Below are 52,851 nucleotides of genomic sequence, written 5' to 3'. Positions count from 1 at the left end.
AACCCCAGCCAACACCACCCCTACGACAATTCCCCGGCCCTGACCAACCCGGCGAACGTTAGTGGCCACCGCACTAGCGCCTTCAGTGCAGCAGGTACGCGGTCAGCCGGTCGGCGAGCTGCTTCGGGTGGCTGAGCGCCACTGAGTGGCAACCGTCGATCTCATCCGGGGCGACGCCGAGCCGGTCGGCGGCCACCCGACGCTGGGAGTCCGCCAGGAAGAACCGGTCCTCACGGGCGATGAGCACCTTCGTCGGCACGGCCGGCCAGGCGTCCAGAGGCCACGGCTCGTTCCACTCCGCGCTGACCTGCTCCCGGCCATGCGCCGCAGCCTCCTCGACAATCTCGGCCGGTACGCCGTTGTAGAACTGCTGCTCCTCGCTGAGCCCTTCCGTGCCGCGGTGACCGGTGTTGTCCCACCAGTCCCCGGGCCTCTCACCGGGCTGCGGAACCATCGGCGTGAGCAGGACGATCAGCCGCACCGGCAGCTTGTCGGCAATCAGCGGCGCGGTGAACGCCCCATACGAGTGTCCGACGACCACAAGGTCGCTTCGGTCGCCGATCGCGGTGACGACCGTTTCGCAGAACTCGGCAAACCCCGCAGACCTGTCCTCGATCGGCAGCTCCGGCACCACCACGTCGTGACCCCGGATGGCCAGCTCAGGGACCAGAAGATGCCAGTCCCAGGCGCTGCCCCCGCCGCCGTGGATCAGAACGAAAGTCGCCACGCCCCGGAGCCTCACACACGGGTACGACAGCCAGCGGCGCGGCCCGGTTCGCTACACCAGGTCAGCCACCGAAGACCTCACCCGGCAAGATGGCGCCTCGCGCATCAGCGCTGTTCCCGCATCGACCGGATCTGCCGTTGACGGCGCGGGCTTGGATAACCGTTGCCAGCCACCATCATCGCGGCAGTGGTTGGAGGATCCACCTGAGCGGAAGCAACCACTCAAAGAACATCCGGTGAGCGTTCGGCTGGACAACGAGATCGTGGACGGGTAGGACAGCACAGGCGAGGCTCCTGGTCGGGGCATCGGGTTCCCCCTGCGAGAGGCCGGGAAGGGGGCCCGCGAGTCGCGCAACCCACCCCCGACAGGGCATAGTGTCCCGCGGCGTCATCGGCCGATGTCGCCTGCCCGTGGAGAGGGTGGTAGGAAGTGACGACGCGCTTACGTGCCCGATGGGCCCGGGCCGCCGCATTGATCGCGCTGACCGGGGGGACGCTCGCGGTGTCCGCGGCACCCGTGGCGGGCGCCCCGGCACCCATCAGCATCCTGAGCGTGTCGGCGGAGAACGTGAAGCCCGGCGACAAGGTTCGCGTTCAGTTCCGCGTCACGAACAACGGGAGCGGGGCCGAAACGGCCATCGTGGTGGTCAGTGGCGGCCTGCAATGCACCACCGGCTGCCGGGCGGAGCCGAACCTCAAACCCGGCCAGAGCCAGGACTTCCAGGCCACCGTTGTCGCGCCCGAGGTGAGCGCGGGCGAGACCCTCGGTCTCAACATCTCGGTCGCCGTACGGCTCGGCGGGCAGAACAGCTTCGACTACAAGATGGTCTACATTCACGGCCCGGGCACGTCGCAACCCGGCGCGGACGCGCCGCAACCCGGTGCGGACAAGCCGTCGTCCCAGGTGGACCGGGTGTCCGGCCAGGTCCGCGACACCAGCGGCAAGGCGATCGGCGGCGTGGCCCTGACCGTCCGGGACAGCGCCGGGCACGAATACCGTACGACGAGCGACCGGAGCGGCCGGTTCTCGATCAAGTCGGGCGCCGGCAAGACGATCGCCGAGGGCCGGATCACGGTCGTCGCGGCCCTGGCCGGCTATCGCACCACCCGCACGACCGTACAGGGCTCCGCCGGTGACACCGCGAGCGTGCGGCTGACCTTGGCCGCCGTGGCCGCGCCCGCCACGACCCCGCCGTCGCCCACCGCAACGGCGGCAGCGGACGAGGCTGTCGAGCCGGAGACCAGCGTAGCCGCGGCGACACCCCCCGCCCTCGAAGCTGTCAGCAACGAGGGCAGCGGTTCGCTGCCGTTCATCCTGGGCGGCCTGCTGGTCACCGCCGGCCTGGGCGCACTGGCCTTGATGGTGAACCGCCGCCGGAACACGCCGGACAAGCCGGCTCCGTACGCGGCGACTCAGCTGACGGCGCCGGCCGGAGCGGGCATGAGCGACGCACCGACCGCGGTGCTGCACACGAGGCCGCCGGCCGACGGGTTCCCCGGCCCGTACAGCGGGCCCCAGCAGGGCGACATCCAGCAGCTCAGCCACGACCCATACGGCCGGCCGGCCCCCTAATACTGTTGCGGCGGTTCGTAGCTTCCGAGCGTGCTGAGTCGTTTGCGGTAGTGGAAGTTCGGCGGTGTGCTGGATCGCGCGTCACGGAGGCACGACTTTGCCGAGTTCAGCGTGCCGCCAGCCGTACGAGGAGGTCTGCGGTCGGGCGCCTTCACTGTGGGTGCCACCTCGGGCTCGCTGGTGGGTGGGATGCTTTCAGCGGCGACGCCGAGCGGATCCGGGCCGGATGGACGTCTTCCGCGCCCCGAACCGCTCCTGGGCGTCAAGGACCGCATCGGCGTACCGGGTGGCCCAGGCACCCATCGCCTGCATCGGCTCCAGCAGCGCGGCGCCCGCTTCCGTGAGCGCGTAGTCCACCCGCGGTGGCGCTTCCGGAAACGGCCGGCGCTCCACCAGGCCGTTGTACTCCAGCCGGCGTAACGCGTCGTTGAGTACCTTGGGGCTGATCCCGCCGATCCGGGTGATGAGCACCGCCGGACGCATCGGACCGTGCGCGGCGATCGTGAAGACAACGACGCTGTCCCAGCGGTTGGCGAGCACCTCGAATGCCACGCGGGCTCGGCAGTCGGAGGTGTAGGCGTCGAGCTGGTCGGCGCGATTACCCATGCGTTCATCCTGCCCGGTGTATTGCACACCGTTCGGTGTGCATCGGCCTGCCTATCGTCCTGCACGGCGGTGTACCGAGCCGCCGCAGAGCGAGAAACGGAGCAGGCGGATGAAGATCGGCATACTCGGCACGGGGGGTATGGCTGCGGCGCTCGGCGGCGCGTGGACTGCGGCCGGCCAAGACGTGGTGATCGGCGGCCGGAATCAGGGGCGGGCGAAGCAGACCGCCGGACGAATTGGCGCCGCCGGGCATGGCAACTTAGCGGACGCGGCGGGCCACGGCGATGTCATCCTCGTCGCTGTCCCGGCGGCAGACGCGCCGCAACTGGTGTGCGGCCTCGCCGGGAATCTCGCCGGTCGGACGGTCATCGACTGCACCAACCCCGTCGTACCGACCAGCAACGGGTTGATGCTCAGCACCAGTCGCACCATGTCTATGGCGCGGCAACTGGCAACTGCCGCGCCCGACGCGCACGTGGTCAAGGCGTTCAACCTCTGCCACGTGAGCATCTGGACACTGCGTCCGCCAACCTTCGAGGGCGTACCGCTGGCCGTTCCCTACTGCGCCGACCAGGCCGAGGCAGCCGCGGCGACGGAGAACCTCATCAGGTCCATCGGCTGCACTCCTGCGCCCTGCGGCGGGCTGGCGCGGGCGGCGTACCTGGAGGCGACAGCGGCGCTCGCGATCGGGCTGTGGTGGGCGGGCCAGCAGCCGCGCGCCGCGTTCCCCTCCCTGGCAGAGGTGCCACATCGTTGATTCACTCGGCGGCGCAGTTCACGACGTTCTCCCCGGCCACGACGACCGGGCTCGTCATTGAGTTCGCGGGCAGCATGTTCTGCGATGCGCCGGGTACCGCCGCGCTCGACGCCCGGCTCGGTGAACAAGTCTGCGCGCCGGTCGATGGCGCGGTGACCGCGGTCACCTCGTTGTCCAGGGCGTGCAACCGCGTGGTGGTGGCCGTCTCCGCAGTGGCGTCCATCGCCGCTGCCCTCGGTGCCGGCAGGACATCTCATCTTGTGATAGATGAACGCCGAACGGCGGCCCGCTGAACCAGTCGGGCCGCCGCGGCAAAGCGTGGATCAGAGCAAGCGGATGTCCGACGCCTGCGGGCCCTTCGGGCCCTGGGTGATGTCGAACTCCACCCGCTGGTTCTCCGCAAGGCTACGGAAGCCGCTCGCGGAGATCGCCGAGAAATGGGCGAAAACGTCGGCGCCGCCGCCGTCCTGGCTGATGAAGCCGAAGCCCTTGTCGCCGTTGAACCACTTCACGGTACCTGTAGCCATGTCTGCTCCTTCGCAGGCTGTTGGAGACCGCACTGTGCGGACTCGCGCGCCGCCGCGTTGATCAGCCGCGTCGGAAACGACACGAAACGAAAAAGGCACCTGGATGGGTTTTGGTTAACCCATCAGGCGCCGAAACGTCTACGGAAATCAAAACTGCAACCGGGCAACCATAACACAGAATCCGGCGGCCGCCGCCAGCCCCATGCGAACGGCCTCCGTCACAGCACTGCACCGCGAGGCGCAACTTCGATCGCTGCGACGCCTCGGCCGTAGAGTACGACGAGCCGATCACCGTGTTTGGTGCGCAGCACTCCCGAATCCTGCGCCAGTGTCGAGATCACGTGTTCCACAAGCTCGTCCTCGCCGGAGACGTCCGGTTTGTCGTACGTGAGGTCCATGCGGTCGCCGCCGATGAGCCGGACGCGTAGCACCGTAGTTGCCATGTCGTAGAAGCTAGTCGAGTGGGGACGCCAGGTGCAGTGGCGCTGTCGCGGGCTCCTTGGTCGACTCGCCCAGCCAGATGTAGCGACGCTGCTGTTGGTCGCAGGTCGCCGACACAGGCGAGGCTCGGACGATGGACCACACCCGGGCGGACCTGACAATGGACACGAGACGGGTCGTGTCGATCCTCGCCGATAGGGAGCCACATTCATCGCTGGAGTCAGCACCCTGAGCTGGCAGCGGCACCGCTGCGGGTAGTGCGCGTAGAGTGGGTGGTGGATCAGTTCGTCGACATCGTTGGCGGGCCAGCGCCTACCGGGCGTGCTGCCCAGGTCTCGGCAGTGTCCACAGGACAACTTCGAGGTTTGAGGGCCGAGCGTTGGCAGACCATCCGATCGCCACCGACACTTCAGTTTGCTGACGGACAACGCCGCGTCCGTTACAGGCGACGACCAGCGACGCCGTGAGGCAAACCGTCATGATCGGAGGCATGGCTGGCGTCCAGTGGCGGGTCATCCCCTTCAGGCGGCCCTTCGGGAGACGTTTGCCCCAGGCACAACGACGCGTTGGCGTCCTGTCAGCGATCATGCCCGGGTCATCAGCCGCTACCTGCCGACAACAATCAGCCAATCCCGCCCAGCGCGGTACGACGGGGCCGTTGCGGCACGGCCGCGGCAGGTGGGCGCCGATCTGGCGGGCCTGACCGAGCAACACCGACACCACGGAGAAGGACATGACTTTCGTGTTAGCCCCGCCCGCGGTCTCTCCGTCACCATTGCGCGAGCCCGCCAAGACCCTCCGCGAAAGAGGGGCAGACAGTTTTCACGCGGCGCTCGCCGCGGTCCTGGCCACCGGGCTCGAGAATGCTCTTGAAGCGGGTGACCACCCGAAAGCGATCAGCTTCATCAACCGCGGCTTCGCAGAAGGAAGTCCGCAGCTGGGCTGCGACCTCCTCTGCCGGGCAATCGCGGTCGTCGGGACAGCCCGGACTTGGACCGTGCAGCTCGCGCCCCTGCGATCACCGTAGCTCCCTGGATTGACGCAGCCCGCCGCGCTGCGAATCGCTGCTGCACGAGTACTACCCGGCGTTCCGCGACGCCAGCGTGCGTGGTGGCCGGGGGCCCGGGCGGCCGGGACCGGGGGCGGGGAGGCAGGGCACGCCTCCCGCCGCACCCGGTCACCAACCGCGAGGCAGGACATGGCCGGGCCTCTGGGCGCACACCTTCAGGGCACGTCAGGCAGTCGTCGACCGGGCCAGCTGGAACGGGAGCCGGTCGAAGATGAACCTGCTGTACGCGATCCTGCCGTCCCGCACGGTGACGCACTCGGCGGCCGGTCCGCTCGCCACCAGCGTCGTCGTCGTGTCGTACACCAGCACGGCCCGCTCCTCGTCGCCGAACGCGGCGACCGGTTCGGCGCTGACCAGCAACTGCACGAACGGCGCCATGAACGCGCGGTAGGCCTCGGCGCCCTGGATCCGGCCCGCCGGCGCGTCACACACCACGTCGTCGGCGATGTACGCCATGGCCTCGTCGAGGTTCCTGCTCGTCCACGCACGGTGGTACGCCAACGCCACGCGCAGGGCAGGACTGTGCTGATCGGTCATCGCAACTCCAGGTGCATGGTCGGGTCGGGTCTCTCTGCCGGTACTGACACCCGGCGAGACGGAAACGGAACGGTCCGGCGTGGCAGGATCCGAGGGTGACCGAGGTACTGCTGGCTCGCGCCCGAGCCGGTGACGAGCGGGCGTTCCGGGATCTGGTCGAGCCGTACCGGCGTGAGCTGCACCTGCACTGCTACCGGCTGCTGGGGTCGCTGACCGACGCCGAGGACGTGCTGCAGGAGGCGTTGCTGGCGGCCTGGCGGGGCCTGGCCGGCTTCGAGGAGCGGGCCTCGCTGCGGACCTGGCTGTACCGCATCGCCTCCAACCGCTGCCTGAACGCCATCCGGGACAGCGCCCGCCGCATCCCGCCCGCGCCGGTACCGCCGTTCCGGCCGCCCGAACCGACCCGCCGCTCGGAGGTCACCTGGCTGCAGCCGTACCCCGACGCGCTGCTCGACCAGGCGCCCGACCACGCGCCCGGGCCGGAGGCGCGCTACGGCCTTCGGGAGTCGGTCGAGCTGGCGTTCGTGGCCGGGCTCCAGCGGCTGCCGCCGCGCCAGGCCGCCACGTTGGTGCTGCGCGACGTGCTCGGCTACTCCGCGGCCGAGGTGGCCCGGATGCTCGACACCACCGAGACCGCGGTGAAGGGTGCGCTCCAGCGGGCGCGGGCCACCTTGGACCGAAGCCGCCCCGCCAGCCACCGGGTGGCTGCCGGCTCATCCCAGGAGCAGGAGCTGTCCAGGCGGTTCGCGGCGGCGTTCATCGCCCGCGACCTCGACGGCCTGCTCGGGCTGCTCACCGACGACGCGTGGCTGGCCATGCCGCCGGCGCCGCACGAGTACCACGGGCCGGCCGCCGTCGCGTCCTTCCTGCGGGTCAGCGGCGCCTGGCAGGGCGACCGGCGCCTGCTGCTGGTGCCGACCCGGGCGAACCGGCAGCCGGCGTACGGCTGCTACCTCGCCGAGCCCGACGAGCCGGTCGGCCGGCCCGCCGGCGTCATGGTCCTGACCCTGAACGGTGGCGGGATCGGGGGCATGACCCGGTTCCTGGACAACCGGCTGTTCGACCGGTTCGGGCTGCCTCAGCTGGCCCGAGTCGACGTGCACCGGACGTGGGTCGAGGTGGTGTGACGACTCTTCCGACTTCCCGGCCCCACTCCTACAGTGATGGCCACCCCCGCCTGCGAGCCCTTGAGGTGACATGAGCATCCGCGTGTACCGCAACGCCGCCATCCGCACCGGGGACAGCGGCAACCCGGTGGCCCAGGCCATGGCCGTGCGGGGCGAGCGGCTGCTGGCCGTCGGCACCGAGGCGGAGGTGCGCGCCGCCGTGGGACCGGGCGCGGAGCTGATCGACCTGGCCGGCGCGGCCGTGCTCCCCGGGCTCTACGACGCGCACATCCACACCGCGCAGTACGCCCAGAGCCTGGACGCGGTGGACCTGCGCGACGCGGGTTCCCTGGACGAGGCGCTGGCCCGGGTGGCCGCTCACGCGGCGCGGCTGCGGCCGGGCGCCTGGCTGTTCGGCGGCCGGTGGGACAGCAACACCTGGGATCCGCCGGCCCAGCCGGACCGGTACGCGCTGGACTCCGTCTGCCCCGAGCTGCCGGTCGCGCTGCCCAGCGTGGACGGCCACACGGTGTGGGCAAACTCGGCGGCCCTGCGCCTGGTCGGCATCGGCGCCAGCACTCCCGACCCGGTGGGCGGTGAGATCGTCCGGGACGCGACCGGGGAACCGACCGGCATCCTGCGCGAGTCGGCCTGTCGCCCGCTGCGGGACCTGATGGTCTCCCCCGACCTGCGCGACCAGCTCCGCGCCGGGCAGGAGGAGCTGCTCTCCCTCGGCCTGACCAGTGTGCACGACATCGACGGCGAGGACTGCCGGGCGGCGTACCTGGAGCTGCGGGCGGCGGGCGAGCTGAAGCTGCGGGTGCACAAGGCGATCCCGCTGGTCCACCTGGAGGCGGCGATCGCGGAGGGCCGCCGCACCGGGCAGGGCGACGACTGGTTCCGCACCGGGCCCGTGAAGATCTTCAGCGACGGGGCGTTGGGCTCGCACACCTGCCACATGGGCGAGCCCTTCGCCGGCGAGCACGGCAACGTGGGCATCGCCGTCACGCCGTACGAGGACCTGGTCAAACTCTTCGCCCGGGCCGCGGAATCCGGGATCGCGGTGGCCACGCACGCCATCGGCGACCAGGCCAACCATCTGGTCATCGACGCCTACGAAACCATCGGCCGTACGCCCGGGCTGCGGCACCGCATCGAGCACGCCCAGCACCTGCGGGCCGGCGACCTGGCCCGGATGGCCCGGCTGGGCATCGCCGCCTCGATGCAGCCCGTGCACTGCACCAGCGACATCGACCTCGTCGACGCCCTGCTGGCCGGGCACGACCTGGCCTCGTACGCCTGGCGGGGGATGCTGGACGCCGGCGTCGCGCTGGCCTTCGGCTCCGACGCCCCGGTCGAACACCCCAACCCGTTCGCCGCGCTGTACGCGGCGGTGACCCGTACCCGGCCGGACGGGACGCCCGCCGGTGGTTGGCAGCCTGAACAGCGGCTCAGCATGGCCGAGGCCCTCGCCGCCCACACCGTTGGCGCGGCGTACGCCGCGGGCGAGGCGGACCGCAAGGGCGTCCTCGCGCCCGGCATGCTCGCCGACTTCATCGCGGTGGACACCGACCCCTTCCTGGAGTCGCCGGACGCGGTGCTGCGCACCACGGTCCTGACCACCGTCGTCGGCGGCGAGGTCCGCTGGCAACGCGGGTGACCAGCGCGCCCCCGGGCAGCGCTGCCCGGGATGCGGGCCCGGCGTCACGCGGCGGGCAGCGGCCCGCGGAGGCGGTCGATGGCGAGGTCGAGGGCGGCCTCGAGGTGGTCGATCTCTCCGGTGTTGAGCAGCAGCAGTACGCCGCCCTGGATGCCGGCCAGCAGGGCCGCGGCGGCCCGGTCGGCGTCCACGTCCACGGCCATCTCGCCGATCGACTGCATGTGCCGGATGCCGTCGGCGATCTCGTCCTGCCAGCGCCGCATCAGCCCGGTGACCACGGCCCGAGCCGCCGGGGACCGGCGGCTCGCCTGGCCGAGCAGACCGTTGAGCGGGCAGGTCTGGCCCTGCTCCAGGTAGCGGGCGACCAGCCGGTCCCGCCACGCCTGCCAGGCGGGCCAGGAGGTGAGGTTTCCGAGCATCGGCTGCTGGTCGGCGAGCACCTGGTCGGCCTCGTGCTCGGCCACCGCGAGCAGGAGCTCCTCCTTGCCGCCGGGAAAGTAGTGGAAGAGTTGGCTCTTGCTGGTGCGGCTACGCGCCATCACGTCCTCGAGGCGTACCTCGTCGACGCCGCGCTCGCGCACCTCGGCGGCCGCGCCGGCGACGATCCGCGCTCGGGTCGCCTCGCCCTTGCGGGTCAACGCGTGGGTCATCCGGCCTCCGGTGATCAGACGTGCAGGTCCACCGTAACGACACGCCGGTGGTGCCGTGCCACGTCGAGTGGGGTGCCCCGCGCGGTCACGGCGTCGTCCCGCGGGACGACGCCGTGACCGTGTCGGGCGGATAGTCGTCAGTCGACGCCGTTGAAGACCGGCGGCGCGTAGCCGGCCGGCTTGTCGCCGATACCCAGACCGGGGCTGACGATCCAGGACTGGTACGTCGGGGTGAACATCGAGTACGGCGCCGCCAGCGGCTCGGCACTGGCCTGCTCCAACCGGCCGCGCAACTCCCGCGGGATCTCGAAGTCGAGCGCGGCCAGGTTGCCGTCCACCTGCTCGGGGCCGCTCGCCCCGATGATCACGGAACCGACGGCGGGCTGGGTCGCCACCCAGTTGATCGCCACCTGGGCCATGCTCCGGCCCAGCTCGGCGGCGACACTCTCCACCGCCTCGATCACCCGCCAGTCCCGGTCGGTGACCGGTCGCCCGGTGGCGCCCGCGCCGCCGAGCCGCCCCGTACCGGTCAGACCGTCCTCGGTCCGCCGGTACTTGCCGGTGAGCAGGCCGCCGCCGATCGGGCTCCACGCGGTCAGCCCCAGACCCAGGGACTGCGCCATCGGCAGGAACTCCGGCTCGACACCGCGCGCCAGCAGCGAGTACGGCAACTGCAGGTTGATCATCGGGGTCAGCGCGTGCGCCTCGGCGACGCTCTGCGCCCGGGCCGCGTACCAGGCCGGGACGTCCGACAGGCCGGCGTACCGGATCTTGCCGGCCCGCACCAGGTCGTCGAAGGTGCGCACGACCTCCTCGACCGGGGTGATCCGGTCCCAGGTGTGCAACAGGTAGAGGTCGAGGTAGTCGGTGTCGAGCCGGCGTAGCGACGCCTCCACCGCCCGGATCAGGTGCTTGCGGCCGTTGCCGCTGGCGTTCGGGTCGCTCGGATCGATGCTGTTGGTGAACTTGCTCGTCAGCACCAGCCGGTCCCGCACCCCGGCCGACGCGATCAACCGGCCCAGGATCCGCTCGCTCTCGCCGGCGGTGTAGAAGTCCGCCGTGTCGATGAAGTTGCCCCCCGCCTCCAGGTAGCGCCGGAAGATCGGCTCGGCCTCCGCCTCGCTCCTGCCGTACGCGGCGTGGAAACCGGCGGTGCCGAAGTTCATCGTGCCCAGTGCCAGCCGGCTGACCCGAAGTCCGGACCGGCCGAGCAGGTAGTAGTCGTGCCTCACGTGCATCTCCAGATCGCTCGTCCGCCAATTCCGCGACCGGCCCGGGTCCGACCGCCTGGTCCATACAGTGGCTCGACGGAAATGGACCGGCAAGTCCAGAAATCGGTCGTCGGCCGCTCCCCGCCCACCGAGAGCCGCCGCGACCGACCGCGAGGTGGCCTCGACCAGGTCCGGTTCGCCACCCTCCCGCGGCAGGGGCGCATCGACGGAGCTTGACGCCTGCGGATCGAGCTGTTTAGCGTCGGGCATGACCCGGCCCAGGTTCCTGCCGCTGCTCGCCGCCCTGGTCGTCACTGCCGCCGCGGCGGCGTTCCCGCCGTCGGCCGCGTCGGCGGCCCCCGCCGGGCCGGACGCCGGGCCGGGCGTGATGATGCTGGTCGGGGGCGCGCTCGCGGACGACAACAGCGCCGTCTACGGCGAGTTCGTTCGGCAGGCCGGCGCCGCCCAGGCCCGCATCGGCGTGCTGAGCGCCTCGTCGGCCACCCCGCATTGGAGCGCCAACCAGGTCGGCAAGGTCCTCAAGCGGCACGGGGCCGCGGAGGTGACCTGGATCCCGGTGAACGTGAAGCGGGACGGCAGCGGCGACGACCCGGAGCACGCCGCGCTGGCCGCCTCGATGACCGGGTTCTTCTTCGCCGGCGGCGACCAGTTCCGCTACGTCCAGTCGATGATGCACCCGGACGGCTCGGACGGCGCGGTGCTCGCCGCCGTCCGGCAGCGGTTCCTCGCCGGCGCGCCCGTGGCCGGCACCAGCGCCGGCATGCAGATCTTCGCCGGCCCCGACATGATCACCGGCGGGGTGAGCTACCACGGGGTCCGCGACGGGGCCCAGCCCGGGTACTTCGACACCGACGAGGTCCTCGGCTACTGGCCCGCCGGCGGCTTCGGCTTCTTCACCTCCGGCCTGGTCGACACCCACTTCGACGCCCGGGGGCGGACCGGCCGGTCGATCCGGCTCGCCGCGGACACCGGCCACGACCGGGTGCACGGGGTCGGCGAGGACACCGCGTTGATCGTCACCGGGGCGGGCACCGCCGGTGAATCCGCCCGGGTGGTGGGCAGCAACGGGGTGTCCGTGCTCGACCTGCGCGCGGCGCAGGTCGGCCAGGTCGGCGGGCACTGGTCGATCAGCGGTGTCCGCTGGAGCTACCTCACCGACGGCGACAGCTACAGTCCGGGCCGCTGGCAGGTCACCAAGGCCGCCGCCAGCGCGCCGCTGACCCCGGACGACCGGCCGGCCGGGGCACCGTCGGCGGACGTGTTCGGCTCGTACGCGCTGCTCGGCGCGGCGCTCGACCTCGCCGACGCCGGCCGGTCCACCGCGACGACGGGCACGACCGCGGAGGACGCGCCGCCGTTCGTGGTGGGCCTGACCAAGGATTCCGCGTTCGCGGCGTACACCCGGGACGGGAGCGTCGCCGCGTCGTTCACCGACCTGGCCGTGTCGATCCAGGCCGGCTGAGCCGGTCGCGTCCCGGGCGCGGAGGCCCGCGGGCGCATACCGGTCAGCGGGCGCTCGGGGACACCACGGCGCGGGAGCGCCACAGCAGCCAGACGAAGTACGGCGTGCCGATCAACGCGGTGACCAGGCCGGCGGGGACCTGCGCCGGGGCGATGACCGTGCGGCCCAGGGTGTCGGCGACGCTGACCAGCACCGCGCCGAGCAGCGCGGCGACCGGCAGCACCCGGGTGTGCCGCCCGCCGACCAGCGCGCGGGCGGCGTGCGGGGCGACCAGGCCGACGAAGCCGATCACGCCCACCGCCGACACGGCGGTCGAGGTGAGCAGCGCCGCGGCGACCAGCGCGACCAGCCGGGTGCGTTCCAGCCGGACGCCGAGCACCCGCGGGGTGTCGTCGTCGAGGGCGAGCAGGTCCAGTTCCCGCCGGGCGGCCACCACCGCCGGGGTGAGCACCAGCAGCGCGATCGCCACCGGCAGCACCTGGGTCGAGGTCCGCCCGTAGGTGGAGCCGGAGAGCCAGGTCAGCGCCTTGCCGGTGTTCCACGGGTCGAACGCGACGATCAGGAACGTGATCACCGCCATGCCGCCCTGCCAGGCGCCGAAGCCGATCAGGACCAGCCGGTCGGAACTCAGCCCGCCGCGCCAGGCCGCGCCGTAGACCAGCGCGAAGGCGAGGATCGCACCGACCCCGGCGACGCCGGAGACCGCCCAGACGCCGGCCAGCGGCACGAAGGTGAGCAGCGAGACCGCGCCGAGGCCGGCGCCGGCGGTGATGCCGAGGATGCCGGGCTCGGCGAGCGGGTTGCGGCAGACCGCCTGCACGGTGGTGCCGGCCACCGTGAGCGCCGCGCCGGCCAGCGCCGCCGCGGCGACGCGCGGCCACCGCTGGTCCAGCACGAAGGTGTACGCGGGTCCGGTGCGACCCTGCAGCCAGTTGAGGACGTCGCCGAGCAGCACCCAGGTGTCGCCGGCGAGCATCCCGACGACGACCGCGGCGACGGCGATCAGGGCGCAGCAGGTGACCACGGCCCGGTGGAAGCTCGCCGAGCGGACCGCCGCGTGGCCGCCGGGCGGGCGGCGGGTCGGCCCGGCGTCGCGGTGCCGGCAGGCCAGCCAGATCAGGATCGCCGCGCCGAACAGCGTGGTGACGACGCCGGTGGGGATGTCCACGCCGGCCTGCGCGCCCATCACGGCCCGCAGCAGCACGTCGGAGCCGAGCACGATGATCGTGCCGGCGAGGCCGGAGAGCGGCAGCAGCACGCGGTGCCGGTGCACGCCGGGGACCAGCGGCGCGAGCAGCCGGACGATGACCGGCGCGCAGAGCCCGACGAAGCCGACCGGGCCGGTGAGGGTGACCGCCGCGGCGGAGAGCAGGACGGCCAGCACCGTGACGATCAGCCGGGTACGCCGGACGTCGAGACCGAGCACGGTGGCGGTGTCGTCGCCGAGGCCGAGGATGTCCAGGCGGTGCCCGAGCAGGACCAGGGCGACGACGGCGACGCCGATGACCGGGGCGAGTTGGGTGAGCGCGTCCAGGTCGCTCTGCACCAGGGAGCCGTTGCCCCAGGCGAACAGGCCGATGGTGGCCTGCTCGAACAGGATCAGCAGCAGCATGGTCGCCGAGTTCAGCGCCAGCGCGGTGGCGGAGCCGGCCAGGATGAGCCGGGTGGTGTTCGACTGGCCGCCGGCCGACATCGCCATCACCAGGGCGGCCGCGGCCAGCCCGCCGAGCAGGGCGAGCCCGCCCGCGGGCAGCACGGGCAGCGAGATGCCGAACGCGGCGACCGCGACGATGGCCAGGTGCGCTCCGGCGTTGACGGCGAGGGTGTCCGGTGAGGCGAGCGGGTTGCGGGCGATGGACTGCAACGCGGCGCCGGCGAAGCCGAGCGCGACGCCGATGGCGAGCCCGGCGAGCAGACGCGGGAGCCGGGAGGCGACCAGGACGCGGGCCGCCTCGTCGTCGCCACCGGTGGCGAGCCGCAGCAGGTCGAGGGCGCCGATTCCTGAGGTGCCCTGGGTGAGGTGCACCGCCGCGACCACGACCAGGAGCAGGATCGCGGCGGCGAAGGCCCCGAGGACGCGGGGCGTGGACAGGGGCCCGGCCGGAGCCGGCCGGGTGGCCGGCTCCGGGCGCGGGGGTGCGCTCAGCGTGGTCACACCGTGTAGGTCTTCACGAAGTGGTCGACGAACTGCTTGGCGGAGAGCGGGCCGCCGAAGGTCCAGATGCCGTCGGGCATCCGGTGCAGGTTGCCCTGCTTGACGAAGGGCAGCGACTTCCAGATGGCGTTGCCGGCGAGGCCGTCGGCGAAGACGTCGTCGCCGTCGGAGGCGTTGTAGAAGAAGTGCAGGTTCGGGTCCTTGAGCACCGTCATGCCCTCGACGTCGCTCTGGCCCAGGCCCCACACCTCGTCGGTCTTGCCGGTCCAGGCGTTGGTCAGGCCGAGCTGGATGCCGAGCTGGGAGACGAACGAGCCCTGGCCGAACATCCGGATGCTGATCGTGCTGCCCTCCTTCCAGCCGTCGGCGAAGGCGAACGGCCGGCCGGCGGCTCCGGCGTCGGCGATCTTCTTCTTGCCGTCGGCGATGGCGGCGTCGAGGTCGGCGAGGAGCTTCTGCGCCTCCGCGGTCTTGCCGACCGCCTGGGCGATCATGTTCAGGTCCGACCGCAGCCGGCCGAGGTTGTCCTTGGCGTCGCTGCCCTTGGTGACCACCACCGGCACGTACTTCTCCAGCTGGGTGATGAGGGTGCCGCCCCGGCCCTCCTCCATCACCACCAGGTCGGGCTGGAGGGCGACGATCGAGTCGACGCTGGGCTCCGCCCGGGTGCCGACGTCCTTGACGCCCGCGTCGAGCTTGGCGGCGCTGACCCAGGTGGCGTAGCCCTTGGGGTCGGCGACGCCGACCGGCATGACGCCGAGGCTGACCAGCATCTCGACCTCGCCCCACTCCAGGCCGACGACCTTGGTCGCCGGTGCCTTGAGGGTGACCTGCTTGCCGCGGCTGTCGGTGACGGTCACCGGGCCGCTGGCGGAGGAGCTGGACGCCGCCGGGGTGGCGGTGTTCTCGGTGGTGCCGCAGGCGCTGAGCAGCAGCGCGGCCGCCGCGGCGACCAGGGCGGTGACACGGGTACGGGTCATGGTGATCTTTCTCGGGTACGGGTTGGGTTGGTCGGTCAGGCCGGCAGGCGGGTCAGATGCCGGCCCACCGGGCGGGTGGTGACGATTCCGCTGACCGGATCGGTGCTCACCTCGATGCGGATGCCGTACGTCTCGGTGAGGGCATCCTCGGTGAGGACGTCGGCGGGGGTGCCCGCGGCGCGCACCCGGCCCTTCTGCAGCAGCACCACCTCGTCGGCGACGGCGGCGGCCTGGTTGAGGTCGTGCAGGACCACCCCCACCGCGACGTGGTGGTCGTCGGCGAGATCCCGCATCAGGTCGAGGATCTCCACCTGGTAGCGCAGGTCGAGGAAGGTGGTCGGCTCGTCGAGGAGCAGGACCGGGGTGTCCTGCGCCAGGCAGGTGGCGAGCCAGACCCGCTGCAGTTCGCCGCCGGAGAGTTCGTCCACCGGTCGGTCCGCCATGGCGGTGACGCCGGTGACGCCCATCGCGCGGCTGACGGCGGCCGGGCCGTCCGGGTCGTCGGCCCGCCAGCGGCCCCGGTACGGGTGGCGGCCGTAGCCGACCACGTCCCGTACGGTGACGCCGCTGGGCACCGGCCGGCTCTGGGCCAGCAGGGTGACCCGGCGGGCGAACTCCCGGGCCGGCAGCCCGGCGGCGGTGGTGCCGTCGGCGAGCAGCACCGCGCCGCTGCCGATCGGGTGCAGTCGGGCCAGCGCCCGCAGCAGGGTGGACTTGCCGCTGCCGTTCGGGCCGACCAGCGCGGTGACCGACCCCGGCCGCAAGGCGATGGACGCGCCCCGCACCACGGTGCTGCCGTGGTAGCCGAGGTGCAGGTCGACGCCGCGCAGACTCTCGTCCCGGGGCAAGGCTCGGTCGCTCAACACGCGCTTAGGTTAGCCTAACCTTCAAACGTGTCAAGCTGCCCGGTCCGCCCACCCGCGCCGGGTGCCACCGGGCTCAGCGGCGCTCCAGTAGCCGAGCGCCTCGACCCGCTGCCTGGGCACGCCGAGGCCCTTGCGGACGTGCTTGACGATGCCGCGGGTGCTGGCCGCCTCGCAGGCCACCCAGTAGAAGGCGCCGTCCGGGGCGGACGGGATCGCGGCGGTGACGGTTTCCACCAGGTGCCGCCCGCCGTCGCGGCGGGGCACCCAGACCACCTCGTGGTGGCCCCGGGCGCGCGGCGCGAGAGCCTTCTCGCCCTCGTGGGCGTACTCCAGCCAGACGGTTGCGGGGATGGTGGCGGCGGCGTCGAGCAGGCTGTTGACCGCCGGCAGCGAGGCCGCGTCGCCGGCGAGGAACAGGTGAGTCGGCGTCGGGTCGGGCAGGGTGAAGGCGCTGCCCTGGACGGTGGCGACGATGGTGTCGCCGGGCCGGGCCGCGGTGGCCCAGCGCGCCGCGCACCCGTCGTGCAACGCGAACTCCAGGTGAAACCGTCCGGTGGCCGGGTCCGGGTCAACCAGGGTGTACGCCCGCTGGTGCGGGCGGCCGTCGTTGTCGAACCACATCCGGATCCACATCGTCGGGTGCACCCCGCAGGTCTCGAGCAACCCTCCCCCGTCGATCAGGAGGCGGTGGTAGTGCCCGTTCACCGGCTCCGAGTCGAGCACGGTCAGCTTGAAGTCCTTGCCGCCCATGGCCTTGAGCACGAGGGCTTCCCAGTTTCTCTTCACACACGCCTCCAGGGCTCCGAAGTTAGGCGAGGGTAACCTAACCTCGCGGTCCTGGGGAGCGGCGAGAGCCGTAGCACCATGAGCCGAGGCGCGGGATGTACCAGGAGGCATAACCGATGTCCGGCATCGAGCTGGATGACGGCATGCTCGACCACCGTCCGCCGGCCTCTTGCGAACCAGATGCGGACCGTTCGTCCGGGAGGTCCACAGAGGCGCGCGGCTTCCTCATCGGCTCGACGGCATCGGCCGGCCGGACAGGCTGCCGTGAACGAGAACGACCAGGATCATGACGCCGGCCGCAGCGAAGATCACGCCGATCACCCGTTCCAGCAGAACGAAACGCGCCAGACGCTTGTCGTACCGCGCGTCCGGTAGCCAGCGCCAGGGCGGAACTCGCCGTAGCACGCTGGCGGTGACCATCGACCGGCGCACGTGCCACTCCGTCACGCCTCGAAAGTTGGCTGCCAGAGCGACACCGATGAGGCCCATGGTCAGACTCATCAAGACACCGGCCACGAAGCGCCATGTCTCCATCTGCCCTCCTTGGCGCGGGTCACCGACCATACGTGGCCGCGCCGCGCAGAGATCAAGCCTGCTGACGGCCGGTATTGCCATAACACGGCTGATCGACGGCGTGCACGCTCAACCTGTCGTGACACCCGAAACGCCTGCTGTGAACGGCCGGCCCAACTACGTCTCGTGCCGGCTCGGGACCGCTGGGCCGTGCGACTACCGGCCCGTGGATGGCACATCCAGACCGCCCCTCGGCTCCCATTCCTGTGACACCCCTCCCCCGCCGCCGGCTTAGACGCAGGTGGATCAGCCGGTGGCGAAGGAGCTCAGCCATCGGACCGGCCGTGAGGCTCAGCGGTTCGTGCAGCCGGGGTAGGCGTCCACTCGCCCATCGAGCCGCCGTACCACGAGGTGGCCGTCTTTCTGCCAGATCGTCTCGCCGGGACGAACGAGAACCGGTTGATCGAGGAGAAAGTGGCGCCAGCGATCGATCAGTGTGAGGCGGTCGGCCTGTTCGACTGGTGGTATCCGGGCATTGCCCAGCAGGATTGCCAGGTCGGCGACGGGGCGGGTGCGGCCAGGCTGCGGCCAGGGAGCAGACAGGCGTACGCGGCGGGGGTCGCGCCGCCCTGGCCGCTTCCTTCCGGGCGTTGTCACGTCAACAGCATCGGTCTGGGCCCCGGCCCCTTATTCGCCGGGGACGATCACTCGCGCACCGTCGGGCAGCGCGGTCAGCACCCGACGCCGGCCGGTGGCCGGGTCGGCGGCGACCAGCTCACCGCCGACCGCGGTCCAGCGTTGCAGGAGGATCTCGGTGCCGGCGAGACCGAGGAAGCTCTCGCCCTCACCACCCCCGGGCACCACGAGGTCGATCCGGCCGGCCGGTCGGCCGGACCGCAGGTCGACCCCGACCAACGTCATGGGAGGCACCGCCCGCGTCCCCTCCGGCTGGCCGGTCGGGACGTCCTCCGGCCGGGTGACCAGAGCCCACACCGCCGGCGGATCGCCGCCGCCGCGCACGAGCGGGACGAGCGCGTTGCGGATGTCGCCGGGGCCCACCTGTTGGGTGGTGGCGAGCGACACCGAGCGGGCGGTGCGTCCGTCGACGTCCTGAACTGCGATGGTGAGCTGGCTGTGCGGCCGGGCGTTCGGGCCGAGGTTGAACTCCGCGGTGGCCAGTTCACGCCCGTCCAGGAACGCCAGCATCCGGCGGCCCGGCGTCCCGCGCAACGCCAGCGGGCGCAGCTTCCCGCCGGGCAGGGTGAACGCTGCGTACGCCTCGCCGGCGCCGGAGGGTTGCCCGAGCAGCAACGCCTGTCCGTCGGTCGACCACTGCCGCAACTCGTACCCGGGCGGGACGGCCCGCTCGGTGATCCCGGTGAGGTCGCGGATCCACCACTGCCCGTCTCTGCGCTGGGCGAACCACCGCCCGTCCGGGGAGAGCGCCTGACTGAACGCGCCCATGGCGGCCGCCATCCCGACGCCGAACTGTTCACCGGAGGCGGTCACCAGGTACATCGGCCGTCGAGGCAAGGCGCCGGTCGCCACGTCGAAGCCATCGGGGTCGTCGACCTGGTAGAGCAGGGCGCCCCGTCCCACGGCCCGGTCGGTGGGCAGGGCGGTCGGGGTGGCCGGCGGCAGCAGCCGGCCGGGCAGCCCGGCGAGGAGTTCCCGGGCCGTGACCGGGGCGGCGACCTCGGCGGATGCCGGTGACCGGGTGGCGCTCGTCCGCCAGACCGTCACCCCGGCAGCCCCGCCGACCAGCACCCCGGCCACCGCGACCGCCAACCATCCCCGGAGTCGGTGCGGTCCCGGCGGCGTAACGGGTGCCGGCCCCGGTGCCGTGGATTCCATCGTCGTGCCCCCCCGATCCGGGCGTCCTGCCCGCGCACAGCACACGGGAGATGCACCGGACCGTCAACGGCCCGGTCGGGCCCGACTCCCGATCGGGGCCCAATCGTGATCTTCGAGGATATCGGTCTTCCCGGCCGCTGTCGTCAGCCGGCGGGTTGCCTACGTGGTCTTCCGGGAACGCACAGGGCGGAAGGGCTGGCGGGCTCACTGCACCGAAACGGGCGACGGCGTGCCGCTCACGCAGCTCCCGATAAACGATCCCTCGCCCTCTCTCAGCGAGCCGACTTTTCGTCGTCGATCTCGACGTGGGGCGCGTCGTGACCGTCGGGTCCGTCGTAGCGGCGTTCGTAGGCGCCGGAGCACTCCTCCGGATCGCCGTGGGATCCGTGGCTCTTCATCACCGCATGCAGCTCGGGCACCCGAAGGGAAGCACCTGTGGTCGCGGAGCGGATGCGGACCATCTGGGGATCGGCGCGGCCGGCGGCAGCGATTCGACCTTGGAAAACGGCGAAGCTCAGGCCCGAGGCCTTGTCGCCCCGCCCTAGGATCGATGACGATTCATCGCCCGCGGACCGCCGCGTCCCGGGTGACGACGGCGGAGGGCGGTGCGGACATGGGACCGGGCGAGCGGAAACGGCTGTTCGATCAGGCACGCGAGTACTCCACCCGCCAGCACATGTGGACGGAGGCCGACCGGCTCTGGGTCAAGGTGATCGACGCCTATCGGGACGCCACGCGGCATCCCGGTCCGGTCGACTCGGAGGACCGGCGCCAACTGGCCCGCGCGCTGTGGCGTCGGGCGATGCTGCTGTCGGCGCGGGGCCGGCCCGGGCCCGGGATGACTCCCGGCCGCGAGGCGGTGACCGTCTTCGAGCAGCTCAACGACGCGGCGCGGGGCACCAGTCAGGACCCGACGGCGCCCCGCCGGGACGAGGCGTTGGCCGAGCTGATCACCGCCGTGGTCGACGTCGCGGAGATCGCCTTCGCGGCCGGGCAACCCGCCGCCCGCGTCAAGCTGCTGGAGCGGGCGATCGCCGCGGGGCTGCTGTCGGTCGGCTCGCCGCAGACCGCCGGCCCGCGGACGCGGGAGGCGATGGGCACGGCCTACCACAACCAGGCGACCGCACTGCTGCACCTCGCCCTGATCGGGGCCGCCGGCGACGAGGGTCCGACGGAGGCGGCGCTGGCCGCCTCGCGCGCCTGCGAGCTGCGTCAGGGCCTGCTCGACCCGGCCCGCCCGCTCAGCTTCTGGGAGCTGGCCAACACCTACGGCGTGTACGCGCAGTGCCTGGTGCTGATCCGCGACTTCGACCGGGCCCGCACGGTGCTGAAGCTGGGCAACCGGCTGGTGGGGACCCTCGGCCCGGCCGGCGCGGAACCCGCCCTGAAGCTCCGGGTCGCCACCGAGATGCTGTCCCGCGAGCGCGCCGCCGGTGGGACCGGGTCACGCCGTTGGGGCTGGCGGCGACGCTGAGTGGAGCTGCCGCGCGCGGGCCGGGCCAGGTAATTGACGTGCGCGTGCCGGCCCGACGCTCTACGGTTCGGCCGTGGCTCTGGACATCGCGACCCTGGCGGACCGCCCGGACCTGGCACCGCTGCTCGACGAGGACTTCGAGGGGGCGTGGCCGCCGTTCATGCTCTGGGATCCGATGGGCCCGGTGTACTACGGCGTCGCCCACGACCTGTACCCCGAGTTCGTGTTCGCCGCCGTCGACCCCGCCGAGCCCGGCCGCGCCGTCGCCAAGGCGTACGCCGTGCCGCTGCGCTGGACGGAGCCGGAACTGCCCGACGGCGGCTGGGACCGGGTGATCCAGCGGGCCAGCATCAACCGCCTGGCCGGCGCCACCCCCAACATCGTCTCGGCGCTGGAGATCTGCATCCGCCCCGACCGGCGCGGCGCCGGTCTGTCCGCGCTGATGCTCGGCGCCATGCGGCAGACCGTGGCGAAACTGGGCTACGACACGCTGGTCGCGCCGGTGCGGCCCAACGGCAAGCACACCCGGCCCGACCTGCCGATGACCGAGTACGCGGCGCAGGTGCGGGAGGACGGCCTGCCGGTCGACCCGTGGCTGCGGGTGCACGTGCGCGCGGGCGGGCGCATCGAACGCGTCGCCCCCCGGTCGATGATGATCAGCGGGACTCTCGCCGACTGGCGCCGCTGGACCGGCCTGCCGTTCGACGCGAGCGGGCCGGTGCACGTGCCGGGCGCCCTGGTGCCCGTGCACTGCGACGTGGCCCACGACCACGCCGTCTACGTCGAGCCCAACGTCTGGGTCCGTCACCGGCTGTAGCGGCCCCGCACCCGGCGCCGGCCCCGTCGAGTAGCCGGTTCCGTTCGCACACCGGATCAGGACGGGCGTGCCTTGACGTCCGGGGAGGTCCGCTCCGCCATCCGCGCGGAGACCGCGATCACGAACACGAGGGGCACGATCAGCAGTGCCGGCGCCCAGGCGGGCAGGCTTACGGCAACGAGCGCACCGACGGCGGCGCCGGTCATCAGGGCCAGCAGGACGTGCGCCTTCGGCCGCAGACTGTGCCAGGGGCTTCGAGCGGCGACGCCGGCGATCAGGCTGGTGAGGGTGCCGGTCAGGTACGTGGAGGAAAGGCCCGGCACCCCGAACCGCTGAACGGCACTGCTCTGCACGCCCAGCGCCGCTGCCGACAGCATCAGGAGGGTGAGATCGACGTGCTCCGAGTGGTTGGGGAGGTTGACCTCCCAGACGACGAGGAACACGACGAACACCAGGAGTTCCAGGACGAGCGCTGCGGTGACCCGCCGTGGCCAGACCGGGTCGTCAGGCCGGGCCGAGCCGGCGAGACGCGCGCCCGCGAGGACACCGGCGATGAAGCTCACGATGGCGCTGCCTGAGGTCAGGGCGAGCTCGACTTCGCCGCGGCCCGCCGAGAGCCCGAGCAGGACCATGTTGCCCGTCATGACGCTGGCGAAGGCCCCACCGAGGGTGAGGAAGCCGAGGGCGTCGGCGCTGCCGGTCAGAAAGGTGAGCACGACGACGAGGGCGTGCCGCCGCCGCAGCAGATCCGGTCGCTCTCCCCGCACGGCTCTCGGGCGCTTGACGCGTGGCAGTGTTCTCAGCACTGTCAGCCATCCTCACAAGATTGTTCTTCGTATACACTTCGTCTGGACGGTTCACGGAGAGGCGATCAGGTTGACTGAAGACCTGCGGGACAAGATCGGCGCTCAACACCTGCCGCTACGCGATCAGGTCCTCGCCGCACTACGGACCGCCATCATCAACGGCGACTACCTCCCCGGTGAGCGGCTGACCGAGGACCGGTTGGCAGAAGACTTCGGCGTCTCCCGCAACCCCGTCCGGGAGGCGCTGCGCGTCGCGGAAGCGGAGGGCTTCGTCGTGATCCTGCCCCGCCGCGGGGCGGTCGTCGCCTCCCCGAGCAGCGGCACCATCGCGGACATGTTCGCGGTACGCGAGCGCCTGGAGGCGCTGGCCGCCCGGCTGGCGGCCGAGCGGGCGACGGCGGCGGATGTGGCCGCTCTGCGGGCACTGCTGGACCAGGGCCGCGAGGCGACGCAGCGGCAGGACCTGCGCCGGGTCGCCGAGCTGAACAGCGCCCTGCACCTGCGGATCCTCCAGATCAGCGGAAACCCCTGGCTGTCCTCGATCGCCAAGGCGCTCTACCTCCATGTGCAGTGGGTCTTCCGGCTGGGCGCCGCGGAACGGGCAACACACTCGTGGGCCGAGCACATTCAGCTGGTCGACGCGATCGAGTCCGGCGACGGTGACCGGGCCGAGCGGGCCGCACTCGCCCATCTCGACGCGGCGTCCGCGGCGGCCTTCGAGAACGCCGAGAGCGGGTATGGAGCCCTGCAGGGCTAGCGGCCGCAGGCGTAGCCCTGCATTCCGCGCGGGTTCGCTCCGGCCGCGAGCACACCCGTCACCGGGTCGCGGGTCACGGCGCAGAGCCGGCCGAGGCTCCACGGGTCGGACAGCCGCACCTCGTGCCCGTACGCACGCAGTGTCGCCAGCACCTCCGCGTCCAGGCGATCCTCCAGCACCAGGACGCCGGGCTCGCAGTCGCGCGGGTAGAACGACGCCGGCAGGCTGACGGTGTGCCACATGGGCGCGTCGATGGCCTCCTGCAGGGACTGGTCCCGCGCGAGATGGCGGAGCAGGAACTGCAGCTGCCACTGGTCCTGCTGGTCGCCGCCGGGTGTGCCGCACGCCAGGACGGGCTGCCCGTCGCGGTGCACCATGGTCGGGCTCAGTGTGGTGCGTGGTCGGCGTCCCGGGGCGAGCGACGAGGCGAGTCCTTCCTCCAGCCAGAACATCTGCAGGCGGCTGCCGAGGGGGAAGCCGAGTTCCGGAATGGTGGGAGAGCTCTGCAGCCACCCTCCGCTCGGGGTTGCGGAGATCATGTTGCCCCAGCGGTCAACCACGTCGACGTGACAGGTGTCGCCGCGGGTCACCCCGTCGGCCTTCACCGTCGGCTCCCCCGTCGTGGCGTCCGCCAGGTCGGCGCGACGTCCGGCGCCGTGCCGGACACGGCGTGGCAGTCGGGGTTCCGCCCCGTCGGGACGCCCCGGTCGCAACTCCGTCGACGCCTGTGGTCCGATCAGGGCCGCCCGCTGGCGCGCGTACTCCCGGGAGAGGAGTGTCTTGGCGGGCACGTCACCGTCGCCGTACCAGGCCTCGCGGTCGGCGAAGGCGAGCTTGAGCGCCTCGGTCTGGGCGTGGATGCCGGCGGCGGTCGACGGGTCGTACACCCGGGGGTCGTCGAGCGCGTCGAGGACGGACAGCGTCTCCAGCAACACCGGTCCCTGTCCCCAGAAGCCGGTCTTCGCCACCGAGTAGCCGCGCCAGTCGAGGGTGACCGGGTCCTCCCAGGTCGCGCGGTAGGCCGCCATGTCCGCGCCGGTGACGAGGCCGGCATGGGGACGCCCGCTGGAGTCCTGGAAGGGTTGCCGGCTGAACCGGTCGATCGCCTCGGCGACGAAACCCTCACCCCAGGCCCGACGCGCGGCGTCGATCTGTGCCGCCCGGTCGGATCCGGCCGCCCGTCCGGCGTCCACCAGTCGTCGCAGGGTCCGGGCGTAGGCCGGGTTGGCGAACATCACACCCGCCGCCGGCGGTCTGCCGTCGCGTAGCCAGAGCTGCGCGGAGGTGGGCCAGTGCTCCTCGAACAGCGACCGCACGGCGGCAACCGTGTCGCCGACCCTGCCGACCAGCGGGTGGCCCGCGCCGGCGTATCCGATCGCCGGCTCCAGCACGTCCTCGACAGGAAGCGTGCCGTGGTCCCGCAGCAGGAGGAGCCAGGCGTCCACGGCGCCGGGCACGGCCGCCGCGAGCGGACCGGATCCGGGGATGAGCTCCATGCCGAGGGACCGGAAGTGCGCGATGGTGGCGCCGCCCGGCGCCGGCCCCTGTCCACACAGCACCTTCGGGGCCGGGTCCTGGGCCGTCGCCACGATCGCGGGCACCTCGCCGCCGGGCCCGTTGAGGTGTGGCTCAACGACGTGCAGGACGAACCCGGCGGTGGCGGCCGCGTCGAAGGCGTTGCCACCCCGCTCGAGGATGCCCATGGCCGCCTGGCTGGCGAGCCAGTGTGTCGAGGAGACCATCCCGAAGGTTCCCTGCAGGGTCGGCCTGGTGGTGAACGTCATGACAACACCTCGTTCGGGTCGGCGGCCCGGACGTCGGGCCGGTTGCCGTCCGGCTGGACCAGGTGGCACGCGGCCATGCCGCCACCGATCGGTACCTGCGCCGGTACCGTCGTCGCGCACCTGTCGAACGCGAGCGGGCACCGGGTACGGAAGCGGCAGCCTGAGGGAGGATCCAGCGCGGAGGGCAGGTCGTCGCCGAGCAGGACCGGCTGACGCCGGCGTTGGCGAACCGGGTCGGCCACCGGTGCGGCCGACAGCAGCGCCTGGGTGTAGGGGTGGGCAGGTCGGGTGAAGATCTGCTCGCGCGAGCCCTTCTCGACGAGCTGGCCGAGGTACATGACGGCGATGTCGTCGGCCAGGTACTCCACGGCGGACAGGTCGTGGGTGATGAAGAGGCAGGCGAAACCGATGTCCCGCTGCAGGTCGGCGAGGAGGTTGAGCACCGACGCCTGCACGGACACGTCAAGTGCGCTCGTCGGTTCGTCCGCGATGAGCAGCATGGGCTCGGAGATCAGCGCCCGGGCGATGCTGACCCGCTGGCGTTGCCCCCCGGAGAGCTCATGGGGATATCGGCGGGCCACTTCGGCCCTGAGGCCCACCCTTCCCAGTTCCGTGGCGACTCGGGCCTCCCGGTCGCGCCGGGAGATCCGCTTGCCGGACAGCCGTAGCGGCTCGGCCACGATGTCGCCCACCAGCATGCGCGGGTCCAGCGAGCCGGCGGGGTCCTGGAAGACGATCGACACGGTGCTCCGGTGCGGGCGTAGCTGCCGCCGGGACAGGTGGGTGACATCCGCGCCGGCGATCCGGACCGCGCCCGCGGTGGGCTGCACGAGCCGGACCACGCACCGACCCACGGTCGACTTGCCGGAGCCGCTCTCCCCCACCAGCGCCGTGACCCGGCCCTTGGGGATGGTGAGGGACACGCCGTCGACGGCACGGACGGGCCCGAAGTGCATCACCAGGTCCTCGAGTTCGAGGGCGTTCGGCTGCGGCGTCATGCGGTCGTCTCCTCAGGCTGCGTCCGAGGCGTCGGGCAGGGGTGCCAACATGCCGCGAGGTGGGCGGCGAGCGCTGGTCGGACCACCTCCAGCGGCGGCGCGGCCGCCCGGCACAGTGCGTCGGCGGCCGGGCAGCGGTCCGCGAACGTGCACGCGTCGGGCTGGCTCGACAGGACGGGCACCAGGCCGGGTATCTCCTGCAGACGCTCGGTGCCGGCGTGCCTGCCCGGCGTCGGAGAAGCCGACAGGAGTCCGGCCGTGTACCGGTGGTGCGGGTGCGCGAACAGGGCGGTGACCGGCGCTCGCTCGACCACCCGCCCGGCGTACATGACGACGACGCGGTCCGCGATGTCGGCGATCACGCCGAGGTCGTGGGTGATGATGAGGATGGTCGTGCCCAGCCTGTCCCGCAGGTCCCGGAGCACCTGGAGGATGCCGGCCTGGACCGTGACGTCCAGGGCTGTGGTCGGCTCGTCGGCCACCAGCACCTGCGGCCCGCAGGCCACCGCCATCGCGATCATCACCCGCTGACGCATGCCCCCGGAGAGCTGATGCGGGTAGTTGTCGACCCGTTTCGCGGCGGACGGAATACCGACGAGCGACAGCAGCTCGACGGCCCGCGCCCGGGCGGCCCGGCGGGACATCCGCTCGTGGACCTGGAGCACCTCCCCGATCTGACGGCCGACCGTGAGCACCGGGTTCAACGACGTCATCGGTTCCTGGAAGATGTAGGCGATCTCCTTCCCGCGCACCCGACGCAGGACCGACTCACGGGTGCCGACCAGCTCGGTCCCGTTGAGCCGCACCGAGCCGGAGATGCGGGCGCTGTCGGGGAGCAGGCCCGCGATGCTCATCGCCGTGACACTCTTGCCACACCCCGATTCGCCCACCATTCCGACGGTCTCTCGGGAAGCGAGTTCCAGGTCCACCCGGTCGACGGCCGACACGGTTCCGCCCTCGGTGGTGAACGAGACCGAGAGATCGCGTACCTCCAGAACGGGTGCGCCGACCACGGCGGCGGCACCCGCCCGTTGGACCGTCGTCATCAGCGGTCTCCCTTCGGGTCGAGGGCGTCCCGAAGGGCATCGCCGAAGACGTTGAACGCCAGCGCCAGGCCCATGATCACGACGCCGGGAAGGACCGCTGCCCACGGGGCACGCGCGGCGAACTGCTGGGCGGTGGCCAGCATCGTTCCGAGGCTGGGGGCCGGGGGTTGAATGCCGAGGCCGAGGAACGAGAGCACCGCCTCGCCCAGGATCGCGGCCGGGATCGCGACCGTCGCCTGCACCAGGATCACCGACGTCGCGTTGGGCAGGATATGCCGGGCGAGCACCCACGGGTCGCTGGCGCCGTCCACGACCGCCGCGGCGACGAAGTCCAGTGACTTCAGCCGCAGGGTGTCCGAACGCACCACGCGGATCACCCCGGGGATCTGGGCGATCCCGATGGCCACCGCGGCGTTGCCGAGGCTGGCGCCCCGGATGGCCGCCAACCCCACCGCCATGATCAGGAACGGGAACGCGAGCAACAGGTCGGTGAAGCGTGAGATCACCGCGTCCCAGGCCCGGAAGTAGCCCGCGGCGAGCCCGAGCGGCACACCGATGACCAGCGAGGTGGCCACCGCCAGGAGCGCCACCTGAAGGGAGGCCCGCGCCCCGAGCATGATGCGGGACAGGACGTCACGACCCAGGTCGTCGGTCCCCAGGACGTGTCCCGGGGTGCCCGGGGGTGAGAAGGTGTGGGCAAAGTCGGTCTGCTCGACCGAGTAGGGGGCGATCCAGGGCGACAACACGGCGACGACGGCGGCGAGCGCGAGGACCACGAAGCTCACGACGGCTAGCGGGTTCCTCCGCAACCGCCGCAGCACCCGGGTACGCCGGGTGACGGTGGCGGGACCGGTCTCCGCCATCGGAACGGTGAGAACGCTCATGCCGGATCTCCCGTCACCCTGATCCGTGGGTCGATGACCGAGTAGAGCAGGTCCACCAGGAAATTGATCACGATGTAGGCCGTCGCGGTGAGCAGGACGACGGCCTGGATCACCGGGTAGTCCCGCTGGAAGACCGCGTCGATGGTCATCTTGCCGAAGCCGGGGAGCCCGAAGATCTGCTCGGTGACAACCGCCCCCGATATCAGGCCCCCGAGTTGGAGGCCGACGACCGTCACCACCACGATGAGGCTGTTCCGCAGCGCGTGCCGGGTGATGACGGCTCGTGGCCGAAGACCCTTTGCCTTCGCCGTACGCACGTAGTCGGAGGAGAGCGAGTCCAGCATCGCCGAGCGCGTCTGTCGCATGATGATGGCGGCGAGGCCCGTGCCGAGGATCACCGCCGGTAGGACGATGTGGTGCAGGTTGTCCACCGGGTCCTCAAGGAAGGGCACGAATCCCGAGGCCGGGAAGAGCCCCGTGGCCACGGAGAGGTAGAGGATCGCGAGCAGGCCGAGCCAGAAGTGCGGCACCGACAGGCCCACGAGTGCCAGTCCGTTGGCGAGCCACTCCGCGGGGTGCCCGCGGCGTACTGCCGCGAGCACCCCGGCGCCGACGCCCAGCGCCGCGGCGATGAGGATCGCCAGGACGGAGAGTTCGACGGTCACCGGCAGGGCGGTGGTGAGCATCGACGAGACCGGTATCCCGGTTCGGATCGACTCGCCGAAGTCGCCCTGCACGACGCGCTCCACGTACTGCGCGAACTGCAGTGGCAGCGGCTGGTCCAGCCCGTAGTGGTGACGGATGGCCGCCAGCGCCTCCGGGGACCGGTCCTCCCCCGCCAGGGCGAGGGCCGGGTCCCCGGGCAGCGCCCGCACGCCGAGGAACACCACGACCGTCGACAACAGCAGGGTCAGCGCGGACTGCCAGGCGCGCGTGATCAGATACCGGGCCACCGGAGACCTACTTGGTGAACCCGGCGAAGGCCGCGCGGATCACGCCGTCCGGGAAGACCTGCAGGCCCTGGATCTTCCTGGAGACGGCGGTCAGGTTCCGCTGCCGGTAGAGATAGATCAGCGCGTCGTCCTGCTGGAGGATCGCCACCGCCTGCCCGTACAACTTCTTGCGCTCCTCGAGGTCGTTGGACTGGCGAGCCTGGGTCAGCACGGCGTCGAGCTGCGGGTTGCTGTAGCCGGAGACGTTCTGGCTCCCGCCGGTGCCGACGAAGTTCGTGATGTTGGCGTCCGGGTCGATCCGCCCGCTCCAGCCCAGTTGCAGCAGCTCGAAGTTGCCGCGGTCCTGCTCGTCGAGGAGGGAGGAGTACTCCACCGGGTTGATCTTGAGGTCGAATCCGCCGTCCTTCACCATGGCCTGGAGCGCCTGCGCCAGGCGAAGCGTGTCGGGCGTGTTCGACGCGAGCATCGTCACCGGGTACGGCGTCTGGACGCCCGCCTCGGCGAGCAGCTGCTTGGCCTTGGCCGGATCGTGGGGCGGGCAGGTCTGCGCCTCCGGCGACGAGAACGGGCTCGCGGGCGAGATCGGTGAGCAGGCGACGGCCGGGATTCCGTTGAAGACCGCCTGGACCAGCGCCTTCCGGTCGATCGCGTGCTCGAAGGCCTGTCGGACCTTGGCGCTCTGCGCGATCGGACGGTTGATGGGCCTGGGTGTGGTGCCGACGCCATCGACGTTGCCGATGTTGAAGGTGAGTCCCTGGTAGCCGAGCGACTGCGACTGCAGGACCGACACCGAGCTGTCCGCCTGCAACGCGGCGACGTCCTGGGTGGAGATGCTGTCGGCGACCTGGGCGTCGCCGGAGCGCAGGTTGGCCGCGCGGATGCTGGCGTCGCTGAGGATGCGCCACGAGATCGCGTCGAGGTGGACCTTCGCGGCATCGTAGAAGTTGGGGTCCTTGACGACGTCGATCGAGTTCTGCGGCACCCGCTTGGCGAACTTGAAGGGCCCGACGCAGACCGGCGCCGAGGCGAAGTCGTCGCCGAGAGTCTGCAGCGCCTTCGGGCTCATGATCATGCCGGCCCGGTCCGCCAACGCGCCGACCAGGGGCGCGAACGGCTGCTTCAGGCGGATGACGACGGTGTGCGCGTCAGGCGTGTCGACGGTCTCGATGGGACCGAGTTCGCTCTTGCGTGCCGACCGCGCGTTGGTCAGGTGCCGTTGCAGGGTCGCCTTCACGGCGGCGGCGTCGAACCGGGTACCGTCCGCGAAGCGCGCGTCCGGGCGTAGCGGAATGGTCACCGCCTTCCCGTCGCCGCTGGTCGTGGGAAGAGCGCTCGCCAACTGGGGTACGACCTGCGCCTGCTCGTCCACGTCGTAGAGCTTCTGGCACATCGCCTGGAAGACGTAGCGCGAGTAGAGGCTGCGCGACAGGGTCGGGTCCAGCGCGTCCGGCTCCGCGGAGAGGGCGATGACCAACTTACCGCCGTTCTTCACCGCGGCGGGGTCCGCCGGCGTGCCGAAGGAGTCCTGGCCGGCCGATTGGTTGTCGCCGGACTGGGCGCCGCCCCCGCTGTCCGACACCGGCGAGCAGGCTGCGACGGTGCAGGCAACAGCGACCGCCGCCACAGCGGCCCGGAGTGGACGGAGCCTTCGCGGGCTCGTTTCGCTGAAGGAGAGGTTCGTCATCGGGAGCTCCTCGAGTGGGCGATTCGGGGAGCGTATGTTGTATACGATGACCGACGCAAGACCTCCTTCGATGGCTGCTGAGCGGCGACCGGGGCCGTAGTCGCCGGGGCGCGGATCGGCGGGGCACGGGGGACGCCGTCACGAGCCGGCGTGCCGTCGGGCGCCGACGCCGCCGCCCCGCGCGACGCTCCTCGCCTACCCGCCGCCCGACACCTCGGCGGCGCGGCGGACGTCGCCGAGCAGGATCTCCATGTCGCGGCGGGTGGTGCGGTAGTTGAGCACGCAGCCGCGTAGCGCGAAGCGGCCGTTGACGGTCGCGTTCGACAGGTACGAGCTGCCCGCCTGTTGCAGCGACACCATGATCCGCTCGTTGAGGCGGTCGAGCTCCTCCTCGTCGGTTTCGGATCGGGCACCCGTCCGGGCCGACGGAGGCAGGTAGCGGAAGCAGAAGATGGAGAGCCCGACCGGGGCGAGCAGCTCGAAGTCGTCGCTGGCCTCGACGAGTTCCGCCAGGTAGCGGGCGCAGTCGAGGTTGCCCTCGATCGCGTCGCCGATCGCCCGGGAACCGGCGTGCGCCAGCAGCATCCAGACCTTGAGCGCCCGGAAGCGCCGGGAGAGCTCCGGGCCGTGGTCCCAGAACGCGAACGCCTCGGCGGGCTCGGTCTGGGTGACCCGGGTGTAGTCGGCGTCCAGGCGGAAGGCGGCGCGCGCCGCGTCGGGGTCGCGGTAGATGAGACAGCCGCAGTCGGCGGGCAGGTAGAGCCACTTGTGCGGGTCGAGGGCGATCGAATCGGCCTCCGCCAGGCCGTCGAAGAGCGGGCGGGCAGAGGGGGCCAGTCGGGCGAAGCCGCCGTAACACGCGTCGACGTGCAGCCACAGCCCGTACCGGCGCGCGACCGCCGCGATCTCCGGCAGCGGGTCGACCGCGCCGGTGACCACCGTGCCCGCGCTCGCCACCACGCAGAACGGTTCCGCACCCGCGGCCCGGTCCTGCTCGATGGCGCGGACGAGGGCGTCGGCATCCATCCGGAAGCGGGCGTCGACCGCGACCTCGCGGACGTTCGCGCGACCGATGCCGAGCAGCGCGGCAGCCTTGTGGATCGAGTGGTGGGCCTGGGTGGAGGTGTAGACGCGCAGCGGAGCGGGATGGGCGCTCGCGCCACGGGTGGCGACCGCGTCACCGCAGTGCCGGTGTCGGGCGGCGGCGAGCGCGGTGAGGTTGGCCATCGAACCGCCGCTGGTGAAGAGGCCGCCGGCGCTCGGGGCGTAGCCGAGCGCCTCGGTGATCCAGCCGATGGTGACGTGCTCCAGCTCGGTGGGAGCGGGCGCCGACCGCCACGCGGGCAGGTTCGCGTTCAGCGTCGAGGCCAGCAGGTCCGCCACCGACGCGACCGCCGTGCCCGGCGCCGAGACGTACCCGAAGAAGCGCGGGTGCCCGTTGTGCCGGCTGCCGGGCACGATCACGTCGCGGAAGACCGCGAGCAGGTCGGCGAAGTCGCGGCCCTCGACGGGCAGCGGCTCGGCGAGCAGTTCCTGCAGCGCGGCGGCGGTGGTGCGCGGCGCGATGGGCAGGTCGTGCAGTGAGTCGTGGTAGCCGGCGACCCACTCGACGGCCTGGCCGGCCATGTCGCGGATCGTCTCGGCCGAAGGGTCCAGCGCGGAGTCGACGCCGCGCCGGCCGGGTGGGGTCGAAGTCATGGCGGGGAGAGTAGTTCGGCCGGCCGACAGTCCGGCTCCGGTGGCCGGTCGAGGTCCGCGCCGAGCCGGCCACCGGCCGCGCGGACCCCGGAGCGGGACGGCGCCGCTGACCGGACGCCGACGGCTGCGGCCAGCCGGTCGCCGGCTGGCCGGCGCACGTATCCTCGGCGACCATGACAGCCGAACCCGCGCAGCCCGGGCCGGGACGCTCCGGCCACCCGTTGCTGCGCCACCGTGTCCGGGTCTTCGCCGAGGAGCGCGACTGGCAGCCGTTCCACACGCCGAAGAACCTGGCCATGGCGCTCGGCGGTGAGGTCGGTGAGCTGCTCGCCGAGTTCCAGTGGCTCACCCCGGAGCAGTCGGCCGAGGTGATGTCCGACCCGGTGGCCGGCGCCCGGGTCCGGGCCGAGATCGGTGACGTGACGATCTACCTGACCCGCCTCGCCGACGTGCTCGGCATCGACCTGGTCGAGGCCGCCCTGGCCAAGCTCGACGAGGCCGCCGTGCGCTACCCGGTCGAGCAGGCGAAGGGCTCCGCCGCCAAGCGGTGAGCCCGGTGCCGTGCGCCGAGCGGCGGCCCCGCGCGGGCAGCCGCCGAGGGTGCTACTGCCGGATGTCCAGGGCGCCGATCAGACCGTCGCGCAGCGTGAAACGGTGGCGCAGCCGGACCGGGCTGCCCGGGAAGGTGCCCGAGACGAGGGCGGTCACCACCACGTTGCCGCCGGCCTCCTCCGCCACGGCCTCCGGCTCGGCCGTGTGGTCGTACTCGGTCTTGGTCCGCTCGTACCAGGCCCGGATCGCCGCTGGGCCCTCGTGGGTCCGGTTCTCGTCGGCGACGATGGCGTTGTCGGTGAAGCACGCGACGAGCCCCCCGGGGTCGCGTCCGTTGCTGGCCCGGTAGTAACGGGAGATCACGTCAGGGACGGTGACTGTCACGGGTGCGCTCCTCCATGTCCCAGTCGTGGCCGTTCGCGCGTGCGCCCGCACTCGCGGTCCCGCCGCTCGTCCGCAGCCTATCGGCGGCCCGACCGGGGCAGCAGGCCTTTGGGCCGATTCGCCCGTTGCCCGCCGACCTGCCGCAACCGCATTGACACGCAGCGTCGTGCGGCTTCAACTGAAGGTGCCGAGCCCGACCACACCCGGGAGGGACCCATGGACTCCTCGCCCGTCACGCCGGCGCAGGACGCCCAGACGGTACGCCGGCTGCGCCTCGGCATCGGGGTGGTCGGAATGGCGCTGCCGTTCGTGCTGACCGTCGGCCACGCGCTGGTCACCGGCACGCTGACCCTGCTCAACTCGATCAGCGCCTTCTACTACACGGAGATGCGGGACGTCTTCGTCGGCAGTATGTGCGCGATCGGGGTCTTCCTCATCTCCTACCGCCAGCGCAAGGTCGACGACGTGCTCGGCACGATCGCCGGGGTGCTGGCGATCACGGTCGCGCTGTTTCCCGCCGCGACGCATGATCCGGGCGGCACGATCACGTCCGCCGACGTCACGGTCGGTCGGGTGCACCAGATCTCGGCCGCGGCGCTGTTCGTGATCCTCGCCGTCTTCTGCATCGTCCTGTTTCCCCGGGCCGACCCCCGCATCCGTGAGTCCCGAACCCGGGCCCGCAACGGCCTCTACCACGCCTGCGGCGCGATCATCCTCGCCGCCATCGCCCTCGCGGTGGCGAGCAACGCGCTTCCGGAGTCCACCCGGGACACGCTCAAGCCGTTGTTCTGGTGCGAGGCGGTCGCGGTGCTCGCCTTCGGGGTGGCGTGGTTCGCCAAGGGCGAGGCGATGTTCCGGCATTCGCGGGAGGCCGGCCGGCCGGAACGCGACGGCCCGGTCCGGGCCCCGGAGCCGGGCTCGTCGCCGAGCCCGACACCCACCGGCCCGTAGCGACGCCGCACCGGCCGGCGTCAGGCGCCGGCCGCGCCGACGCGCCCGCCGTCACTCGAAGCGGGACGGGTCGCCGGCGCCCCGGCGCAGGATCTCCGGCTCGGACTGCGACAGGTCGACCACGGTGGTCGGCTCCTTCCCGCAGTCGCCGGCGTCGATCACGGCGTCGAGGAGATGGTCGAGCCGTTCCTTGATCTCCCAGCCCTGGGTCATCGGCTCGTCCTCGCCGGGCAGGATCAGCGTGCTCGACAGCAGGGGCTCACCGAGTTCGGCCAGCAGCGCCTGGGCGACCGTGTGGTCCGGGACCCGCACCCCGACGGTGCGCTTCTTCGGGTGCAGCAGCCGCCGCGGCACCTCCCGGGTGGCCGGCAGGATGAAGGTGTAGCTGCCCGGGGTGGAGGCCTTCACCAGCCGGAAGACCGCGTTGCTGACCTTGACGAACTGGCCGAGTTGGGCGAAGTCCCGGCACACCAGGGTGAAGTGGTGCCGCTCGTCCAGGTGCCGGATCTCCCGGATCCGGTCCAGCCCGTCGCGGTTGCCGAGCTGACACCCCAACGCGTAGCAGGAGTCCGTCGGGTAGGCGACCAGCCCGCCGTCCCGGATCAGGTCGACGACCTGCCGCAGGGCCCGGGGCTGCGGGTTGTCCGGGTGCACGTCGTAGTACCTCGCCATCCACCGAGCCTAGGCGCTCCCCGACCACGCGGGCACCAGCGGGGCCGCGGCCGGGCCGACCCTCAGTACCGGCCACCGCGGCCGAACTGCGCGGCCACCCGGTCGTGCAGCGCGGTCAGCGCCGGGCTGACCGAGGCGGTGAGCGGCGTCGGGTCCGCCAACCGCCGCGCCGCCTCCGGCAGCCAGGCGAGGTCCGCGTCGAACCGGCCGCGGGCCGCGCGTACCTCGCCGGCCGGGTCGGCCGGGTCGAGGCGGCGGCCGCCGCGCATCACCGGGACGAGCAGCGGCTCGCGGTTGCCCGGCGGCGGTTCGTCGCGCAGCCCGACCACGTCGCCGGTGGCGCCGGTGGGATCGCGGAAGACCTGCTTGGGGCTGGGCAGGGTGGCCTTGCCCGGCGACAGCTTGAGCACCGGCCGGTCGCCGACGGCGACCAGCTTGTACGCGCTGTCCAGTGATGGCGCGTCGTAGGAGACGCCCATCCGGGTGCCGACGCCGTACGCGTCGATCGGCGCGCCGGTGGCGACGATCGCGGCGATGAGGTCCTCGTCGAGGCTGCCGCTGGCCACGATCTGCGCCCGGGTGAGCCCGGCGGCGTCGAGGATCGCGCGGGTCTGCCCGGCCAGCGCGGCCAGGTCGCCGGAGTCGAGCCGGACGCCGAGCGGCCCGGTCAGGCCGAGTTCGGCGATGACGTCGACGGCGGCCCGCACTCCGGCCGGGGTGTCGTAGGTGTCGACCAGGAAGATCGGGTTCGTGGGGAAGTCGGTGGCGAACGCCCGGAACGCGGCCCGCTCGTCGGGGAACGCCTCGACGTACGAGTGGGCCATCGTGCCGGAGGGCTTGAGTCCGTAGCGCTTGGCGGCCTCGACGTGGCTGGTCGCGGCGAAGCCGGCGATGGCCGACGCACGGGCCACCCCCGCACCGGCGTCGATCCCGTGCGTACGCCGGAACGCGAAGTCGATCAACTGGGCGCCGCCGGCGGCGAGCCGGCAGCGGGCGGCCTTGCTGGCGATCGTGGTCTGGAAGGTGATCAGGTTCAGCAGGCCGGTCTCGACCAGCTGCGCCTCGGCGAGCGGCGCGGTGACCTCCAGCAGCGGCTCGTCGGCGAAGACCACCCGCCCCTCCGGTACCGCCCAGACGTCGCCGGTGAACCGGATCCCGGCCAGCGCGGTCAGGGTCTGCTGGTCGAATCCGCCGACGTCGCGCAGGTAGTCGAGGTCGTCGTCGTCGAAGGCGAAGCCCTCCAGGAACGTCAGCGCCTCGGCCAGGCCGGCGGCCACCAGGAAGCCGCGCCGCGGGGGCAGGCGGCGGGCGAAGAGGCTGAACGTGGCGTGTTCGACCATGCCGCGGCGCAGGTAGCTGGCCGCCATCCGCAGCTCGTACAGGTCGGTCCGCAATCCGGTCATGCCACCTCCTCGACCACGCCACCACTGTGGTCGAGGAGGTGGCGGCACGTACGGCGAACCGGAGAACCTGGGGCCCGCCCGGGCGGGCCGGTCGCGCTCAGCGCTGGGCGGGACGCCGCTGCTCGACCTCGGATGCCGCGTCGTCGAGCAGGCTCGCGAGCCGGACCGGGTCGGCCAGGATGGTCACGTGACCGGTGCGGGGCAGCCGGATCAGGTGGCCGTCGCGGCACGCGTCGAGGAACGCGCGCTCGTCGCCGCGGAACGGGTCACGGTCGCCGTTGACCAGCCAGACCGGGCCGGGGTAGGCGGCCAGGGCGGCGAGGTGGTCCTGTCCGGTGAGCGCCGCGACGACCGCCGGCAGCGCCTCGCAGGAGAATCCGCCCGCGACCACGGAGTCCGCCGCCGGCCGGGGCAGGGCGCGGCGGAACGCGTACACGCTGAACCGGTTGGCCTGCTCGGGAAAGCGGGCGGCGAGGGCGGCGGCCGCGCGGTAGAGCCGGGCCAGCTGGGTCGACCGCGAGGTGCAGCCCATCGCGACCAGCCCCGCCACCCGGTCGGGGAAGCGGGCGGCGGCGGTGATGCCGACGTAGCCGCCGAGTGACAGGCCGGCGAGCAGCGCCCGCCCGCCGACGCGGTCGACGGCCGCGGCGACGGTCTCGGCCGCGGCCGCCAGGGTGAACGCCTCGCCGCGGCGGGTGCCGTGGCCGGGCAGGTCGACCGCGAGGGCCGGCCGGTCGAGTGCGGTGACGACCGGGTCCCACATGGTGCGGCTGACGCGGATGCCGTGGACGAGGACGACGGGCAGGGTCATGCGCTCTCCCCTCATTCGCAACGCAACGATGCGTTGCGTTGTAGTAGAACACAACGCATCGTTGCGTTGCTATCCTCTTCGGTGTGGCACCGCGCAGACAGCAGGAGATCTTCGAGAGCACCCTGACCCTCCTGGCCGAGAAGGGCTACGACCGCCTCACCATCGAGGCGGTGGCCGGGCGCGCCGGCGTGAACAAGACGACGATCTACCGGTGGTGGCCGTCGAAGCCCGCGCTGCTGGCCGACGCGCTCGTGGAGGCGCCGATGCTCGACCTGCCCACCCCGGACACCGGCAGCCTGCGGGGTGACCTGGAAGTGGTGGCGGGGGGCATCGTCGCGCTCCTCACCACGCCACCCGCGGCCGACGTGGCCGTGGCCGCGCTCGCCGCCTCCGCCCACCGGGCCGAGCTGGCGGCCAGCACGCAGCGGTTCTTCGCCGACCGGCTGACCCGGGAGCGCCCGATCTTCGAGCGGGCCGTCCGCCGTGGCGAGCTGGCCCCCGACGCGGACCCTATGACGATCATGGACGCGCTCGCCGGAGCGATCTGGTCCCGCGTGGTCTTCCGGGGGCGACCCGCCGACGACGCCTTCGTCCGCCAGACCGTCTCGATGGTCCTGCACGGCGTGACCGACTGACCCGGGCGGCCGTGCCACGGCAGCCACCTGCGCAGATCTGTCAGGTGGCGCAGCAAGAAGGCCGGCAACCGGGGTAAGCAGCCCCGCGCGGGATCCCGCGACACGAGACCGGTTGCCGGTAGGAGCTGCTTCACGTGCGACATGAGGAGTCGGAAGGGGGCGCCGGGGCTCCGCCACGCCGGAGAACCGTCGCGCTGCTCACCCTGGCCGCTGTGCCGCCGGCGGTGGAGGCCGCCGTGCTGGCCGTCTTCAACTTCTACTCCGCCCGGGGGCTGGCGCCCCAGGTCACCGCCGTCTGGCCGTACGACTCCTACCATGACCTGCGGTGGCTGCTGGTCTACCACGACTCCTGGTCGGCGTTCCTGCTCGGCCTGCTGGCCGTGACCCTGGTCCGCGGTCTGCTCTCGGCGGGGCTGACCGGCCTGGCATGGCCGGCGCACACCCCACGCCCGTCGTACCGCTGGCTGATCCGGCGCAACATCGAGGTGGCGGCCCTCGCCACGGTGATCATCTCGCCGTGGGCCGCCCTCGCCGTGGCGTACTCGGCGGTGGCGCTGTCGTGGTACCTGCTGGCGTCGGTGCTGCCCATGCTCGTGCTGGCGCCGTTCCTCGTGCGCGGCGGCGTCGTCGACAGATGGTGGCGCGGCCTGCCCTCGGCTGCCCTGTTCGGCTGGTCCCTGCTCACCTTCGTGGTCCTCACCGTGGCCGGCGCGCTCATCTCGGTCGTACCGCTGTGGTATGGCATCCCGGTCGCCGCCGCGGCCGGGGTGGCGAACGGCCTGCTCTGGCGGCGGACCGTCACCGCCGCGGCGCTGCCCCCACCGGTGCGCCTGCGCCGGGTGCCGGTGGCACCGCTGGCGATCGTCGTCATCATGGCCTCGGCGGTGTTCGCCGAGGCCGGGCTCGGGATCATGGCCGGCGGGCAGGGCGACTGGCGCGTTCCGGTGCTCTCGGAACGCCTGCCGGAGCAGGTCCCCTATGCCGTGATCGCCATCGCCGGGCACGACTCCAGCTACGACGGCCGGCCCGCGGTGGACCCCCGGGTGGAGCGGTTCTCCTACCGGGGGCTCGACGAACGAAAACGCCCGCTGCCGTACCAGCCGCTGGACACCCACCGATCGGTGGGCTCCAGCGCCGCGCTGCTCTCCGAGCACGTCGAGGCGCTGCGACAGCGGACCGGCCGTCCCGTGGCGCTGCTCGGCGAGAGCGAGGGCGCCATGGTGGCCCGGATGTACCTGGAACGGTGGCCGCAGTCGCCGGTGGAGGCGGTCGTCATGTTCAGCCCGCTGACCCGCCCTGGTCGGGTCTACTACCCACCGGAGGGTTACTCCGGCTGGGGCGTGGTCGCGGGGTGGGAACTGCGCCAGATCGCGCGGCTGTCCAACCTCGCGAAGGAAGTCGACAGCGACCCCGATGAGCCGTTCGTCCGGTCCGTGATCGCGGATGCGGCCTTCTTCCGCAACCGCACGCTCTGCCCGGTCGCCGGAGTGCGGATGATCGCCTTCCTGCCGACCGTCTCCGCCGTGGAGGCACCACCGGGCGAGTACTCCCGGATCCCCACCGTCGAGGTGCCCGGACTGCACGCGTTCCCGCTCGACCAGGAGTTGGTGCGGCGGGCGGTGACGGAGTTCCTCGCCAACGAGCCGGTCCAGCAGCCCCGGCCGGAGTACCGACTCATCCAGCAGTTGGGCGCGGCCTGGCAGGCGCCGCCCCTCGCCCTGTGGCTCAACCCGATCTGGACGGCCGGAATGGAGGCCGACCCGGCGTTCAGCGGTCGCATCTGCGAAGCCCGGTGACGCCGCGCCGGCCCGGCTCGGGGCGGGCGGCGACCGGGGGCTGCCGCGACTAGTGAGGCTTCGACAGATCGCCGAGGGCGACGGCGGGGTCGGCCAGCCGGTCGAGGTCGACCGGCTGCCGGGAGCGGATCAGGTCCTTGATCGGGTCGGTCACGTCCCAGACGTTGACGTTCATGCCCGCCAGCACCCGCCCCCGCGCGGTCCAGAACGCGACGAACTCTCCGGCGGCCAGGTCGCCCCGGACGACGACCCGGTCGTACGAGCCGGGCGGGGCGTGACCGGTGTACTCCATGCCCAGCTCGTACTGGTCGGTGTAGAAGTAGGGCAGCCGGTCGTAGCTGACCGGCCGGCCGAGCATGCCGCGGGCGGCGGCCGGCCCGGAGTGCAGCGCGTTGGCCCAGTGCTCGACCCGCACCCGGGAGTCCAGCAGCGGGTGCTGGGCGTTGGCCAGGTCGCCGGCGGCCCAGACGTGCGGGTCGCTGGTCCGCAGGGTGTGGTCGACGAGGACGCCGTCGTCGACGGCGAGGCCGGCCTGTTCGGCGAGGTCGGTGTCCGGCTGGACGCCGACCCCGACGACGACGAGGTCGGCGGGCAGGGCCGTGCCGTCGGCCAGCAGGACGCCGCTGACCCGGCCGGCACCCTCGAACTCCCGGACCTGGGCGCCGAAGCGGAAGCTCACCCCGTGGGCGCGGTGCAGGTCGGCGAAGACGGTGGCGAGCCGGTCGCCGAGGACCCGTTGCAGGGGCAGGTCGGCGACCTCCACGACGGTGACGCTGGCGCCCCGGGTACGCGCGGCGGCCGCCACCTCCAGGCCGATCCAACCGGCGCCGACGATGACCACGTCCGCCCCGTCGACGAGGGAGTCGGAGATCCGGTCGCTGTCGGCGAGGGTACGCAGCCGCAGCACGCCGTCGAGGTCCGCGCCGGGGACCGGCAGGCTCCTTGCCCGTGCCCCGGTCGCCAGCAGCAGCCGGTCGTACCGGAAGCACTCCCCGTCGGCCGTGGTGACCTGCCGGGACTGTCGGTCGAGGACGGTGGCCCGGGTGCCGGTCCGCAGGTCGACGTCGTGGGCCTGGTACCAGCCGGCGTCGTGCACGTAGACGCTGTCCCGCTCGCTGGTGCCCAGCAGCAGGCCCTTGGAGAGCGCCGGCCGCTCGTACGGGCGCTCGGCCTCCGCGCCGAGCAGGACGAGTTCGCCGTCGAACCCCTCCTCGCGCAGGGTCTGCGCGGCTCTGGCCCCGGCCAGGCCGGCCCCGACGATCACGAACGGGCGTTGCTCGGTCACGGTCTCTCCTAGTGGTCAGGCGCGGGCGCCAACTCCGGTGAGGGTGAAGAACTCGGCGCGGGAGCGCGAGTCGTCGCGCAGCGTGCCGAGCAGCGTGGAGGTGATGGTGGTGGCGCCGACCGCCTGCACCCCGCGCAGGGTCATGCACAGGTGCTCCGCCTCGACCACCACCCCGACGCCCTTCGGGCGCAGGTGGGCGGTGAGCCAGTCGCCGATCTGCTTGGTCAGCCGCTCCTGCACCTGCGGGCCGTGGGCGAAGAGTTCCACCACCCGGGCGAGCTTGGACAGCCCGAGGATCCGCTCGCCGGGCAGGTAGCCGACGTGGGCGACGCCGATGAACGGCAGGAAGTGGTGCTCGCACACCGAGCGGATCGGGATCGCCCGGGCGACGACAAGTTCGTCGTAGCCCTCGTCGTTGTCGAACGTGGTCAGCCGGAACTCGCGCGGGGTGAGCAGGTCGGCGTAGGCGCGGGCCATCCGGCCCGGCGTGTCGGCCAGCCCGTCGGCGTCGAGGTCCACCCCGAGCGCCGCCAGGAACGCGGCGGCGGCCTGCTCGGCGGCGGCCAGGTCCCGGGCGGGCCGGCGCCGCAGGACCTGCAGCGGGCCACCGGGCTCGTCCGCGGCGGCGGACGGACCGTCGGTCGTGGACGCTCGGCCCATCAGGTCCATGTCGACCACCCATCTGTTTTCACCAACCAGCGTTGTCGTTATTCATGCTGGACCCGGTGCGGCAGAATTTCAATAGCGGACGCTGGTGATAATCTCGTGACGTGCCGGACCGGTGGACAGCCGTGGCCGCGCTCGCCGACCCGTCCCGGCGGGCGCTGTACGACCACGTCCGTCACCAGGACCACCCGGTCACCCGCGAGGAGGCCGCCGACGCCACCGGGATCACCCGCGGCCTGGCCGCGTTCCACCTCGACAAGCTCGTCGACGCCGGCCTGCTGCGCGCCCGCTACCAGGCTCCGCCCGAGCAGCCCCGCGGCCGGGGCCGCAGCCCCAAGGTGTACGAGCCGGCCGGCGACGGTCTCGCGGTCACCATCCCGGAACGCCGCTACGAACTGATCGCCGAGATCCTCGCCGACGCGGTGGCCGAGGACCCGGGCCACGCCGACGACGCCGCGCACCGCCTGGCCGGGCGGCGCGGCCGCGAGATCGGCGCCGGCCTGGCCGCGGACGGGTGCGGGCTCCTGGCGGCACTGGACGGCCTCGGATTCGAGCCGCGGGCCGACGCACAGCGCCGGGTGCTGCTGCACAACTGCCCGTTCCACGCCCTGGCCACCCGGCACACCGCCCTGGTCTGCGGCCTGAACCACGCCTTCCTCACCGGGCTGCTCGACGGGCTCGGCGCCGCCGACGTCGAGGCCCGGCTGGCGCCCCGCCCGGGTGCCTGCTGCGTGGAGGTGAGTCCCCCGCGCTCGCGCCGGGGGTAACGGCGGCAGGACGCTCTCCGCGTGATCCGGCTCGCGTTCCAGGATCCGCATGTCGGCGTCGGCGAGGCGGCCCGGTCCCGCCAGGCGCGCAGATCCTCCCGCGGGCGACCGCGCTGGCTGTGACCACGACCAGGCCGCCGAGGACCAGCGCCACCACCGCGATCATCCGAGCCGGTCCCTCCGGTCGAGCCGCTCCCCCGTGAAGCCCGCTCGCGTCCCTTGTCGGATCAGGGTCACAGCGGTCACCGCGTAACCACGGGGCGTTATGAAGTCGAGGACCGTCACCCGACGCGATCTCTTTAGGAGGATCCGTGACCCGAAGACGCGCACTCGCCGCGCACGCGGCGATGCTGCTGATCACCAGCCTGACCGTGCTGGTGGCCCCCAGCCCGGCCGCCGCCGCCCCGTCCGTGGCGCAGAAGCCCGCCAAGCCGAAGCACGTCGGCGTGGTGGAGCCGGTGCGGGCCGGCGAGTCCAAGCCGGTGCGCTCCCTGGCCCGCGCCAGGGGCGGCAACAGGGCCACCGCGCTCACCATCGACACCATGGACGCCCAGCCGGACGTCGCCGGGAAGGCCGATCCGGTGATCCAGGCCGCCGACGCGCCGGTCAACGACGACCTGACGCCGACCAACACCCCGTTCGCCGGCCAGACCGGCGGCACTCCCCCGGACACCGTCGGGGACGTCGGCCCGGACCACTACGTGCAGATGGTCAACACGACCTTCCAGATCTGGAACAAGGACGGCACATCCCCCGCCAACGGCGGACCGTTCCCGATCAACTCACTGTGGACCTCCAACACCGTCAACGACAACGGCTGCGACACCCAGAACGCCGGCGATCCGATCGTGCTGTACGACCAGACCGTCGACCGGTGGATGCTCGCCCAGTTCACCAGCCCGAACACCGCACCGTTCGACATGTGCATCGCCTACTCCCAGACCCCGGACCCCACGGGGGCGTACTTCACCTACTCGTTCCGGTTGAGCGCCTCGCACGACTACGAGAAGTTCGGCGTCTGGTCCGACGGGCTGTACATGTCGACCTTCGAGGGCGGCACTCTCGGGGCGTACGCCTTCGACCGCTCGGCGATGGTCAGCGGCAGCCCCGCCACCTTCCAGTACTTCGGATCCGGCGCCGGCGCCCTCGGCCCCGGTGTGTCCTCCGCCGGCCGGGTGCGGCTGTTCCCCAGCGACTGGGACGGGGTCAACCCGCCGCTGGCCGGGGAGCCGAACCACTTCCTGCTGTCCCGCGACGCCGACAACGGCCAGGGCGGCGCGCAGGACGGCATCGACGTCTACGACTTCCACGTCGACTGGACCGACCCGGCCAACAGCACCTTCGGTCTCGCGACGACGCTGAACACCCAGCCGTTCGACATCAACGTCGGGTGCACCGACGTGGACGGCAACGGCGCCGCCCGCGACTGCATCGACCAGCCCGGCACGACGCAGCAGATCGATGCGCTGCCGGGCCGGCTGATGCACCGCGTGCAGTACCGCAACTTCGGCTCGCACCAGGCCATGGTGGCGGTGCAGTCCTCGGTCGACGCCGACGGCAACGACCGCGTCGGCACCCGCTGGTACGAACTGCGCAACAGCGGCGCCGGCTGGGCCATCCACCAGCAGGGCACCTACGCGCCGGGCACCGCGGACCGATGGATGGGCTCCGCCGCGATGGACAGCAAGGGCAACATCGCCCTCGGCTACAGCATCGTCGACGCCGCCAACAACGTCTTCCCGTCGATCGCCTACACCGGTCGACTCGCCGGCGCACCACTGGGCAGCATGCCCGAGCCGGAGCAGACCATGTTCAGCGGCACCACGTCGCAGACCAACGCCGACCGCTGGGGCGACTACAGCTCGATGAACGTCGACCCCGTCGACGACTGCACGTTCTGGTACACCCAGCAGCACGGCGGCGCCCGGCAGACCCGGATCGGCGCGTTCAAGTTCACCTCGTGCGACCAGACCGACCTGCGGATCAGCAAGAGCGACTCCCCCGACCCGGTGTACGCCGGGCAGCAGCTCACCTACACGGTCACCGTCAGCAACGACGGCCCGAACACGGCGTCCTCGGTCACCGTCACCGACACGCTGCCCGCCGGGGTGACCTTCCTGTCCAGCGCGCCGCCCTGCACCAGCGCGGCCGGCACCCTCACCTGCGCGCTGGGGCAGCTGCTCCCGGGCCAGTCGGTGCCGCTGGTCATCCAGGTCGGCATCCCGCCGGGCTTCCCGTCCGGGACGATCACGAACACCGCCACGGTGGCCGCGGCGAACCAGTTCGACCCGAATCCGGGCAACAACACCGCGACCGCGACCACCACGGTCAGCAGCCGCGCCGATCTCGCCGTCACCAAGATCTGCAAGCCGGACAAGCCGGCGTCCGCCGGCACCCCCGGTTACTGCGACATCCACGTCGACAACCTCGGCCCGTCCGACGCGACGTCCGTGGAGCTGACGGACGTGCTGACCTCGGCGACCCCGTTCGAGGTGGTGAGCGTGACCGTGACCCCGTCCGGGTCCTGCGCGCCCACCGGCACCGGCCCGGTCACCGGCGTCACGATCACCTGCGACCTGGGCACCGAACCGGCCGGCGGCCGGACCACCGTCCGGGTGACCGTGAGCGCGGACGACGTGGCGCAGATCAACGACGTGGCCACGGTCACCAGCGCGACCGAGGATCCGAACACCGCCAACAACCAGGCCACCGGCCGGGTGGAGTTCGTCGGGTCGGCCGACCTGAGCCTGGACAAGACCGGGCCGGCAGCCGTCACGGCGGGCACCCAGATGCAGTACGTCATCACGGTCACCAACGACGGCCCGTCCGTGGCCCGCGACGTGGTGGTCGCCGACACGCTGCCCGCCGGGGTCAGCTTCGTGTCCGTGACGCCGTCGGTCGGCACCTGCACCAACGGCCAGCCGACCGCCCGCGACGTCCGCTGCGGCCTGGGCAACCTGGCCAGCGGCGCGACGGCGACGATCACCATCGGCACGCTGGTCGCGGCCGACGTCGCGCCGGGCACGGTGCTGTTCAACGAGGCGATCGTGTCCAGCGCGACCGCCGACCCGGACAACGACGACGTGCGCGACAGCGTGTCGACGACGGTCAACGCCGCCGCCGACCTGTCGGTGACGAAGACCGACTCGCCCGACCCGGTCCTCGCCGGCGGAAAGATCACCTACACCATCACGGTCAGCAACGCCGGGCCGTCGACCGCGCAGAACGTCGTGGCGACCGACACCCTCCCGGCGGGCACGACCTACGTCAGCGGTGTCGACGGCAACGGCGCCACCGTCTGCACGCTGGTCCAGTCCGACCAGGTCGTGTGCGCACTCGGCGCACTGAACCCGGGGCAGAGCCGGGCGGTGTTCCTCACCGTGCTGGTGGCGCCGTCGGTGCCGACCGGAACGACGCTGACCAACTCGGTGACGGTGTCGGCGACGACACCGGACCCGAGCGCCGGCAACAACACGGCGACCCAGCAGACGACGGTCGGCACCTCCGCCGAACTGTGGCTCGACAAGACCGGCGAGCCACGCTCGGGCAACCCGTCCCCGACGATCGTGTGGACGCTGCGGGTGCACAACGACGCCGGTTGCGAGACCGACGCGCAGTCGACACCGACGCCGACGTGCGGGGCCGGCGGCCCGTCCGACGCGCAGAACGTCACCGTGACGGACAAGCTGCCCCTGGACCCGAAGAAGCTGGTCGTGCAGTACCTCTCGCCGCAGTGCAGCTACGTCAGGGCGACGCACACGGTGACCTGCACGGCGGCCACGGTGCCGGCGGGCGCCACGGCCACCTTCGTCATCGAGACGCAGGCGCAGGGCAGCGTCCGGACGATCCAGAACGCCGCGACGTTGACGAGTTCGACGCCGGACCCGGTGGCCGGCAACAACACCGACGACGTGACCCTCGTGGTGAAGGGAGGCACCGGCAGGTAGGGCCGTAGGCACCGGCCGGTGGGAGCATGCACCGAGGCGCGCTCCCACCGGCCACCGCCGGATCCCCCGGTCGGTGCGGGCGACCGTCAGCCGGCGCAGCGGCATGATCAGTTGGTTGCCCGCGGTGAGGGTGGGCCGGACCGGGTGGGCGGTTCGTCGGTCGGTTCCACCGTGGGTTCGGCCGTCGGCCCGCTGGTCCCGACGGGGGTTCCCGACGTCGTGGCGGGCGGCGCACCGGGACCGGTGGTGCTCGGCGGTGCGGAGCGCGTGGGCGTGGGTTCGGAGGCTCGGGCACCGGGCGTGGCGCCGTCCGGATCAGGCGCCGCGGGCCGGTTCTCGCCCGGGGTATCCGCCGGGTCCCCGTCGACGGTGTCCGGCTGCGACCGGCCGACGGAGGGCGATGGCACATCGGCGGGACCAGGCGCCCAACCGGTGCCGTCAGCGAGCACCACGGCGGCTGCCGCGGTGGCCAGGAACACGAGGACGGCAGCGGCGATCGCCCGCCGCCGGCCCCGGCCGGGCCGGCCCGCGGCCGCATGTGCCGCCTGAGCTGCCGGAGCGGTGGCGCGCGGTGCGGCCGGAGCGGTGGTAAGCGGTGCGGCCGGAGCCACCGTCACGGGCGCGACGGCCGTGGGCGCACCGGACGATCCGGCGACGGCGTCCGCGGTGGCGGCCAGGGCGGCGGCGTCCGCGGTGGCGGCCAGGGCGGCGGCGGTGGGGAACCGGTGATCAGGATCCTTGGCCATCGCGGTGGCGACCAGGTCGCGGGCGGCCGCGGGGACATCGTCGGGCAGCGGGGGTGGTTCCTCGTCGAGGCGGCGCAGCGCCACGGCGACGGGATTGTCACCGGGGTACGGCGGACGGCCGGCAAGGCAGTGGTACGCCACGGCACCCAGCGCGTAGACGTCCACGGCTGACGTGACTCCCGTTCGGGACAGCTGCTCCGGCGCCATGTAGAGGGCCGTGCCCACCACCTGGTTCGCCGCCGTCAACTCGGTCGCCTCCGAGGAGAGCGCGATACCGAAGTCGACGAGGACGACGTGCCCGTCCGGTTCGATGATCAGATTGCCGGGCTTCACGTCCCGATGCACCAGGCCGACATCGTGCGCGGCCTGCAGCGCGCGGGCGGTCTGCGCCACGATCGACATCGTCTCGGTGGTGCTCAGCCGACCGGTCTCCGCGATCCGCGCCGACAAGGGCTGACCCTGCACGTGGGCCATCACGATGTAGGCGAGACCGGACGGGCCCGGTTCGGACACTTCGCCGTAGTCGTAGACCTCCGCGACACCGGGATGCCGCAACGCCGCCATGGCCCGCGCCTCCCGCCGGAAACGCTCGCCGGCGCTCGGCTCCACCATGAACCGGGTGTACAGCACCTTGACGGCCACGGTCCGGTTCAGCGTCTCGTCGACAGCGCGCCACACCTCGCCCATGCCGCCGGCGGCGATCCGGTCGGTCAGGCGGTAACGGTCGCCGATGAGGTCCCCCACGTCCGGCATCCGTTCCCCGTACCCCGGACGCGCGTTTCCTACGCCCGTCGGCCGTCGACCGACCAACCGCCGACCTCAGAGGTGGGCGACGACCTGGCGGACCGGGTGGCCGAGCAGGTCCGCCACCACCCGCTGCTCAGCCGGCGTGAACTCGACGTGGGCACGGGCGGGGTTGAGCACGGCGATCTCGAAGCGCGCGAACCCGCACGGCCAGTGGTAGCCCAGGGTGTCGAGGCCGACCACGGCGCCACAGCAGGGAACGACGGTGTCCAGGCTGTCGAAGGCGCCCTCCGCCTCCTCGAGGAGGTCGCCGTACCAGTCGAGCGGCACATCGCCGCCGCAGCGGGGGCACGCGATCCGTTCCAGGTTCTCGCCCGCGTCGATCGCGATGATCCGGTCGTGGAACTCCACCGACACCTCCAGCATGCCGTCGGGATCGGCGAAGGCGCGCCGGACGAAGGCCGCCGCGTCGGCTGCCGCCGCGGTGTCCGGCTGCCAGCGCGGGTCGGTCGGAATCAGCGAGACGATGAAGTCACTCACGCGGGCATTCTGTCCCCCGCGGGCCGGTGTCCGTGGCCGCCCGGCGTCGCAGCCGACGCCCCGGCTACTGAATGCCGTTGGTGTACGTCAGCGGGACGTCGACCGTGGCGTCCCGGCCGACCGTGACCCGCCGCTCCGGGGTGAACCGGTAACCCTCGACCGGCTCCCCCCGCACGAGGTACGTGTCGGCCGCCACCGGCACGCTGGCCCGACCGTCCGGGCCGGAGCGGCCCCTCGCCACGAAGTCCCTGCTGGTGGAGCGGATCTCGAAGCCGGTGCCGGGTCGGGGTTTCGGGTCGCAGCGCGGGTCGGGGGTGGCCGGGATGTGCGGACACTGCTCGCCGAGTTGAGTGGTGATCCGCACCTCGCCCTGGCCGGCCCGGCCGGGCACCGCGGCGGTGGTCGCGCTGCCGCCCGGGGCGGTGGTCGTCGCGCCGGCGCCAGGGGCGGAGGTCGTCGCGCCGGCGCCAGGGGTGGTCGTCCCGGTCGGGGTGGCGTCACCCGGCGCGTCACATCCCGCCACCAGCAGGACGGCGGCGACGGCTGCGATGACGCCCGGACGGATCGCCATACCTCGACTCTACGGCCTCGATTGGTGCGGACAGCGCGAGTGCCTGGGCCGTGTCGTCGACAAATGCGCCTGGTCGACAGGCTGGTGGCCCGGTTGTCCCAAGTCGTCGCGCCGCGCCTTCTGTGGATCGGACGCGAATCGGGTCGGCAGCCAAACCGGCGGTGTTCCAGCCGGGGGACGCCGGTCAGCCGGGCACCGACGACGACCGGGCGATGGCGGCCAGTTGGGCTCGGGAGGTGATCCCCAGCTTGGGAAACGCCTTGTAGAGGTGGTAGCCGACGGTCCGTGGGCTGAGGAAGAGCTGGGCGGCGATGTCGCGATTGGAGGCGCCCTCGGCCGCCAGCCGGACGACCTGGCGTTCCTGGGGAGTGAGCACGCTGAGCGGGTCGCCGGCCGTGCGCGGCGCGGCCGGCACGTCCCCGGTCGCGCGCAACTCGACCCGGGCCCGCTCGGCCCACAGCTCCGACCCGAGGCTGTCGAAGGTCGCCAGCGCACGGCGCAGCTGGGTCCGGGCGTCCGCCCGCCGCCGCGCCCGCCGCAGCCACTCGCCGTATGCGAGCTGCGTCCTCGCCTGCTCGTACGGCTGGTCGCTCTGCTCGTGCAGGTGTACCGCGTGCACGTAGTGCGCCTCGTCCTCCTCAACGAGGGCGCGGCAGCGCAGGGCGATCGCATCCGACGACGGCTGACGGACGTGCCGTGCCCAGTCCAGGTAGCGGGCGAGCGGCTCCCTCGCCCGCTCCGGCCGGCCGTCGCGGATGGCCGCCTCGACCTGGTCCGCCGCGGAGTGGACGCCGATGTCCACCAGCGGGATGGCCGCCAGCTGCCGCAGCGCCGCGTCCGGCCGGCCCAGCCCGAGTTCCAGCAGGCCCAGCGCCCACCGCCCGATGGCGGCCGCCGGCGCCAGTCCCTGGCGGTCGGCTCTCGCCACGCCCTGTTCCGCCTTCGCCCGACATTCGTCCGTCTCCCCCTGGTGCGCGTGCACCCAGGCGAGCGAGCAGGTGAGGTGACTGACCCGGTGTTCGTGACCCAGCTCGGTGGCCAGCCGCAGCCCCGCGTTCAACGTCGCCCGGGCCTCGCCGTACCGGCCGAGCCACCCCTGTGCGAGCCCCTGCTCCTGCAGCGCGAAGGCGAGCCAGCCGATCATCCCGCTCTCCTGGCAGTCCGCAACGACGGATCCACTGATCTCCTCGCCGAGGTCGGCCCGGCCCAGTGGGAGACAGAGAGCGGCGGCGAAAGTCCGTCCCGGCACCCCCAACCGCACGTGGGCAGATCCGGTCACCGCCTCGCCCATCAGGGGGATCCCACCGGCGCTGTCACCGGCCGACAAGCGGGCCAACCCGAGGGCCCCGCTGACCAGCGGCGAGCCGATCGCCGGTAGCGCGCGCAGGCTGGCGGCGGCCTGCTCCGCCAGCCCCGGGTCACCGGCGTACCAGGCGCAGCGGATGGCCTCCACCAGCAGCCAGGTGGCCTGCTCGGCGGAGCGGGCGGCGACCCGGGGGACGTTGTCCATGATGATCCGGCCCGCGGCGAGCGGTGTGCCCAGCTCGAACTCGCGATGGGCGCGTACCTGGGTCAGCGCGGTGACCATGTCGGGGTCGTCCACCTCGGGCGTGGCGCTGTCGGCGAGCGCGGCGGCCCGACCCATCAGGCCGGCGTCACTGGCTGCCAGTGCGGCGGCGGCCAGCCGTCCGGATCGGCGTACCGGATCGGCGGTGAGCTCGGCGGCCCGCTCGTAGGCCGCCGCGATCGCGGCGTGACCGCCGCGGTTCCGGGCCCGTTCCGCCGTCCCCTCCAACTCCCGGGCGACGTCCTCGTCCGGACCGAGCGTCGCGGCCGCCAGGTGCCACGTCCGCCGGTCGGCCGCGGACGCGGCCGCCGAGCGGGCGAGGGCGTCGGCAAGGGCGCGATGCACGGCGAGGCGTTGGCTGACCGGCGCGCTCTGGTAGGCAGCCGCCCTGATCAGAGGATGGCGGAAGGCGACCGTCGTTCCCCTGATCTCGATCAACCGGCGCCGCTCGGCCGCCTCCAGACCGGGCAGGGCGGCACCTGCGGCGACCAGCGTCTCCAGCTCGCCGGAGCCGTCCGCCGCCGCGATCAGCAACGCGGCCTGCGCGGGCTCGGGAAGCGCGGCTATCTGTGCGTGGAACGCCTCCTGGACCCGATCCGCGACGGGCATGGCGCCCACCGGTGACAGTCGGCCCGCCCGCTGTTCGGCGCTGAGCGCGGCGGGCAGTTCGAGCAGCGCCAGGGGGTTGCCGTCCGCCTCCTCGATGAGCCGCTGCCGTACCTGCGGTGGCAGGTCGGCGGGAAGCAGGGCGGCGGCGGCCGTACCGTCCAGTCCGCCCAGGTGGAGCTCGGGCAGCCCGACGGCCTGGAAACCGGCCCGGGCAGCGAAGATCATGACGACGCCCTCCGCGTCAAGCCGGCGGGCGGCGAACACCAGCGCGTCGATGGACGCCTGGTCGAACCACTGTGCGTCGTCGATGAGGCAGAGCAGGGCGTCGTCCTCCGCCAGATCGGCGAGGAGGCTCAACGTCGCCAGCCCCACCAGGAACCTGCTCACCGGGGCGATTTCACCCAGTCCCAGGGCGCCGCTGAGTGCGGCGGCCTGCGCGTCGGGTAGTGCGGCGATCCGGTCGACCTCGGGCCGCAGCAGCAGGTGGAGCGCGGCGAAGGGCAACGTGGTCTCGGACTCGATACCGACGCCCCGCAGCACCCGCATGCCCGCGGCCCGCCCGGCGGCATGGTCCAACAGCGCCGACTTGCCGATCCCCGCCGGGCCCCGGATGACCAGGGCGCCGCTCCGACCGGCCCGAGCCTCCCCCAGGAGCCGTTCGATGGCGGCCTGTTCCCCCGCTCGTCCCTGCAACACGGTCAGCAACCTACCGTCACGACGACTGATTCGACCGGGCCCGGACCCTCGTAGCTTCGTGATCACAGGCACGTCGGCACCACGAAGGGATCTCCAAGATGACCACCGTCGCCAGCACCGTCCAGACCGCCACCGACGCCCGGCTGCTCCGCTTCGCCCTCAAGCAGGACGCGATGGGCTCGGGCGCCAACGGAGTCGTCTACGTCGTCGTCGCGGCGATCTTCGGCGGGCTGTTCGGCCTTCCCGCCGCGTTCCTCTACCCGGTCGGTGTGTTCCTGGTCGCCTTCGCGGCCGGGCTCCTCCTCCTCGCGTCGCGGCCCACGGTGAGCAGGGCCGCTGTGGCCGTCGTGATGGCGGTCAACGTCGCCTGGGTGGCCGCGAGCGTGGAGCTTCTCATCGCCGGCTGGTTCCCGCTGACCGGCCTCGGCACCGCCCTGGTGATCGCCCAGGCGCTCGTGGTCGCCGGCTTCACCGGCCTGCAGTTCGCCGGTCTGCGCAAGACTTCGGGAAACCCGTGATCTCCGGTGTGGCGGTGCCGGCGGGGACCGCAAGTATCCCGGGCGCGTACTGACGGAGCGCGGTGCGCCGCGGGCCGCCCCACCGGGGCGGGCCCGCGGCAGCACGCCGGGGTCAGGACGCGTCGGGGTTCGCCGGTGCCGGCTCCACGGCGACGGCCAGAGCCCGGATTTCCGGGGCTATCGTGGCGCTGGCGGGTTCACGGCGCAGCTCGCGGAGCAGCCCGGCAACCATGCCGACCATCACGAACAGGAACGGCAGGGCGGCGAGGATGGTCAGCGACTGCAGGGCGGACAGCCCGCCGGCGAGCAGCAGCACCGCGGCCACCAGGCCGGTCAGCACCCCCCACATGGCGACCAGCCAGCTCCTCGGCTCGATGTCGCCGCGGGAGGAGAGCGTGCCCATCACCACCGAGGCGGCGTCGGCTCCGCTGACGAAGAAGAGCGCCACCAGCACCATCACCAGGATCGCGGTGACGGTGAAGAGCGGGAACTCCCGCAGCACCGCGAAGAGCGCCGCCTCCGGGCTCGCCGACACGGCCGCCGACAGGTCGGTGCCGCCGAGTTGCAGGTCGATGGCGGTGCCGCCGAAC

General features: G+C 72.5%; 51 protein-coding genes (1 of these 51 running past the window's edge). 16 read left to right on the top strand and 35 right to left on the bottom strand.

Annotated elements, in window-relative coordinates:
* Window positions 1–82: 82 nt before the first annotated feature.
* Window positions 83–727, bottom strand: coding sequence for an alpha/beta fold hydrolase (locus AC1WTP_RS14575; RefSeq protein ID WP_481649781.1), 645 nt, complete (start codon window positions 725–727; stop codon window positions 83–85).
* Window positions 728–1,198: 471 nt separating this feature from the next.
* On the opposite strand from AC1WTP_RS14575, the gene AC1WTP_RS14570 reads away from it, so the two are divergent.
* Window positions 1,199–2,299, top strand: a complete 1,101-nt coding sequence (locus AC1WTP_RS14570) for a carboxypeptidase-like regulatory domain-containing protein (RefSeq protein WP_481649780.1) — start codon at window positions 1,199–1,201, stop codon at window positions 2,297–2,299.
* Window positions 2,300–2,494: 195 nt separating this feature from the next.
* Here AC1WTP_RS14570 and AC1WTP_RS14565 read toward each other — a convergent pair whose 3' ends face one another.
* Window positions 2,495–2,932 carry a winged helix-turn-helix transcriptional regulator gene (locus AC1WTP_RS14565; protein WP_481649779.1) on the bottom strand — a complete coding sequence of 146 codons (438 nt, stop codon included), beginning with the start codon at window positions 2,930–2,932 and terminating at the stop codon, window positions 2,495–2,497.
* Between AC1WTP_RS14565 and AC1WTP_RS14560 the strand changes: the two genes are divergently transcribed.
* On the top strand, window positions 2,904–3,662 hold the full coding sequence (locus AC1WTP_RS14560; protein WP_481649778.1) for an NADPH-dependent F420 reductase: 759 nt from the start codon (window positions 2,904–2,906) through the stop codon (window positions 3,660–3,662). The two genes, AC1WTP_RS14565 and AC1WTP_RS14560, sit on opposite strands and share 29 nt — an antisense overlap.
* 1 nt (window position 3,663) lies before the next feature.
* Here AC1WTP_RS14560 and AC1WTP_RS14555 read toward each other — a convergent pair whose 3' ends face one another.
* The 3 genes from AC1WTP_RS14555 to AC1WTP_RS14545 all read right to left on the bottom strand — a co-directional run bounded on the left by AC1WTP_RS14555 (window position 3,664) and on the right by AC1WTP_RS14545 (window position 4,632).
* A complete protein-coding gene (locus AC1WTP_RS14555) occupies window positions 3,664–3,885 on the bottom strand; it encodes a hypothetical protein (RefSeq protein ID WP_481649777.1) in 222 nt (73 codons plus the stop codon).
* Window positions 3,886–3,985: 100 nt separating this feature from the next.
* Window positions 3,986–4,189 (bottom strand): cold-shock protein, encoded by a 204-nt coding sequence (locus AC1WTP_RS14550; RefSeq protein ID WP_481649776.1) that lies wholly within the window; start codon window positions 4,187–4,189, stop codon window positions 3,986–3,988.
* 218 nt (window positions 4,190–4,407) lie between these two features.
* Window positions 4,408–4,632, bottom strand: a complete 225-nt coding sequence (locus AC1WTP_RS14545) for a hypothetical protein (RefSeq protein ID WP_481649775.1) — start codon at window positions 4,630–4,632, stop codon at window positions 4,408–4,410.
* A 731-nt stretch (window positions 4,633–5,363) separates the two neighbouring features.
* On the opposite strand from AC1WTP_RS14545, the gene AC1WTP_RS14540 reads away from it, so the two are divergent.
* Window positions 5,364–5,657: a hypothetical protein gene (locus tag AC1WTP_RS14540; RefSeq protein WP_481649774.1), complete on the top strand. Its 294-nt coding sequence runs from the start codon at window positions 5,364–5,366 to the stop codon at window positions 5,655–5,657.
* A 207-nt stretch (window positions 5,658–5,864) separates the two neighbouring features.
* Here AC1WTP_RS14540 and AC1WTP_RS14535 read toward each other — a convergent pair whose 3' ends face one another.
* Window positions 5,865–6,236, bottom strand: coding sequence for a nuclear transport factor 2 family protein (locus tag AC1WTP_RS14535; protein WP_481649773.1), 372 nt, complete (start codon window positions 6,234–6,236; stop codon window positions 5,865–5,867).
* Between the two features lie 95 nt (window positions 6,237–6,331).
* Here AC1WTP_RS14535 and AC1WTP_RS14530 point away from each other — a divergent pair, with 95 nt between their 5' ends.
* Complete coding sequence (locus AC1WTP_RS14530) at window positions 6,332–7,363, top strand: RNA polymerase subunit sigma-70 (RefSeq protein ID WP_481649772.1); 1,032 nt, start codon at window positions 6,332–6,334, stop codon at window positions 7,361–7,363.
* 70 nt (window positions 7,364–7,433) lie between these two features.
* Entirely contained in the window at window positions 7,434–9,002 is a 1,569-nt protein-coding gene (locus AC1WTP_RS14525; protein ID WP_481649771.1) for an amidohydrolase, read from the top strand.
* Between the two features lie 44 nt (window positions 9,003–9,046).
* Here AC1WTP_RS14525 and AC1WTP_RS14520 read toward each other — a convergent pair whose 3' ends face one another.
* Both AC1WTP_RS14520 and AC1WTP_RS14515 read right to left on the bottom strand, forming a co-directional pair.
* Window positions 9,047–9,652, bottom strand: coding sequence for a TetR/AcrR family transcriptional regulator (locus AC1WTP_RS14520; RefSeq protein WP_481649770.1), 606 nt, complete (start codon window positions 9,650–9,652; stop codon window positions 9,047–9,049).
* 137 nt (window positions 9,653–9,789) lie between these two features.
* Window positions 9,790–10,890: an aldo/keto reductase gene (locus tag AC1WTP_RS14515; RefSeq protein WP_481649769.1), complete on the bottom strand. Its 1,101-nt coding sequence runs from the start codon at window positions 10,888–10,890 to the stop codon at window positions 9,790–9,792.
* Window positions 10,891–11,131: 241 nt separating this feature from the next.
* On the opposite strand from AC1WTP_RS14515, the gene AC1WTP_RS14510 reads away from it, so the two are divergent.
* Window positions 11,132–12,346 carry a cyanophycinase gene (locus AC1WTP_RS14510; RefSeq protein ID WP_481649768.1) on the top strand — a complete coding sequence of 405 codons (1,215 nt, stop codon included), beginning with the start codon at window positions 11,132–11,134 and terminating at the stop codon, window positions 12,344–12,346.
* 43 nt (window positions 12,347–12,389) lie between these two features.
* On the opposite strand, the gene AC1WTP_RS14505 is transcribed toward AC1WTP_RS14510, so the two are convergent.
* The 8 genes from AC1WTP_RS14505 to AC1WTP_RS14470 all read right to left on the bottom strand — a co-directional run bounded on the left by AC1WTP_RS14505 (window position 12,390) and on the right by AC1WTP_RS14470 (window position 19,919).
* Window positions 12,390–14,492 carry an iron ABC transporter permease gene (locus tag AC1WTP_RS14505; RefSeq protein ID WP_481649786.1) on the bottom strand — a complete coding sequence of 701 codons (2,103 nt, stop codon included), beginning with the start codon at window positions 14,490–14,492 and terminating at the stop codon, window positions 12,390–12,392.
* A 5-nt stretch (window positions 14,493–14,497) separates the two neighbouring features.
* Window positions 14,498–15,481: an ABC transporter substrate-binding protein gene (locus AC1WTP_RS14500; protein ID WP_481649767.1), complete on the bottom strand. Its 984-nt coding sequence runs from the start codon at window positions 15,479–15,481 to the stop codon at window positions 14,498–14,500.
* Between the two features lie 35 nt (window positions 15,482–15,516).
* On the bottom strand, window positions 15,517–16,347 hold the full coding sequence (locus tag AC1WTP_RS14495) for an ABC transporter ATP-binding protein (RefSeq protein WP_481649766.1): 831 nt from the start codon (window positions 16,345–16,347) through the stop codon (window positions 15,517–15,519).
* Window positions 16,348–16,377: 30 nt separating this feature from the next.
* Window positions 16,378–17,133: a siderophore-interacting protein gene (locus tag AC1WTP_RS14490; protein ID WP_481649765.1), complete on the bottom strand. Its 756-nt coding sequence runs from the start codon at window positions 17,131–17,133 to the stop codon at window positions 16,378–16,380.
* A 225-nt stretch (window positions 17,134–17,358) separates the two neighbouring features.
* Complete coding sequence (locus AC1WTP_RS14485; protein WP_481649764.1) at window positions 17,359–17,667, bottom strand: hypothetical protein; 309 nt, start codon at window positions 17,665–17,667, stop codon at window positions 17,359–17,361.
* A gap of 330 nt (window positions 17,668–17,997) precedes the next feature.
* Complete coding sequence (locus AC1WTP_RS14480) at window positions 17,998–18,303, bottom strand: hypothetical protein (RefSeq protein ID WP_481649763.1); 306 nt, start codon at window positions 18,301–18,303, stop codon at window positions 17,998–18,000.
* A 30-nt stretch (window positions 18,304–18,333) separates the two neighbouring features.
* Window positions 18,334–19,434 carry a TolB-like translocation protein gene (locus AC1WTP_RS14475; RefSeq protein WP_481649762.1) on the bottom strand — a complete coding sequence of 367 codons (1,101 nt, stop codon included), beginning with the start codon at window positions 19,432–19,434 and terminating at the stop codon, window positions 18,334–18,336.
* A 338-nt stretch (window positions 19,435–19,772) separates the two neighbouring features.
* Window positions 19,773–19,919, bottom strand: a complete 147-nt coding sequence (locus AC1WTP_RS14470; RefSeq protein WP_481649761.1) for a hypothetical protein — start codon at window positions 19,917–19,919, stop codon at window positions 19,773–19,775.
* Window positions 19,920–20,050: 131 nt separating this feature from the next.
* Between AC1WTP_RS14470 and AC1WTP_RS14465 the strand changes: the two genes are divergently transcribed.
* Window positions 20,051–20,974, top strand: a complete 924-nt coding sequence (locus AC1WTP_RS14465; protein WP_481649760.1) for a hypothetical protein — start codon at window positions 20,051–20,053, stop codon at window positions 20,972–20,974.
* Window positions 20,975–21,047: 73 nt separating this feature from the next.
* Window positions 21,048–21,791 (top strand): N-acetyltransferase, encoded by a 744-nt coding sequence (locus AC1WTP_RS14460; protein ID WP_481649759.1) that lies wholly within the window; start codon window positions 21,048–21,050, stop codon window positions 21,789–21,791.
* Between the two features lie 56 nt (window positions 21,792–21,847).
* Here the strand turns inward: AC1WTP_RS14460 and AC1WTP_RS14455 are convergent, their stop codons facing one another.
* Window positions 21,848–22,597 carry a YoaK family protein gene (locus tag AC1WTP_RS14455; RefSeq protein WP_481649758.1) on the bottom strand — a complete coding sequence of 250 codons (750 nt, stop codon included), beginning with the start codon at window positions 22,595–22,597 and terminating at the stop codon, window positions 21,848–21,850.
* Between the two features lie 70 nt (window positions 22,598–22,667).
* On the opposite strand from AC1WTP_RS14455, the gene AC1WTP_RS14450 reads away from it, so the two are divergent.
* Entirely contained in the window at window positions 22,668–23,354 is a 687-nt protein-coding gene (locus tag AC1WTP_RS14450; RefSeq protein WP_481649757.1) for a GntR family transcriptional regulator, read from the top strand.
* Here AC1WTP_RS14450 and AC1WTP_RS14445 read toward each other — a convergent pair.
* The 7 genes from AC1WTP_RS14445 to AC1WTP_RS14415 form a co-directional block, all read right to left on the bottom strand.
* Window positions 23,351–25,138 (bottom strand): gamma-glutamyltransferase family protein, encoded by a 1,788-nt coding sequence (locus tag AC1WTP_RS14445; protein WP_481649756.1) that lies wholly within the window; start codon window positions 25,136–25,138, stop codon window positions 23,351–23,353. The two genes, AC1WTP_RS14450 and AC1WTP_RS14445, sit on opposite strands and share 4 nt — an antisense overlap.
* On the bottom strand, window positions 25,135–26,136 hold the full coding sequence (locus AC1WTP_RS14440; RefSeq protein ID WP_481649755.1) for an ABC transporter ATP-binding protein: 1,002 nt from the start codon (window positions 26,134–26,136) through the stop codon (window positions 25,135–25,137). The genes AC1WTP_RS14445 and AC1WTP_RS14440 overlap by 4 nt, the downstream gene beginning before the upstream one ends.
* Complete coding sequence (locus tag AC1WTP_RS14435) at window positions 26,133–27,182, bottom strand: ABC transporter ATP-binding protein (RefSeq protein WP_481649754.1); 1,050 nt, start codon at window positions 27,180–27,182, stop codon at window positions 26,133–26,135. The genes AC1WTP_RS14440 and AC1WTP_RS14435 overlap by 4 nt, the downstream gene beginning before the upstream one ends.
* Window positions 27,182–28,066, bottom strand: a complete 885-nt coding sequence (locus AC1WTP_RS14430; protein WP_481649753.1) for an ABC transporter permease — start codon at window positions 28,064–28,066, stop codon at window positions 27,182–27,184. Before AC1WTP_RS14430 ends, AC1WTP_RS14435 begins: the two co-directional genes overlap by 1 nt.
* A complete protein-coding gene (locus AC1WTP_RS14425; protein ID WP_481649752.1) occupies window positions 28,063–29,019 on the bottom strand; it encodes an ABC transporter permease in 957 nt (318 codons plus the stop codon). Before AC1WTP_RS14425 ends, AC1WTP_RS14430 begins: the two co-directional genes overlap by 4 nt.
* 7 nt (window positions 29,020–29,026) lie before the next feature.
* Complete coding sequence (locus AC1WTP_RS14420; protein ID WP_481649751.1) at window positions 29,027–30,598, bottom strand: ABC transporter substrate-binding protein; 1,572 nt, start codon at window positions 30,596–30,598, stop codon at window positions 29,027–29,029.
* Between the two features lie 300 nt (window positions 30,599–30,898).
* Window positions 30,899–32,401, bottom strand: a complete 1,503-nt coding sequence (locus AC1WTP_RS14415) for a pyridoxal phosphate-dependent decarboxylase family protein (RefSeq protein ID WP_481649750.1) — start codon at window positions 32,399–32,401, stop codon at window positions 30,899–30,901.
* Window positions 32,402–32,574: 173 nt separating this feature from the next.
* On the opposite strand from AC1WTP_RS14415, the gene AC1WTP_RS14410 reads away from it, so the two are divergent.
* Window positions 32,575–32,952: a nucleotide pyrophosphohydrolase gene (locus AC1WTP_RS14410; RefSeq protein ID WP_481649749.1), complete on the top strand. Its 378-nt coding sequence runs from the start codon at window positions 32,575–32,577 to the stop codon at window positions 32,950–32,952.
* Window positions 32,953–33,004: 52 nt separating this feature from the next.
* Here the strand turns inward: AC1WTP_RS14410 and AC1WTP_RS14405 are convergent, their stop codons facing one another.
* Window positions 33,005–33,337, bottom strand: coding sequence for a nuclear transport factor 2 family protein (locus AC1WTP_RS14405; RefSeq protein ID WP_481649748.1), 333 nt, complete (start codon window positions 33,335–33,337; stop codon window positions 33,005–33,007).
* Window positions 33,338–33,553: 216 nt separating this feature from the next.
* On the opposite strand from AC1WTP_RS14405, the gene AC1WTP_RS14400 reads away from it, so the two are divergent.
* Window positions 33,554–34,288 carry a hypothetical protein gene (locus AC1WTP_RS14400; RefSeq protein ID WP_481649747.1) on the top strand — a complete coding sequence of 245 codons (735 nt, stop codon included), beginning with the start codon at window positions 33,554–33,556 and terminating at the stop codon, window positions 34,286–34,288.
* A 51-nt stretch (window positions 34,289–34,339) separates the two neighbouring features.
* On the opposite strand, the gene AC1WTP_RS14395 is transcribed toward AC1WTP_RS14400, so the two are convergent.
* From AC1WTP_RS14395 to AC1WTP_RS14385, 3 genes are all read right to left on the bottom strand, one after another.
* The gene (locus AC1WTP_RS14395; protein ID WP_481649746.1) at window positions 34,340–34,960 is read right to left on the bottom strand and encodes an L-threonylcarbamoyladenylate synthase; all 621 of its coding nucleotides are present in this window, start codon (window positions 34,958–34,960) and stop codon (window positions 34,340–34,342) included.
* Between the two features lie 62 nt (window positions 34,961–35,022).
* A complete protein-coding gene (locus tag AC1WTP_RS14390; RefSeq protein ID WP_481649745.1) occupies window positions 35,023–36,363 on the bottom strand; it encodes a nicotinate phosphoribosyltransferase in 1,341 nt (446 codons plus the stop codon).
* 97 nt (window positions 36,364–36,460) lie between these two features.
* Complete coding sequence (locus tag AC1WTP_RS14385) at window positions 36,461–37,174, bottom strand: alpha/beta fold hydrolase (protein ID WP_481649744.1); 714 nt, start codon at window positions 37,172–37,174, stop codon at window positions 36,461–36,463.
* Window positions 37,175–37,257: 83 nt separating this feature from the next.
* On the opposite strand from AC1WTP_RS14385, the gene AC1WTP_RS14380 reads away from it, so the two are divergent.
* Both AC1WTP_RS14380 and AC1WTP_RS14375 read left to right on the top strand, forming a co-directional pair.
* On the top strand, window positions 37,258–37,809 hold the full coding sequence (locus AC1WTP_RS14380; protein ID WP_481649743.1) for a TetR/AcrR family transcriptional regulator: 552 nt from the start codon (window positions 37,258–37,260) through the stop codon (window positions 37,807–37,809).
* A gap of 134 nt (window positions 37,810–37,943) precedes the next feature.
* Complete coding sequence (locus AC1WTP_RS14375; protein ID WP_481649742.1) at window positions 37,944–39,605, top strand: hypothetical protein; 1,662 nt, start codon at window positions 37,944–37,946, stop codon at window positions 39,603–39,605.
* 49 nt (window positions 39,606–39,654) lie between these two features.
* Here the strand turns inward: AC1WTP_RS14375 and AC1WTP_RS14370 are convergent, their stop codons facing one another.
* On the bottom strand, window positions 39,655–40,890 hold the full coding sequence (locus AC1WTP_RS14370) for an NAD(P)/FAD-dependent oxidoreductase (RefSeq protein ID WP_481649741.1): 1,236 nt from the start codon (window positions 40,888–40,890) through the stop codon (window positions 39,655–39,657).
* A gap of 15 nt (window positions 40,891–40,905) precedes the next feature.
* Window positions 40,906–41,550 carry a GTP cyclohydrolase I FolE gene (gene folE, locus AC1WTP_RS14365; protein WP_481649785.1) on the bottom strand — a complete coding sequence of 215 codons (645 nt, stop codon included), beginning with the start codon at window positions 41,548–41,550 and terminating at the stop codon, window positions 40,906–40,908.
* Between the two features lie 110 nt (window positions 41,551–41,660).
* On the opposite strand from folE, the gene AC1WTP_RS14360 reads away from it, so the two are divergent.
* Both AC1WTP_RS14360 and AC1WTP_RS14355 read left to right on the top strand, forming a co-directional pair.
* Complete coding sequence (locus tag AC1WTP_RS14360; RefSeq protein WP_481649740.1) at window positions 41,661–42,323, top strand: helix-turn-helix transcriptional regulator; 663 nt, start codon at window positions 41,661–41,663, stop codon at window positions 42,321–42,323.
* A 311-nt stretch (window positions 42,324–42,634) separates the two neighbouring features.
* Window positions 42,635–46,270, top strand: coding sequence for a COG1361 S-layer family protein (locus AC1WTP_RS14355; protein ID WP_481649739.1), 3,636 nt, complete (start codon window positions 42,635–42,637; stop codon window positions 46,268–46,270).
* Between the two features lie 107 nt (window positions 46,271–46,377).
* On the opposite strand, the gene AC1WTP_RS14350 is transcribed toward AC1WTP_RS14355, so the two are convergent.
* The 4 genes from AC1WTP_RS14350 to AC1WTP_RS14335 all read right to left on the bottom strand — a co-directional run bounded on the left by AC1WTP_RS14350 (window position 46,378) and on the right by AC1WTP_RS14335 (window position 51,743).
* On the bottom strand, window positions 46,378–47,769 hold the full coding sequence (locus tag AC1WTP_RS14350; protein ID WP_481649738.1) for a serine/threonine-protein kinase: 1,392 nt from the start codon (window positions 47,767–47,769) through the stop codon (window positions 46,378–46,380).
* A gap of 66 nt (window positions 47,770–47,835) precedes the next feature.
* Window positions 47,836–48,300 carry a hypothetical protein gene (locus AC1WTP_RS14345; RefSeq protein WP_481649737.1) on the bottom strand — a complete coding sequence of 155 codons (465 nt, stop codon included), beginning with the start codon at window positions 48,298–48,300 and terminating at the stop codon, window positions 47,836–47,838.
* 64 nt (window positions 48,301–48,364) lie between these two features.
* Complete coding sequence (locus AC1WTP_RS14340) at window positions 48,365–48,871, bottom strand: hypothetical protein (protein WP_481649736.1); 507 nt, start codon at window positions 48,869–48,871, stop codon at window positions 48,365–48,367.
* Between the two features lie 184 nt (window positions 48,872–49,055).
* Entirely contained in the window at window positions 49,056–51,743 is a 2,688-nt protein-coding gene (locus AC1WTP_RS14335) for a helix-turn-helix transcriptional regulator (RefSeq protein WP_481649735.1), read from the bottom strand.
* Between the two features lie 98 nt (window positions 51,744–51,841).
* Between AC1WTP_RS14335 and AC1WTP_RS14330 the strand changes: the two genes are divergently transcribed.
* Window positions 51,842–52,261: a hypothetical protein gene (locus AC1WTP_RS14330; protein ID WP_481649734.1), complete on the top strand. Its 420-nt coding sequence runs from the start codon at window positions 51,842–51,844 to the stop codon at window positions 52,259–52,261.
* Between the two features lie 112 nt (window positions 52,262–52,373).
* On the opposite strand, the gene AC1WTP_RS14325 is transcribed toward AC1WTP_RS14330, so the two are convergent.
* Window positions 52,374–52,851, bottom strand: the 3' end of a protein-coding gene (locus AC1WTP_RS14325) for a BCCT family transporter (RefSeq protein ID WP_481649784.1). Its footprint extends 1,058 nt past the window's final position; only the last 478 of its 1,536 coding nucleotides appear in the window; its start codon lies off the right edge, out of view; its stop codon occupies window positions 52,374–52,376.

The sequence above is a fragment of the Micromonospora sp. R311 genome, assembly GCF_056780015.1.
This window is presented reverse-complemented; position numbering and strand designations above follow the sequence as displayed.

Coding starts and splice junctions, on each gene's coding strand:
- AC1WTP_RS14560 (WP_481649778.1), top strand. CDS start 2,904: ATGCGTTCATCCTGCCCGGTGTATTGCACACCGTTCGGTGTGCATCGG.
- AC1WTP_RS14555 (WP_481649777.1), bottom strand. CDS start 3,885: ATGGACGCCACTGCGGAGACGGCCACCACCACGCGGTTGCACGCCCTG.
- AC1WTP_RS14550 (WP_481649776.1), bottom strand. CDS start 4,189: ATGGCTACAGGTACCGTGAAGTGGTTCAACGGCGACAAGGGCTTCGGC.
- AC1WTP_RS14545 (WP_481649775.1), bottom strand. CDS start 4,632: ATGGCAACTACGGTGCTACGCGTCCGGCTCATCGGCGGCGACCGCATG.
- AC1WTP_RS14540 (WP_481649774.1), top strand. CDS start 5,364: ATGACTTTCGTGTTAGCCCCGCCCGCGGTCTCTCCGTCACCATTGCGC.
- AC1WTP_RS14535 (WP_481649773.1), bottom strand. CDS start 6,236: ATGACCGATCAGCACAGTCCTGCCCTGCGCGTGGCGTTGGCGTACCAC.
- AC1WTP_RS14525 (WP_481649771.1), top strand. CDS start 7,434: ATGAGCATCCGCGTGTACCGCAACGCCGCCATCCGCACCGGGGACAGC.
- AC1WTP_RS14520 (WP_481649770.1), bottom strand. CDS start 9,652: ATGACCCACGCGTTGACCCGCAAGGGCGAGGCGACCCGAGCGCGGATC.
- AC1WTP_RS14515 (WP_481649769.1), bottom strand. CDS start 10,890: ATGCACGTGAGGCACGACTACTACCTGCTCGGCCGGTCCGGACTTCGG.
- AC1WTP_RS14510 (WP_481649768.1), top strand. CDS start 11,132: ATGACCCGGCCCAGGTTCCTGCCGCTGCTCGCCGCCCTGGTCGTCACT.
- AC1WTP_RS14500 (WP_481649767.1), bottom strand. CDS start 15,481: ATGACCCGTACCCGTGTCACCGCCCTGGTCGCCGCGGCGGCCGCGCTG.
- AC1WTP_RS14485 (WP_481649764.1), bottom strand. CDS start 17,667: ATGGAGACATGGCGCTTCGTGGCCGGTGTCTTGATGAGTCTGACCATG.
- AC1WTP_RS14465 (WP_481649760.1), top strand. CDS start 20,051: ATGACGATTCATCGCCCGCGGACCGCCGCGTCCCGGGTGACGACGGCG.
- AC1WTP_RS14445 (WP_481649756.1), bottom strand. CDS start 25,138: ATGACGTTCACCACCAGGCCGACCCTGCAGGGAACCTTCGGGATGGTC.
- AC1WTP_RS14440 (WP_481649755.1), bottom strand. CDS start 26,136: ATGACGCCGCAGCCGAACGCCCTCGAACTCGAGGACCTGGTGATGCAC.
- AC1WTP_RS14435 (WP_481649754.1), bottom strand. CDS start 27,182: ATGACGACGGTCCAACGGGCGGGTGCCGCCGCCGTGGTCGGCGCACCC.
- AC1WTP_RS14430 (WP_481649753.1), bottom strand. CDS start 28,066: ATGAGCGTTCTCACCGTTCCGATGGCGGAGACCGGTCCCGCCACCGTC.
- AC1WTP_RS14415 (WP_481649750.1), bottom strand. CDS start 32,401: ATGACTTCGACCCCACCCGGCCGGCGCGGCGTCGACTCCGCGCTGGAC.
- AC1WTP_RS14410 (WP_481649749.1), top strand. CDS start 32,575: ATGACAGCCGAACCCGCGCAGCCCGGGCCGGGACGCTCCGGCCACCCG.
- AC1WTP_RS14400 (WP_481649747.1), top strand. CDS start 33,554: ATGGACTCCTCGCCCGTCACGCCGGCGCAGGACGCCCAGACGGTACGC.
- AC1WTP_RS14395 (WP_481649746.1), bottom strand. CDS start 34,960: ATGGCGAGGTACTACGACGTGCACCCGGACAACCCGCAGCCCCGGGCC.
- AC1WTP_RS14390 (WP_481649745.1), bottom strand. CDS start 36,363: ATGACCGGATTGCGGACCGACCTGTACGAGCTGCGGATGGCGGCCAGC.
- AC1WTP_RS14385 (WP_481649744.1), bottom strand. CDS start 37,174: ATGACCCTGCCCGTCGTCCTCGTCCACGGCATCCGCGTCAGCCGCACC.
- folE (WP_481649785.1), bottom strand. CDS start 41,550: ATGGGCCGAGCGTCCACGACCGACGGTCCGTCCGCCGCCGCGGACGAG.
- AC1WTP_RS14350 (WP_481649738.1), bottom strand. CDS start 47,769: ATGCCGGACGTGGGGGACCTCATCGGCGACCGTTACCGCCTGACCGAC.
- AC1WTP_RS14340 (WP_481649736.1), bottom strand. CDS start 48,871: ATGGCGATCCGTCCGGGCGTCATCGCAGCCGTCGCCGCCGTCCTGCTG.
- AC1WTP_RS14330 (WP_481649734.1), top strand. CDS start 51,842: ATGACCACCGTCGCCAGCACCGTCCAGACCGCCACCGACGCCCGGCTG.